Genomic DNA, 57,671 nt, shown 5'->3' on the forward strand with positions numbered 1-57,671 from the left:
ACCTGCCTGAGGCTGCATACTGGGCTTTGCAGGCCGACCTGAAGAACGGGCGGTTGAAGTTCATCGAGGCGAGCTTCATCAAGCCGCGCCATGGCGATGGTGATCTGACTAGCATCAATTTCTCGGAAACCCGGCCGGAGGAACGAAATTGAGCCGTCTTGCTTTCATACTTTCTCTATTCTTGTTGCTCTCGGTGCCAGCACTTGGCGCCGAGCGGGTAGCATTGGTCATTGGCAATGGCGCGTACTTACGAGTGCCAACTCTTCCGAATCCGACACGAGATGCCGCCGACGTTGCGCGTGCCTTGGAACGTCTAGACTTTAAGGTAACCCAGGTGAGCAACGGGACCGCTGCCGATATGCGGAAGGCAATCGTCGAGTTTGGCCGCGCTGCGGAAGGCTCGATGATGGCCGTCGTTTTCTACGCTGGCCATGGAATGGAGGCTGGGGGAGAAAATTGGTTAATTCCCACGGACGCAGAATTGAGAAGCGACGCAGATGTTGACAGCGAAGCAGTCAGCCTGAGGTCCGTTAATCTTCAGGTTAGCAAGGCCAGACAGTTAGGATTGATCATTCTGGACGCCTGCCGCAACAATCCTTTTGAAGCAAAAATGAAGCGTTCGTTGGTCACTCGCGCCGTAGCCCGTGGCTTGGCGCCGACGGAGCCGACAGACAACGTGCTCATCGCGTACGCGGCTCGTGATGGGACCACCGCAAGTGATGGCGACGGCAGAAACAGCCCATTCACCGCTGCGCTTCTCCGGCACATCGAGACTCCTGGATTGGAGATTTCATTCCTGTTTCGTCGAGTCCGTGACGATGTCATGACCTCGACCAAACGCGAGCAACAGCCCTTTGTCTACGGGTCTCTGTCGAAGGAGGAGATCTATCTCAAAGGACCAACTGTAAGTATTCAGAATGCTCCGGCTGCCAGCCTCACTGCCTCGCCAGTTGTTCCCGCGCCCACCGTGCCCGCACTCAACACCGACAATAGCGCTCGGAAGCAGCCAGCCGCCGGGAGTGCAGTGACGACTGATCGCGGTGTATTCACACCCGAGGACAGTCAGCGGGTAGCGGCAATAGGAGCCAAGCAAAATTTGAAAATGCCGGAGTTCGCGATCACGGCTAGCAAGTTGGATCCTCCGGGACCGAACTCGAAGTTCGTCGGTGTGTGGTCGAGCAAGAAAGGTTGGGGAAACGGCAAAGGCCGCCATGCGATGCTAATTATTACTGATGTTTCGGCGACTGGCCTAGCGACGGGATTCTATCTTTGGGGCCCGCCTACGAAGTTATCTTGGGTGCAAACACCTGCGGGTTATTCTCAGTTCGCCGAGTACGTTGACAAAGATAGCTTTTCGCTAAAGTCCCGCGACACCATCACCGTAAAGCTGGACAAAAACAACGTGATTAGGCTGTCGAACTCTGATCCCGAACACCCGAACGAAAGACCCACCATCGAACTCTATCCGGTGTGGCAACTGGTTAAGCCAACGTCTGCCCCGAGTGACGCATCAGAAAGAGAGCACCCGCAAAGGCCAAAAGACACATCGATCGGCGCGCCTTCAGGGGCCAATCCACAGGACCAAACGCGTTCGGCAAAGCAGGCCAGCAGCCTAGTGGCGACTCTAGATGCGATAGGATGCGTGATCGGCTAGGTTGCCTTTGTGCAATCCAAAACGGGGGCGGGATCTCGCCTGATGGCAAGAGCTGGTGGTCGAAGCGCCGCACGAGCGATGCCCCCAACGAGGCATTTGTTCGGTGCCAAATCCGAGCCGGAAGAACGTAGAGCCTCGCGTGGGTTGCCCTACTGATTGGTTAAAGATTTAAGGACTCCACGGGCCTTGTTTCAACTTTCCACGTATACGATGCATAGCTTCAAGTACAAGGTATGCGAGATGAGGTTCAACCGGCACAGTCTCAACATTTTCTCTTTCCAAACTTTCGTCATTGCCAGCGCGATCGGCTTCCGAGCCGGTTCGTGGGACGTCTTCTTGCTCACTGCTGTGGCGCTTATGGCGGTTTGGATTGTTCTGTCTCAGTTTAGCGAGATGGCCATATTTTATATCGCGACGGCAATTGGCTGTTTGTGGGGCGCAGGTGCGGTGTTTGTTGCTCGCGGTGTTTCATCGCCCGTTTCTGCCATGCTGCTGGTTCTACTTGCGTTCGCCATCGGCTTCGCCGGGAATTACGTCGCGCTTCAATACATGCGATTGGGACAGAGCGCTCGCTAACAAGACATGCGGACTAGATAGCGCCAAGCGCCAACAGCGCGGTAGCGGGACGACGCATTGCGCTCTCAATCCAAAGCGGACTTCGGCAGCCACTCACACGATGTCAGCATGTGCTTCATTCCGGAAATCTCATCTTTGTCGATATCGCGCGGGAGTGCTGGGGAAGCCGCTGAGCGCAGCCATTGACCCGTACCGACCGATTTGGCCTGGAGACTGTCGCACTTCAATAGGGACAGCGGGAGTAAGTAAATTTCCTCGCCTTCTTTCCCTCGAAGCTCGTCCGTTCAAGCTTGTCGCCCTTCACCTCCAACAATTCGCGTAAGGTCAAGAGCCATTCCCTCGCCACGGCAGCTCATAAGGATTTCGTAAAGTGCCCCGTTCGCTCTAGGCTAACGAACGTTTGGCATTTGGCCATGAGTCAAAACGACTCACATGCGCGAGGTCATTCAGTTGTCTGGCCCGAGTTTGATGCTCCCCACCGGGGGAAGGGCCGGGGACGCTGCCCGCAGGTGGCCTTGGCTATGAGTCAAAACGACTTACATCCGCGATGAAAGGTCATTCAGTCGTCTGGCTCGAGTTTGGTGCTCCCCCCCGGGGGAAGCTCCGCGGACGCTGCCCGCAGGTCACGTCTCACATGAGGGACCCCAATTGAATTTCGCCCGGGCTGTGCAACCGCGTGGCGTGACGCTCGCGCTCTGTCGGTTCAATTGCCTGAGGAAATCTTTCGCATTATCAGCGACTTGTTAAGTTGATCGCGCTATAAGCACGCTGAAATTGAGTGAGTCTACTCGCAGAGGCCTCCGGATGCTAAACGCTGACGACCGCACATTGATTGCGTCTTTGAGCGAGATAGCGGATTTTCAGCGAAAAACCGGCTCGGCTTGGTCTTACTCCGGCGATGCCGGCCGTACCGCAGCGCATGGCCTAATTCAGTATCCGGCCATGATGGTCCCTGCGATGCAGCGTGACATCCTGGCGTCTATGGTTCGCGCGGCGCCGAAGGCCAGGACGGTTCTTGACCCATTTGTGGGCTCCGGCACTGCGCTAACCGAGACACTTGCGGCGAGCCGCTCGTTTGTCGGCTACGATATCAATCCGTTGGCCATCTTGATTGCCAAGGTGAAAGCAAGCCCCCTTCACGCGGGTATGTATGCAGCAGCGGCGGAACAGGTCCTTGCCTGGATAGCCGCCGACACTCGGAGCGACTACGCAGTAAGCTTCGTTAATCAGGGCAAATGGTTTAGGCGCTCGAATTCGATTGGGCTCTCGAGAATCCGTCGCGCCATCGAGAAGCTCGACAGCAAGCAATGTCGTCGCTTTATGTGGGTGGCGCTCGCAGAAACGATTAGGCGATGCAGCAATTCTCGTACGTCGACGTTCAAGCTTCATATCCGCCCGAGCGAAGATCTAGAGCGCTTGGACGCCGTGGCCGTTCCTATATTCACGTCTGTATTGAAAGCAAATGTTGAGCGGATGATCGCGGAAAAGGCGCGACTGAAAAAGCTTGGCGTTCTTGTAAATGGAAAGATGACCTCGACGGCAACGATAAAGCTTCAGAGCATATCGAAACCGGGGCTAGATCGAAGCGACTCGATTGATCTCGTACTGACGTCCCCTCCTTATGGCGACAATCGAACGACGGTGCCTTACGGCCAGTTTTCCTACCTGGCGCTGCGCTGGATTCCGCATGCCGATATCGACTCATCTATCGACGAGACTCTACTAGATAGCACGCATTCGTTGGATACTGCGAGTATGGGGGGCGGCCTTCGCTTGGACAACGCGGTGATCGAGGGGTTAAGCGAGAAATCTGCATCTTTCTCCAGGATGTATAGGCAGCTACAAGGTATTGATAAGCAAGCGGCCAAGCGCTGGACCGCTTACTGTCGTGATTTGTCACGCTCGTTGGAAAACATACTAAAGACCGTCAACTCGGGCGGATATCTGGCTTGGACAGTCGGGCAGCGGCGAATTAGGTCGACTGACGCGCCGTTGGTTGCGGTGCTAGGCGAGCTTCATGACTATTATGGCGCCTATGAAGTAACGCAGCTAAAACGGGTTATTCCTTCGAAGCGCATGCCGACACACAATTCCATAGGCTCATTGATGCAGATCGAGCATGTGTGTTTCTATAGGAAACGACTGGCGTCATAAGGTTGACCTTCGGAGATTGAACTGTGGCTGATCACGATAGCTCGTTGGAGCTTCGAATTGACACGAGGGTCGTTCGGCAGCTCGGTGCTGAGTTGATCACTGACCCCGAACAGGCCCTGCTCGAACTTGTAAAGAATTCCTATGATGCGGATGCAGATAGATGTCGCGTCCAAATTGATACCAGCGCAAAAGAGTATTTTGCGGAGGGTAAGCGAATGGAAGCGCCCCCCGTCGCAAGTAATGACGTCTCGTCCGAAGCTCCGACCGCCCTTACCGGTCGAATTACTATTGAGGACGACGGACCCGGTATTACCCTAGAAGAAATCAAAGCTCGGTGGCTTCTAATCAGTGGATCGGAGAAGCGACCCGACTCGGGTATGGTCAAATCCTCGACCAAGAAAGGGCGCACTCCGCTGGGAGATAAGGGGATCGGCCGTCTTGGTACGATGCGATTGGGTGACTGCGTTCAGTTTGTGTCGAGACCCAAAGGGAGTACGAAGGAAGCTAGCGGTGTGGAGTTCCAGTGGTCAGAGTTCGATGCCGCCAAGACTCTGAATCAAGTCCCGGTTCGGGAAGTCTCGGCAAGCCCTACAAAGGGTTTCTCCACCCGCGTTATGATTGAGGGATTGGAGGACGCTAATCACTGGAAGTCCCCCGATCAATCTGAGTTGCAAGCGCGGATCTCTCGCCTTATCTCCCCGTTTTCGAAAGAGCATCCGCTCCGAGTTTCAATATCTATAGATGGGCAAGAGTTAGAGCTGCAGCGTTTGAAGCAGGACCTCGACCTCTACTCGACGGGCCGTCATTCGTTTTCTTTGAAGCGCGTGATCGAAAAGGAAAAGCCCCGCGACACGTTGGAGCTTACCACCGAGATAACTGCAGACTTTTTCGGAGAGAAGTGGTCCGCCGACAACGAGAGCAGCTTTTTTTCGAAGTTCACAAAACGTTATCCAAAATTCGGGCTGGCTCGCGTTGCGGGCGATGCGACGCAAAAGCGATGGATCTATCGCATTGTGCGTAAAGTTGATTGTCGTGAAATCAAAGACTACCAGTCAGACAACTACCCGGGCGATTTTTCCGGAAGCATCTACTCGTTGAACTTTCGTATGTTGCCAAACGCAGACGACACTACTCAAAGCAGTGACCAACAGGTAGGCGCGACACCTCCGAGCGGTTCATTGAAGTCGCTGTTTCAAAAGCTGGCCGGCGTTTCGATTTACCGGGATGGGTTCGGCGTTCGAATAGATCCGGATTGGCTAGATATGTCTGCTAATGTCACGTCCGGTGGAAGCTGGTACGGTCTGCGCAGAACGAATACGGTTGGCCATATCGACATAACCTCCCGAGGGAATGCGTCACTTGTTGAGAAGTCTGACCGCGAAGGATTCGTCGATACCGCGCCATGGCGGCAGTTTCTGTTGCTAGCGAAGAAACTGAGGGACGAAATCAATGATATCTACGAAACGTTGCGGCGGGGCTTCAATGATTCGCGCAAGCCAAAGACAGAATTGGCGGGGAAAGCTCCAACTCCAGAAGGAGCCATCAGAGAGCTCTCAATCCAAGCGAAGTTCGGCCAAGATGTCCGATCGACCTTAGAATCCCAGCAAGCTGTTCTGGAGAAGGCGGAAGAACTATTTTCCAACGCCACGGGAATTAGTGCCAAAGAGGCTCAATCATTCAAGGATCAGACAAGGATTGCGCTGAAGGCGATCCAAGGATTTAGAAAGCGAGAGAGCGCTGCAAGTGTCGATGCGTCTGTAGAGCTCCTGAGAGAGGAAATCCAGGCTCTCCGTTCGCAGGTCCGTACCGCTTATGATTTTATCGCCGCTGGTATGGCCGCGGAAACTCTAGCTCACGAAGTTCATCCGCTATTAGACCGCGCCTCTGAACTGATTCTAAAATCGCAACGGTCTGCGCAGAAATCAGGCCTCACCCAAATCTCAAACGACCTGCAGGGCGCTCGCTCTTACGTGCGGCTCGTCGGGAAGCAGGTCTCGATTTTGAATCCGATGCTAAAAATCTATCGGGAGACTAAAGATACAGTCAAGCTCTCCGAGTTTCTCAAAGAATACGAAGCGTATGTTGAGCGTCGGATGCTCGATGAGAATATCGCACTTGCAGTAAATGTCGCCAAGCCTTTCACAGTTCATATTCCGCGCGGGCGACTTATGCAGATCGTTGACAATCTTGTTCGGAATTCTGAGTATTGGTTGCAAGTGCCGGCCGCACAATCCACAGTGAAGGCGCCGACGATCACGATCGAGGTCTCCAAGCCTACCATTTCTGTGTTCGATAATGGCATCGGCGTGAAGACGGAGATTGAAGACAGAATTTTTGGCATGTTCGTGAGCGACAAACCAAAAGATACGGGAAGAGGCCTCGGGCTTTTTATAACCAGAGAAATACTGCTGCGCTATGGATGTGACGTGGCTCTATCAGAGGCGCGGAACGCCCATGGCAGGCGGTATCGGTTTGACATCGATTTGGCATCAGTCACGCAGTAGAGCGATATGGGGCAATTATCTTCAGTCATCAAAGCTCTCGGTGTTGAGAGGGTTATTTGGATCGATGATATTTTTGCTTCTATTGCTGAAGCGGATGCGGTTGACGTAGTCGCATTGGCCCATCGCATCGCAACAGATGATATGTTTGGAGCCCTGGGCCTGCACGACGTGGCATCAGAGGAAGAGCCGGTTACAGAATTGATCCGAATGTTCTCTGAGGACCCGGAACTCACCAAACGCGCGGGCGATTTGGTCGGAACTAACGTTTCAGTGGATCTCGCAAATCGCGTTATGCAGAGCATGGGATGCGAAGCAGTGCCCAAAAGTGGGGCTGATTGGCAGGCCGCTTTAAAGAGCGCGGATGTGACGTATCAGAATACGCTATTCCTCGTTGATCGTGATTTTAAGAGGGAAGGTATCGATGACGAGCAATCGAACGCGATTCTGAAACAGACCGTCGCCGGTTTCTTGAAAACTGACACTTCGAATTATTGCGTGGTGCTGACGAAAGAAGTTGGTATCGAACAGGAGGCCACTGCGCGAAATGAGTTTCTGGCGTCGATACTCGATGGAGAGCAGGACAAAAAGGATCTGATCCGCTTTTCGGTAATTTCCAAAAATGTCTTGGAGAATAATGGCGAGGAAGTGCTTTCGAGGAGCCTCCGAGATAAGCTCGCTGGCGTTGTCCTCTATGCGATGCTGCAGAAGGTGGAAAGCTCTCTCGACGATAGTGTGGTCGCGTTGAGAGACATAATCGTAACGGAATTCATCGATATCAACAAAGCTGTTTTGCAGAATTCTTATAAGGAAGGTGTGTCCGAGCTAGAAGTGCTGCTACGAATTATCCAGCAGAAGCACCGAATTGAGCTAGCGAAAAGTCTAAAGGCGGGAGATCGCGATGGATTGCATGAGCTCCTAGCTAGATTTCGGTTGTTTCAGATCGATGGCGACAACGGCGTTGAGGTCAGCGATCACGTAATAAGCGGCGAGCTTAGCCGTATTTGCCGCGCGGAAGTGATGACAGAAGGGCCTTTAGTAAACGATCTATCTCTCCCAATCGTGCCCGGGGACGTGTTCGCGGAGATCGAGGCCGGTCAATCCGCCGATAAACCAAGTGCAGATTGGAAGGGTGAACTAGAGACAGAAAAGAAGTATTGGATGCTGCTCGGGCAGCTTTGTGACGTGGTGCCACGAGGGGATACCGGCCTGTCCGCAACAAACATGGCGTTTCTCGTGCGGTTTACGGTCAAGCCAATCAAGAACCACGACAAAAGCCTTCAAAAAGGCCAGCTTAACAGCGGCAGAACCGGTTGGATGACGGTTGGCGACTTAGCCCTGCACTTTGACTTCCGAGAGGTTTTGTCGGCCAACGTGGCGGCGTTGCAGCTATGCTCGTTTAATCGGCATGGGGCCGCGGTTCTATGGGAGGGTGATACTGGAGGCAAGGTGTGGTCGCTTGCCTCGATGGCGAGGGCCAAGCAGTTAATGTTGAAGAGCTTTCTTGAGCACAAGAAGGTCCCCCAAGAACTTCGGTATTACGGCACGTCATTCTCTGAAGCGGATACTTCGAGACAGCTGTCGATTAGGACCAAAAAGGGGAAGCGGATATTCAGCTATTCGATTCGCCGCGTCTGTCGGATTCGAGATGTTGAGGCCAGCGAAGCGCTAGGGGCGCTAGAGCGATACTGGCGTCGACCAGCAAAGCCAAACTACTTCGTGCATTGAAAAATGTAGTGAGGTGAAACTGCATTCGCTCACGGCAGCTTGACCGATTCTACGCAAGCAAGCTTCAGTCTCTTTAGCTGAGCATTTGAGTAGAGGCCGAAGGTTATTCCAACTGCGCTCTCGTGGCCCATGATGTGCGCCACTACATTCTCGCGGTGTCCGGCATCCTCAGCCTTCGTCGCAAACCAGCGCCTAAGGCTATGAAAGTTGACCTTGGACCGCCGTGCTCCCGGTCTTTTGTCATGCACGCCAAGTTTCTTGCGATAGTAGGTGAACCGCTTAGAGAGGGCCATGGTTCGGTTGCCATCCCAGCCGGTATCCTGGAGGTCGGGAAGCAGATAAGTGGATGCATCGCGCTTGCCCACAAGTTTCGCAATCATCGGCCGCAGCATTGAATGGATCGGTATGGTGCGAACTCCAGCGGCAGACTTACTGCGAGTGATGCTGAACGTGTTGTCGCGGCAGTCACCGACGCGGAGCTGTCCGATTTCGTCGAGGCGCATCCCCGACAGGGCTGAAATTCTCATAGCGCTGGCCATTTCGAGATCCGCCGGGCCTGCTAGGAGGATGCGCATCTCATCGTCTGTGAATGGCCGCTCGGCGCCCATCGGACCATCCGGGGCGATCCTGTGTGCCTTGGCTTTGGGGAGCGATTTGCGCATCCACGGGTTCGACTTCACGCCGAAGCTCTTCTCTAGCCACGTCCAGTATTGTCGCAAGGCGGATAGCTTCTTGTTGGCCGTCTTGAAGTGCACGCCAGCCTTGACGAAGGCCTCATCACGGAAATCGGCGGCAACCCGATCGGTCGTGGTCTCGATGAAGAAACCTTGGCTGGCCGTTGTGCACCAATCCTTGAACTGCGCTAGTGCCGTGCGGGCGTCGGCCTTGGTGCGCTCGCTATAGGTGGAGGCCGCAAGCCACCGTTCGATGTAGAGGTCGGCAGGGCTCGCCCCCAACGCAGGCATTGACATAGAGCTGCGTTTCGCAGCTTTTCTAGGCCTCGTGAAGCACTCGCGTAGGGTCCAGGTTCCCCAGCCAACCTGAGAGTCCACAGCGGGATCAAGCGACTTTCTGTCGATCGCAGAACCTAGCCTAGTCGATCCACACCTTTGGTCCACTTCGACCGAGAGGGGCTTTGACCTTTGCGCAGGAAGGCCCGGGCGCACCGGCCGAGATGGTCCCTGACAGGCGCCACTGCAACTTCAATGTACGACAGAATTCTAGATCGCAGCGTTGGCCTGGTCGCTCCGAAGGAGTGCTTGATCGAGTGCATCGTGGGGCAGTACCGGCACATGTGGAGCGCCGGTAGCAGCGAAGGCTGGGGATCGCGACGGCTAATTTCCACGATAGTTTGGCGATCGCTTCTCGAAGAACGCGTTCATTCCTTCCTGCTGGTCAGCAGTGTTGAATGCGCATCGAATTGCCTGGCGCTCGAATTCGAGCCCGGCGTCCAGGGTGGTCTGAAAGGCGGCGAGAACGGCCACCTTGGCGAGCTCAGTCGAACGCGGCGGCTTTTGGGCGATCAGTTCGGCGATCTCGAGCGCTCGCGCCTGTGCCTGGCCGCTTTCGACAACTTCAGCGACAAGGCCGGCCTGCATCGCCGCACGGGCAGAAATGGATTGGCCAGTCAGTATCATCAGCATGGCCAGAGATTTGCCTGCCACGCGCGTCAGACGCTGGGTTGCGCCGTCGCCTGGAAAAATCCCGATGTTGATTTCAGGCTGTGCAAACCGCGCTCCTTCGCCTGCTATGGCGATGTCGGCGAGCAAGGCCAATTCGTGACCCCCACCGAAGCAAATTCCCTCAACCGCAGCGATAAGAGGCTTTGGAAAATTGGCGATGTCCCGCCACGCAGAACGTCGCGCGGGATTGTCGATTGCCTCAAACCCGCGCTGCTGCATCTCCTTAATATCGGCTCCGGCAGAGAAGAAGGCTTCGTGCCCGCAAAGGACGACGCAACGAACATCCTCATTGAGCGCAGCGTCCCGCAAGCTCGCGCCAAGCTGTGCGATCAGGTCGTTGCTTAAGGCGTTTCGTTTCGACGTCCTGTTCAGCGTCACAACGCGCACATGGGCCCTGGGAGAGGTCGAGAGGATGAGATCGGGCTTGCCGGTCATTGAGGGTGTCTCCTGAAAGAAGTCAGAAAGGCAGCCATATACTGAAATCGTTTTCTACGCAAAACATGCTTCTTTATAGTCAATCCGACTGGACCAGGCTTCGAGCAGTTTCTGGCTGCTCAAGAAAAAATTGTGCTGGTCAGACTGGAGAAGGTTTAGCGGCAGCATTTTCTGCGCTTGACTCCGGAATCCAGAGCGCCTACGGTAATGAAATCGATTTCAGAACCGCGATGTTTTCTTAGCCGGATGACGGCGTAGTAGCGCGGCGCCGTCCAACAAGAACAACAGCTTCTTCACGAGTGCGCTTTGGCAACAGGAGGGATGGAAACCATGGGAATGGGACACGGGCTCGCGCGCGTTTTGTACGCAGCGCGTTCGGTGGCGTCTGCTCTTGGGCGGCTGCACAGATCGGAATCGCCGCTCGCGATCTCTTTGACTAAGGTCATGCAAGAGCCGGTCGTGCGGCCGCACGACTTGCGAAATCGCGAACCAAGACGGCCTCATCGGCGGCATGCCGCGTACCCGTTGGCGCCTGCGCCTTCACCGCTACGAGCCGGCCCGCTCAAGTCGCGTTTAACTTAGATAGCGCCGCACTCCGCGCAGTAGAGCCAGCGAGCGGCTGCTCGTCCTTGCTTGACCGCGGCATCATTAACGCCATTGACTGAGCTCGAGGACACATGAACATTATTGCTCAACCCAGTGCCGTATCTGTTCAGCTTGATAATCAGATTGCGAACAGACGGATGACCGTCGGCCTCGGAGGGGGCGTAGCGCTGGAGTGGTACGACTGGAACGTCTACGGCGTGATGGCGGCGTTTCTCTCGCCGCACTTCTTTCCTTCCGATGATCCCACGACCTCGCTGCTTGCGGGGCTAGCCGTGTACGGGGCGGGCTTCTGCGCGCGGCCACTGGGAGCGGCTTTGCTTGGCCCAGTCGCAGATCGCATTAGCCACAAGCGAGTAATGATGATCTCGGTGACGGCGATGGCGGTTTGCTCGCTGCTGATCTCTCTATTGCCGACGTACCGGGACATCGGCGTCACGGCGGCTGTGGCGCTGCTTATCATGCGCCTTGTTCAGGGGCTTGCTACCGGAGCCGAGGCGGGTGTCGCCAATGCAATCGCAATTGAACTGGCGCCGCCCGGAAAGGAGGGGCGTTATCTGGGGCTGATCGGTGGCACTTTCATCCAGCTAGGCAACCTTGGATCCAGCCTTGTTGCGTTTCTGGTGAGCGCATCGGTTGCCCCCGAAGCGATGCGCGAGTGGGCCTGGCGCGTACCTTTTGGGGTCGGCGGGGTGCTGGGCCTACTGGTCATTTATCTGCGCACGTCCGTACCGGAGACCTTGATCCATCGGGTTATGCATCGCCAAGATGAGTCGTCGCGAATTCAGGAAACCACCGGCGGTGTGTGGAAGATGCTCTGGAGCGTGCGGCTATCCCTGCTTGCGGTCATCCTGGTGATCGGATCGGTGCAGATCGCCAACTATGCCTGGAACACCGGTCTGCCCAATATGGCGAACACGGTGTTCAAGGAGAATAGCACCTCTGTATACGGAATTATGACGCTGATGGTCTTGATCTGGATGTTGGCCGCCCCCCTTGTTGGCGCCTTCGCTGACAAGGTGCGGCCCTCGCGTGCGTTCACGCTGCTGCGCCTACTGCTCATCCCATGCTTTTTCCTGACGCTGCTTTATTCGGAGAAGGGCATCTCCACGTTCTTCCTTGTCACGGTGTTCGGCGGAGCCATCGTGGGGTTCAACATGGCGCTCTATAACTTCATCGCTACCACCCTGATGCCGCGTGCCGTGCGCACCACGGGCGTAGCGCTCGGTTACGCGCTCGGCGTCTCATTGTTTGGCGGGACCTCACCGTATCTTCTTGTGTGGTTGCAACGCGAGCACATGGCCTGGATGTTTCCTGTCTACGGATCGTTGATAGCGCTCTTAAGCGTGGTGGTCTACCACTTCGCCAAAAGGCGTGGCCGCGTCTACATCGGTGACTGAACGCCTTCTGCCTGCCGCTTGCGCCACCTAGCAGAGGCAAAGCCTTCCTTATCAGACGCAAAGCATGCCGACCGGCGAGTATCTCTTGATGCTGGGCAAGAGCATGGGATTGGGACGAGCGCCTTCGCCAGCAGCGGGACACGTGAGCAGTCCTCATCGCATCCAGGGCCGCTTATGGGCGACGACGTCCATGAACTGGAGTCCATCGAATGAAAACGCCATCGTCGCCGCACTTCGCGCCCGTCGACTTGCAGCGATATTTCAACGCCGGTCGCCTGGAACTCGATGAGGGGTTCGGCAGCCGTCCAGGCGACACCGGCTGGATCGATTCGCTTCGAGGACCGCAGACGTATCGAGGCATCCCGTTTCTATTCGGCGCCAACGCCGGAGCGGATGTGCTGGCCTTGCGTCCCGGGGGGATTCCTGTGGTGATCGCGCTGCCGCCCACATTGGCCAGCTACGTGCTCTTTGTGCAAGTGGTCGCGGACCGCCCACCCGTAAGCCCTCAAGGCTTCGGGGAGATCGGGCCGGCAACGCTGCCTGTGGAAGGCAATTCGCTTGGCGATCGGGTGTCGACATACGTGCTCCGATACGTCGACAGCACCGAGGCCGACGTGCCGGTGCTACGGCGGTTCGCGGTCCAGCAGAACCATATCTCCTGGAGCGCGAGCCCGTTCGCGGCGCTGCCGTTACGGGGGCCCATCGTGCACGCAAGCACCGGCGAAAACTGCGCACTCGGCAGAACGGCGGGCGCGAGCTTCTTCCAGGGCGAGACCCGCACCGAATCGGGGCGCATGGATCGACAAGGGGAGAACTTGTGGCTTTATGCGCTCCAAAATCCATATCCGGAGAAGGAGCTCACCGCGCTAAGCTTGCGAGCGGAGCAAGAAGTTTCTCTTGTCTTTGCGGTGACCACGACAAGGCTCACCGAGCATCCCCTGCGCCTCCAGGCTCGTCGCAAGCTGAAGATGCGGCTACCGCCCGGAGTGCATCTGAATAAGCTTGGCGAGCTCGACGTCGATCATCGGGGCGAACAGATCGGCATGGATCTCGGCACGGTGATCTCCGCCCGCGCGGTGCTTGACTACGCGAGATCGGACTGGCTCGGTGACAAGCACGACGTGCAGCCGGTGCGTTCCGAGGACGAGGTCATCGTCGAGTACTCCGCCCATCCCGACGCAAGGCTGTACCTACGCTCCGACGACGGCCGCTTGCACCTTGCCGATCTTCGGTCGCTGGAAGCTGCCGGGAACGCAGGAGACACCTCGCTGGAGGCGGTGCCCATCGCGCCGGCAACAAGACCCGTCAAAATCCGCATCGTAGAGAAGGGCAACGGCGTGCGTGTCGCCGCGCGCCTGCATGTGCATGGCGCGGATGGGGAGTATCTGCCGCCCAAGGGGCACCACCGCAAGGTCAATGCCGGAAGATTCGAAGACTTCGCCGGGGAGTTTACGAACGGGCTGAACCAGTACGCCTATGTGGATGGCAGCTGCGAGGCGGACTTGCCGATCGGGCCCGTGTTCGTGGAGATCAGCAGGGGCTTCGAGGTGCGGCCCCTGCGCCGTATCGTCCAAGTCACCGCGACCACGGAGGAACTCACCTTCGAGCTGGACAGGGTGCTGCGCTGGCGCGAACAGGGCTGGGTCAGCTCCGATACTCACGTCCATTTCCTGAGCCCGCACACAGCCCTGCTAGAGGGCAAGGCGGAGGGGGTCAACGTCGTCAACCTGCTCGCGGCACAATGGGGCGAGTTATTCACCAACGTGGCCGATTTCGACGGACGCACGACGCTGGGGGCAAAGCACTTCGGCGGGGACGGAGAGTTCCTTGTTCGCGTCGGCACAGAGAACCGTATGCAAGTCCTAGGGCACATATCGCTTCTCGGCTACGAAGGCGAGATTATCACCCCCCTGTCTTGCGGCGGACCCAACGAGGCTGCGATCGGCGATCCTCTGGAAGCGAGCATGGCCGATTGGGCGGAGCGCTGCCGCCAGCAAGGGGGCCTTGTCGTGATGCCGCATGCTCCCAACCCGCAAGCCGAGCGGGCGGCGGACATCGTGCTCGGCCTGGTCGATGCCATTGAAATGATGTCGTTCAACCCGCGGACTGCGCAGATCAGCGCATTTGGTCTGGCTGACTGGTACCGTTACCTCAACATCGGTTACCATCTGCCACTGGTCGCCGGCTCCGACAAGATGGACGCTGCCGCGCTCCTCGGAGGCTCGCGGACTTATGTGCAGCTAGGTGGGCGCGATTTCACGTATCGCAACTGGATGGACGCCGTACGCAGCGGAGACACGTTCATCACAGTCGGGCCGCTCGTTGAGGTGACAGTGGAAGGACGTCGCCCCGGGAGCGCGATCGCGCTTCCTCCTTCGGGTGGCACCATCACAATCGGCTGGCGGATCGAATCGGTCAGCGTCGCGCCAACACGGGTGGAGGTGATCCGCAATGGCATCGTCATCGATGAAGTTCGATGTAGCGAGTTGTCGTGCAACGCCCAGCTCGCGTTGCGCATCACCGAGTCCTGTTGGATCGCAATACGCGTTCGAGGCAGTGTGGCGGGGCGCGAGGCCGACATCGCGGCCCACACCAGTGCGGTGTATGTCAAAGTCGGCGACAAACCGGTCTTCGCCACTGCGGACGCGGTGTCGATTCTTGCACAAATCGAGGGATCGATCGCCTATATGGATACGCTCGCTCCCAGGACTGACGAAGCGCGGCACTCGCGGCTGCGAGCTGCCTTGGAGCTTGCGCATCATCGTCTGCATCATAAGCTGCACGAACTTGGCGCCATTCACCACCATGCGCCTGTCCACTCCGTTCACACCGAGCGCGAGCACTGAGAAGGGGAAAACGTCGTGTGAGCTGCTCTCCCTTCTCTCGCTCCAGCGCTTCGCGGGCAGCACGGCCGCGGCATGTTCAGCCACGTCCACTTTGTGCCGCCACCAGTCATATGTTCGCGCAGCGTGGCAGCCGCCAGAGCCTTGGAGGAATGCAGAAGGCAGGAGAAATCGATTTCAGTGAGAGCGCGTCGGCAGCGGCAGCTTCAGCCCGGGCTGCGCCTGCGACGCGGTGGGCGTTCGCTAGATCTCGGCGGCCCGGTCGATGACCGCATGACCAGTCGATAGGGCAACAGGACACTCCTGGGAAGTGGGCTTCCAGCGATCGCATTGATCAGATAATCGGCGGCTCCTCGGCCAATTTCAGCTGCCGGAACACTGACTGTTGTGAGCGGCGGGTCCGTCTGCGCCGCCAGCTCCACATCGTCAAATCCTGTGATGGAAAGCGTAGCCGGCACGGCGACCCCAATTTTGCGGGCCTCTGCCATTGCACCGATGGCAAGGGTGTCGGTGGTGCAGATCACCGCCGTCGTGTCGGGGTGGTCGGTGAGGAGCTGACGAAGAGCGCTGCGACCCTGGGCAAGCGAATAGTCGGCCTTAATGATCTGGGTGGGCCTGAGCGGGAGGCCGGCGTCCGAAAGCGCGCGCTGAATGCCCTCGAGCCTCGCGCGGGACCGGTCGTTGGACGCAGCAACAACATTGGCGATCGCGCCGAAACGGACGTGTCCAAGCCGCAACAGATACTCGGTCATCTCGCGCGTGGCGCTTTCGTTATCGATTCCGATCGCGGGAATGCCGCCAGCTGCCTTCGAAACATAGGTCGTGATCACAGGCACACCAGCTTGTTCAATCAGAGCCCTCAGTTCACGTCCATGGGAGCCTCCGACCAGTACAATTCCATCGATGCCGCGCTCGATGAGGCTCTGCAGTTCCTGAAGTTCGCGGCGCTGATCATATTGGGAATTCGCGATGAAGAGCGTATAGCCGCTTTCGCTGAGGCGGTTCTGCAGCGCCTCAACTCCTTCGGCAAAGATGCCGAGCGCCAGCGTCGGAACGATGACTCCAATGGTGCGCATGCGTCCCGACTTCAAGGCTCTCGCCGCGCTGTCTCGCGTGTAGGACAGGTCGGTGATGTGCCGCATCACCTTGTCCCGGAGCTCCGGTCTCACGATTTCGGGATGATTGAGGACGCGCGACACGGTCGCAGGGGACACATTGGCCTTTCGCGCGACATCTTCGATCTTCACGCGCGGTTGCTGGCGTCCTTTGGGCTCGATTGTTGGTTTTTTATCCATCCGGTCTGGTCGCTCAGTCAATGGCATGAGTCCGATCCACGTTAGAACATTGGACAGCCATCGTTCTCAAGCTCTGTATACGCCCGATCCGTCTTATCCAGTGGAACTCTGGTACATGGGCAGGCGCTGAGTTGGCAGGCCGCCCATTTTGCTTGACTCTGCAGATCATGATGCTTATGTCTGAAATCGATTTCAGAGGTCGAGCCAAATAGAACACCTCTGATCCAAGAAAACTGAAAGCGAGACCATGGTCGATCTTTTGAAGGGCGTTCGCGTCCTGAGCTTCAATCACTTCCTGATGGGCCCCGTGGCTGCGCAGTTTCTCGCCGATCTCGGGGCGGACGTCATTGCCGTCGAGCCACCAGATGGCGCCTTTCAGAGGAAATGGGGCGGAGCAGACAAGCGGGTCGATGGGCAATCCATGCTGCTGCTCACCGGGAACCGCAATAAGCGAAGTCTCACGCTCGACCTGAAGAAACCTGAAGCCATTGAGATTGCCAGGAAGTTGATCGCGACCTCGGATGTCATGACTGAGAACTTCCGCCCCGGCGTTCTCGACAAGCTTGGCCTCGGCTACGAGGACGCCAAGAAGATCAATCCGCAAATTATCTATGCTGCGGCCTCAGGCTACGGTCCCGATGGGCCCTACGTCTACCGTCCCGGTCAGGATCTACTGGTGCAGGCAATATCGGGGCTGGCCACGATTACTGGAAGCCGCGAGCAGGGTCCAAGGGCCGTAGGTGTTTCAGCGGTCGACCACCATGGTGCTGCGTTGTTTGCGGCTGGCATTCTGGCCGCGCTTGTGAGGAAAACGCGCACCGGACAGGGGTGCCGGGTTGATGTCAGCCTGTTGTCTGCTGCACTCGATCTGCAGATGGAATCCTTTACTTGTTACCTCAACGGCGAGCGGCCTGACGATGTCCGTCAGCCGGGACCGATCTCCGGTTGGTACTACGGTGCGCCTTACGGCATTTATCCGACGCGTGACGGTCATATCGCGATTTCTCTTGGGTCTCTCAGCACAGTGTCGGAGGCGCTCGACGTTCCGGCCGATCAGCGCGTTCCAGACAAGGAGGCGTATCGCCGACGCGACGAGGCATCCGCTGCGATCGCCGCAAATGTCGCAAAGCGCACGACGGCCGAATGCATCGCATTGTTCGAGGCCCACGGAATTTGGCACGCCGCGGTCAATGACTATGCAGATGTCGTGACCGATCCGCAGGTCGTGCACAACAAGAACTTCCAGGTCGTCCGCGGGGCGACGGGCGCGCCGATCACGCTCGTCAGCCATCCCGTGCGCTATGATGGCAAGCTGCCCGAAGTCCGACTGCCGCCTCAGAAACTTGGGGCTCAGACCGAGGAAATCCTCAAAGAGCTCGGCTACGACGACGACCAACTTGAAGACCTTTCCAGGAAGGGGGCGGTCGGCGCCTTTACGTCCTCGCGCGCCGCTTGATGACGCTCCCAACGCGCATCACGGCAGGCATGCTAGAGTGCATGTACACACTGGTCATGCGCGTGACGATCGGGCTGAGGCGGATAGCCCTTGAGCGTTTGCTCGTGATCAGGAGCGATAGCTGGAGAACGCAGCTGCGTGCTCCTGACCCGCTTAAGCCATCGGCTCGCCCGAAGCGAAATCGGTCGGACATTGGACGGTTAGCACCGGGAACGATGCCTTGGGATTTCGGCAAGTGGCAAAGGAGTATCGGATATGAGCAAGTCGCGCTGGGCACACGCAATAGACCTGATGCAAGCACGCGTCGATCAGACGCTTGCCGCGATGAAAATAGAGTTTCCGCATTGGGCAGACAGCTCGACCGGCAAATGGACGACCACGCCGGACGGCGATTGGACCGGTGGCGCATGGCCGGGTATGTTGTGGCTGCTCGCGCGGCGATCTGGCGAGGCGAAATACCTCGATGCAGCTCGGTTCTGGAGCAGCCGCTTGAAGCCGCGCGCGCAGCTGCAAACCGCGTTCAAGGGCTTTGGGTTCTACTATGGGGTCGCGCTTGGCGACGTCCTGTGTCAAGACAAGGACGCAGCTCTCCTGGCACTGGATGCCGCCACCTCTCTCAAGACGCAATTCGATTGCCGGCTTGGCCTCATTCCGCTAGGCCGCGATGCGGAGGAATCAGAAGATGTTGGCAATTCGTTCAGCAGCATCGACTCTCTGCAAGCAGTCCCGCTTCTGTATTGGGCCGCCGCAAGGACAGGCGATTCCTCATACGCTGGCATTGCGGCGCGCCATACCACGCGCGTGCTCGACATTCATATGCGCTCCGATGGCTCAATCGTTCAGTCGAGTGAGCTAAATCCGTCCACCGGCAAGATAGTCCGCCATTTCACCCACAAGGGATTCAGCGACACGAGTGTCTGGGGCAGGGCGCAAGCTTGGGGGCTCGTCTATGCGGCGATCGCGCTTGCTCACCATCCTCATGAGACGCGCTGGATGGAGCAGTTGATGGCGGGAGCGGAGTGGTGGCTTTCGCACGTGCCAGCGAGCATGGTCGCGTTCTGGGACTTTGATGATCCTGACATTCCCAACACGGAGACGGACACGGCGGCAACTGCAATCACGTGCTCGGCGCTGCTAAAGCTGGCGCGGCTCGCGCCGACGGCTGCACTGCGCGTCAGATATCGTGAGGCAGGCGAACGGACGGCAAAGGCCCTGATCGAGACCTATCTGACGCCAACAAATCCGGACGATCCCCGCCCGCCCGGAATGTTGGTCGGCGCCTGTTTCAACAAGCGTCGCGATGCACGCGCTCAGGACTCGGCCAACAATGCAGAGACGATCTTCGGATCCTACTATCTGTTCGAATCATTGAACGTTCTTGATGGACTCATCGAGGCTGAGAAGATTTGATTAGAAGCAGCCCCTATTGCGATCATGGTCCGGGACGCACCGCTCAGCGGCGTGACGCTGACGATTCTTGTTCGTCTTGCACGAGAGGTGCCGCTCGTCAGCTATTTCAAGATCGAGGTGCCGTATGCTGAGTGGTGAGGCCCTCGCAGGCCCGCACGCCGGCAACACGAGGGGGTTGGGCCTGACAGGTCAAGGCACCGCGAGAGCGCAGACGTAGATGTGGCGCGACGATCAAGGACGCGATGACGGCGTGGGAGGCGTTGGACCGGGTATGCGGCAAGCGGCTCAACGTGATGATTCCGATCTTGCTGCCGGCCCTTGAGCAACATGGGCGATTGAAGCCTGGCCTGGCAGATCGTGATCGTGTTTTCGCGATCACCCCTGCAACCATCGACCGCCTGCTCGTCGACGTAAGGGTCGCGGCGAGCGGCGGTAGGCGGCGGCGCCGTGCCGGATTCCATTCGACCATCCGACGGAAAGTTCCGATCCGGACGATCAATGACTGCCCACACCCGAATTATGCGAAAGCGAAGGTCCGGCGAGAGCGGTTTAGCGATGGGGCTGGCCTCCATCACCAGCCCTCAGAGTGAATCACGATTTGCCGCAAGCGAATCACTTCCGATTCCGTCAGGTAGGAAAATGCTCTAAAGTAATCAAGCGCTATCATGCTCCGTTGACGCCCCTTCAGCGCGCGCTGGCGCATGCCAAGGTGACCGCGGCTGTAAAGCGGCGCCTAGTGGATCAGTATCGCTCGCTCCATCCGGTCGGGGCTCATGGCCGAGTTTCGCACAAACCACGAGGAACTTGGCAGTTGCGTCGATCGTCGTGCCGGACAGGTGCGCGGCCTGCAACCCGCTTGCACGAGCTCCGCGCCGGCAACCGCAGCGACGTTCGCCAAGAAACCCTCCGCAGCACGGTGACGGCCGGCGAGGCGCGTGCCACGCACCGAGGCTGCGCCGTCGGCCTTACAAGACCAGGGTTCGCATGGCCGTCCAAGCTCGACCCGCACTTACTAGGATTGAGGGCTGGCTCGTCAAGGAGCCGCAATTGACTGCGCTCGCAATAACTCACGTTCGACCGCCCGTTCCGGAGTTGACAGCGCGCGCGTTGCCCAGCTCCTTCTTCAAGGCTTTCTCCCGACAGGAGAGTGGGGTGATCTTTCCGAGCCATGGGGTTGGGAGCGCAAGGCCAGGGGCATTCCCAGGGCCGAGACAAGAACCGCAACGGCCCCCAGCCACTGTGTTGCGGTCAGAGTTTCCCGAAGGAAGATAGATGCGAAAATGGATGTAAGCACGGGAACGAGCGGTAGCAACAGAGCGGCGGCTGTCGCGCTCATTCGCTGCAGCGCGATCCCGTAGAGGAGGAAGGGGATCGAAAAGAGCAGCAATCCGGATCCGGCCACCGGAACAATATCGCCGATGACCACAGAGAGCGTCGGCAATGGGCGAACGCAAATCCACGCAAATACGACCACTGCAAACGCGACGATCTGGCTCGTTGTCGTAAGGCGCAACGCATCCACGCTTTGCGACATCACACGGACCGCTACGCTGTAGAGTGAGGCGAATAGCACGCCGGCGAGTACGAGAGCGACCCCCAGTCCCGGCGTTGCGGAAGGAGCAGATTCAGAGGTCCATTGCAAAAAGCCGACCCCGGCAAAAGCCAACAAAGAGAGAAAGACGATAGCACGGTTAGGGATCTCACCAAGGATCAACCACGCAAGAAGTATGACCATCGGCAGTTCAACTGCGAACAGCATCGCCTCTACCGACGCCGGCAGCATCGATAGTCCGAAGATCGACAGACCAGACGCAAGCGCCGGCTGCAGGATGCCGGCAAGGCCAGCACGCCAATCGCTCAAGCGAGGCGGCGCACCTGAGAAGATCGATAGTACGGTCAGGCTTGCGGCACTCACAGCCAACTGCGCTGTCAGAAGCGAGAGCGGTTCGATGCAGCAGAGCGCGGCCTTGGACAGAACGTTGCCGATGCTCCAGCTGACCGTTGCGAGTGTTCCGCAAAGAAGCGGTAGGAAAAGAGGTGGGCTCTCACTCAAGCTTATGACTCCCTTCGTCGCGGCGATCGGAGTGGGTTCACGGCAATGCACGTCTGAATTCTCGGTTCATGATCTGCCGCCGCCGAATCGCATATCGAATCCTGGGCTCTAGTTGTCCTACCCAAGGGCGAAGCCACTAGTATCGCATGCGTTGTTTCTATTAGCCTCGAAGCTTCGTCGTTCCGCACCACTGGCGAATGGCATGGTCGGAGGTAACCGGCGACGCCCTTACGATGATCGTACATGCGTTGTCGATCGCATGAAAACAAGTAAAAGAGCGATAAATCCATACCACGATCTACGTCATCTCCACCCCGGGCAGGCTGCTGCAACCTATGGGGTTGAAGACGGATCGAGCTGCCGTTCCGCCTTAAGGACCTGGATCCTGAGGTGCGTAAGGCGCTGCGGGAGTTTCTAGTCGCATCGCTCGACGGGTACGGCGAGTCCCCCTCACGTGGTTGATTTCGCAATCCGAGGACGCGCGCCAATGATGATTGGGGAGGACATTATGCCACAACGCAGGGGCCGGCGCTGAGGGCAGGCCTTGCCAAGGCAGTTCAAGGCGTCAGGGCCGCACGCTTCCGCATTTTTCGGAAGCTCGAAAACTGAATCGGTAATCGTAGTCCCTGCTTCTGTCCGAAACCACACGTCCCGAATGTAAGTAAATTGCCAGGGTGTCTGCACACGAGACATTCGGCCGAGAAATTGCGACCAGATTCCTCTGGTTTGCACTGGCCCAAATCATGCTGTGTGGCTACGGGCGAGAACGCAGAATGGGAGGCGCCTTAGTTGCAACCAGCCATCGAGATGACGTCGTGCCACTGAGAATGAGGGCAAAATATAAGTCGTGATCCGAAATCCGATCTCGATCGGGACGGGGCGACCTGATGGTCTTGGAAGTCCCGTCTTAGGTCATGACCTGGCTGAAATGCGCATCCGCAACCTAGATGCGCACACTCACGCCAGGCGGGCATCTGGTACTCGGATCTGCGCGTGATACCGCTCGAACGCTTGGCGTCATGCCGCTGATGCAGAGATGGTCCGGGAAGCGCTGACGAAGCGTTGATCGTTCGAGTGCGTCTGCTTGCTCGCTGCTTTCGGCAGCGAAAACGGTCTTCAAATTAATCGAATTGTCTGGGGCTAACATGGAGGCACTATGCGCATCTGCGGTATCAAGCTGACGCATGACGGATCAATCGCTCTTATCGAGGACGGACGACTTGCTTTTTGTGTCGAGCAGGAGAAGCGGGACAACAATCCGCGATATCAAAGCATTGACAATCTCGATGCAGTTGTCGTCGCCTTAGCGGAGCAGGGGCTGGATGCGTCGGATGTTGATCAGTTCGTCCTCGACGGCTGGTGGGGAGAGGGGGAGTCGGAATTCCAGGTCCTCAGTGGGGCTACGCCAATTACTCTCAAAGGTGCGCCGTATATTGAAAGTCATGCCGATGGCCTGCTAACGTCGCGCGACGGCACTGGCCTGCTACTGGGCGGCAAATCCTTTCCTTACAGGAGCTATCCGCACGTTACGGGCCATGTGGCCGCCGCATACTGCACGAGTCCCTTTGCGAAAGCAGGACAACCCGCGTTCTGTCTGGTGTGGGACGGCGGCACCTTTCCACGTCTTTATTATGTAGAACTCCGCGGCGCCCAGTTCATCGAATGCCTGTTCCCAATGATTGGGCACGCCTATGCGGCCGCAGGTTATCACTTCGGACCGTATAAGCAGGCGACGCGCACCAATTGGGACCTCGGTGTTGCCGGCAAGTTGATGGCCTATATCGCACTAGGCTCTGTTGATGAAAACATCGTCACGGTCTTTCAGGAGCTTTACGAGGAGCACTTTGGGACCAATGCAGAGCTCGCCCGTCCTGACAGTCCGGAGTCTGCGCTTGAAGCTGTGCATGATTACGTCGATGCCAGCGCGCAGCGGTTGAAGTCCAAGGCTCCCGAAGATGTGCTTGCATCGTTTCATTGTTTCCATGAGCGTCTGCTCGTTCGCGAAATGGCGCGTGCTTTGCAGCGCCACTCACGTTTTCCGTCGCGCAACTTGTGTATAACAGGCGGCTGCGCTCTCAACATAAAATGGAACAGCGCACTACGCGCCAGCGGCCTGTTCGATGCTGTCTGGGTGCCGCCCTTTCCGAATGACAGCGGATCGGCAATCGGTGCCGCTTGCTCGGCAGTGGCGGCCGACAAAGGCTTCGTGCCGCTACAATGGTCAGTCTATAGCGGTCCAGCCCTGCAGCCGAGCGATGTGCCGACCGAATGGGACGCCGCGCCGTGTAGCATGAGTGAACTCGCGACCATTCTCGCCAGCAACAAGCCGGTGATTTTCTTTGCCGACCGCGCCGAGCTTGGGCCTCGGGCACTGGGCAGTAGAAGCATTCTCGCAGCCGCGACGACGGCGCGAATGAAGGATCATCTCAACGCTATCAAACTTCGCGAACACTTCCGGCCGGTCGCTCCGATATGCTTGGAGGATCGTGCCCCGGAGATTTTCAGCCCTGGAACGCCGGACCCTTACATGCTCTTTGATCATCAGACACGAGCAGAATGGCGGGACAAAGTCCCCGCCGTTGTACATCTGGACGGAACTGCGCGATTGCAAACCATTCCCAGATCGTCCCAGCACAAAGTCGCCGAGCTTCTCGTCGAATATGAGAAACTTACGGGTATTCCACTGCTTTGCAATACGAGTGCGAACAACCATGGACGCGGTTTCTTCCCGAATGTCGCAACGGCCTGCCAGTGGGGAGGCGTTGAGCATGTATGGTGCCATGGCATGCTGTGGACGAAAACACAGAAGTGAGCGATCCCCGGTCCAACGGCACCTTTCCCGCTAAGAATGAGCCAGATATGACAGCGGGTCGCTGTCTGCCGGATGTCGCCTACGTTGCGCCGGGAGGCGTGCTTCGGGCTGCGAATGGTGCGGCAGGAGGACGATTTTGTGTATGGTCCTCGGCACGGCTACCGCCCGATATAGGCATATCAGGGTGCTCGGCGAGTCAGTGCCGGCATGCCGCAGAGCCTAACGATAGGCTTGCTGCGCTTAGTGTTCCTGGCACGGCCGTTGCTATTGAGAGGCAGCAACACCGACTGAGGCTGTGCATTCAGTGTCAGACGTGTCAGACAGACGCTCTCTAACGCCGTGTGTCCATTTGCGAGAGAATAGGCGCGGGAGCAGCCGCGCTATCGTTGGGACTTGCCAGTGGGCTCATCAGGATCGCCGGTTGCGATCGGCCAGCCATCATAAGGGCGGTAAGAAGGGCCGAAGGTCCGGGAAAAGCATCTTCCCGCTCAAGAGCGGTCTGGGATCGCCAGAGCGGCAGCAGCGGCCTGGGAAAAGGGCTGATCCCTCAATTTCAAACTGAGACACGGCATTATCGCTCAACACCGTCCAGCGTCCCTGGTGACGGGCGCCGCGAAATGGCGCTGGCGCGACACGGGCTAGTCATCGCTCAAGGATACCGCGATTGGCGGCGACTACCGCATCAGCACCGGACATTTTGCCACAACGTAGCAGTCGGCGCTGAGGACAGGCATAAAGCGAGAATCGGGTCAATGCCCAGACCCGCAGGCGCTGGGCGGCTTTCGGTAACCCGAAAACTGATCAGGTGAGCGCAGTTCGTGCTTCTGTCGGAAACCAAACGTGACAAATGTCAGTAAATCGCCAGCGTGTCTGCAAACGCGACGTTCGACCGAAAAGTTGCGAGCGATTCCTCTAGCTCGCACTGGCGCATGGTGCGGCAAGAGGAGGATTTCATGTATGGTCCTCGGCACGGCTACCGCCTGATACAGGCAGATCACGGTGCTCGGCGAGCGAATGCCAGCATGCCGCAGAGCCTAATCATAGGCGCTTGCTGCGCTTAGCGTTCCTGGCACGGCCGTTGCTATTGAGGGGCAGCAACACCGAGTGAAGCTGTGCATTCAGACGTGTAGACAGATGTTCTCTAAAGCCGTGTGCCCATTTCCGAGAGAGCAGGCGCGGGAACAGCCGCGCTATCGTTGGCAGTCGGTTGATGGAGAGCGATATGAGGCCGGCTATCCGGCTTCCCAGCTCACCGCTTGCCCGACGCTGAAGCAGTTCGCCAGACCGGCCTGCTGGCCGCCGGCGTCTCGCGATGCTGTTTTCACCACAAGATGGAGAGTTAGATGAATGCCCCGCTAGGCGTATCTGTAAGGCGCCAAACGACTGACGTAGATGCAATGCTAGCGGAACTGCGATTATGCGAGCGCCCGCATGACGTGGAAGTAAGCGGTCTGCCCCTGCACGTCCTGCCTGGTGTTTTGTCACCACGCCTAAGTCACGGTCCCGACGCATTGATGTCGAAGTGGCACATCGAACCTGGCGCGACAGTACTCGATCTGGGATGCGGATCAGGCGTACTAGGGCTTGCAGCGCTCCGTGCCGGCGCAGGCTGTCTAATGGCACTCGACATAAATCCGCAAGCCGTCCTCACGACGAAGATAAACATCGAGAGGTTAGGTTACTCGGACAAAGCCGAGGCGCGCTATAGCGACACCTATTCTGGGCTGCATTCCGGAGAAAAATTTGACATCATTCTCTTTGCCGCCCCCTATTGGAATCGTAAAGCGAAAGACGACCTGGAGCGCTCTTGCTTCGATGAAGATCACAATGTCATGGCCTCGGCTCTCAAAGGTGCGCGGCGCCGCCTAAATGACAAGGGCGTGATGTATGTGCTCTTCTCTGATCAGGGAGATGTCGGGCGCGTCCTGAATTTGATTAATAGGAGTAAGCTGCGTGTCAGGAATATGCATATTTTCCGCCCCTCGATTCCAGAGGGGCACGTCCGGATTATTTGGGAACTCACGGTGCGATGAAAGCGCTTGGCTCTCGAGCGGCGTTCTGGCCGAGCATGGGCCCCTAAAGAAGGCCGGGCACTGCACCGCTCCTCCTGCGTGAAGCCTTTGCGCTTCCGCAGCTTTCGAAATTCACGTCCAGCAAATTACAATGTTTTAGCGAACTCACGCGAGCAGAGCGCTATTTCTTCTTGTGACGTGGACGGGCCGGCTTGCGACCTTTGCGCAATGCCTTATGGGACGTTGCTCCTTTGGGCGGTTGGATAAACAACTCAGATAAATGGACGCCAAGCGATTTAGCGATCCGATCGAGCAGATCGATTGTTGGATTCGCTTCTTGCCTCTCAACAGCGCCCATGTATTAGCGGTCAATGTCCGCATCGTAAGCCAATTGCTCCTGCGGAATACCGAGACCACGCGGATCCGCCGGACAATCCAGGCCAAAAGCGCACGAGCTTTCATGCGCTAAAGCAGCCATTCGGTGGGCCGTCAACCCACTGGCTATAACCGTTCTGTTGTTTCAAGTTTCGCAAAAGATAACGAACTCGCCGCGTGAGCTTATATGAAAGAGCCGGCGTTAGACCCAGATGCCGGGCACGCCGCGCCGAATGAGTTGCTGCTGTGACCAGCATCTGGACGTATTTGGCGACTCCTCGATGCGCAGGCCGATGGCACCAACTGAGAAGAAGTTGCCCGGATGGTATTGCTTCTCGCCGGCCTTGCAGCCCCGGTTCACCTTCCGCGGCAGCAACGTCGTGGCGATCCCGGAAACCGCCTGGAAGGAAGTGGGATTCTTGGCGACGATCCGCGTCCGGGGCTGCGAGGTCGTGTCGCGCGATTCTGAGTTGACCTGTGGGCCTAGCAGCGCGGCGTCACGCTGGGTTTTCATGGGTGATCAGCGCACTGGGCTGCGGGCGTCACGCGCTCTCTGGCCTGCGCGGAGCATGTCGCCACCTCCGGGCGGGCAAAAACGTGGCCACGTCAGTCACCGCGGTGCGCTGGACCGAATAAAGATACGGGACGCATTGCGAGCCACGAGGATAGTGCTGCCAGTTCTCACGCAATACATCGCAAAAAGAAGCGCATTCAATCGCATTATTTGATGTTGCCGTCGGATCCATACTGCCCACGCTTGCAACTATTCGCCAGCGTCAACGTTCTGCTCCACACTGTCGACTCAAATGCACGTCTGACCATCAGAAGTTTGTGCATCGATCCTGCCGTTACGCTTCGAAGCAAGGTCCGAAAAAACGAAGGTCACAGCATCAGCGGATTTCGCGCAACTTGACCATGTGGCCAATGCATTCAAATGAATCGAACAAGACCTCGTCTTAAGAAAAGGATACCAAGTGGCGGCAGTAGATTGAAATACTCAACTATTGCGTTCATATGCTCGTCACAGCTACACGTGTCCTATAAGGAGCTACGCTTTCGTTGGCTGCGGCATCCAAGGACACTGTTTGATGCAATTTGCGATGCTATTGGGAAACACGGCCTTGCGCACGCAATTGGTCATCGTCTCTCGCGCATGTGCGTCCCGCAGACTGTTGCTGCGAGCCCTTGAGTGGAAACGCGAACGGAGCGCGCCGCTGCGGAGCCAGATCAACACCACAATCAGGATCATTCTGGCTTCACCTGATGCCGTCCGCCGTGCCAAGCGGCCAAGTATTGGCCAGCGCAATGCCCAAGTCTTGCCTATGAGGTTGCTGTCTCGAAGCGTGGTCGCTCGCGGCCCTTTCGGGCGCACTCTGGCCAAGCCTCCGCCAGGGGGCGAGGTCAGTAGCCGAACAGCGTGACCAACATCAACTTGTCATTGAAGGCGTTGCCGGCAGCTTCGAGGTCGCCGCATTTGGGAGTGCCTATGTCTTCCGTCATCCGCACGCTTCATCTTGGCCTCAATCTTCACGGCGCGGGCGGTCACTCCGCAGCGTGGCGTTGGCCGGGCACCAACCCAAGCGCCTTCTTCGACATCGAGCATTACGTTCGCGCTGCGAAGATTGCCGAGCGTGGCCTGTTGGATGCGGTGTTTCTAGCGGATACCCCCGCGGTGCCCTTCGACATCACTCGGCAGCCGCCACTCAATGGGCTTGAGCCGACGCTTGTGCTTTCCGTAATCGCGCGCGAGACAACGCGCATCGGGCTGATCGCAACGGCGTCGACGACCTACAATGAACCATACAATCTGGCGCGCCGTTTCCAGTCGCTCGATGTCATTAGTGGCGGCCGAGCGGCCTGGAATGCGGTTACGACATCCAGCCCAGCGACGGTAGCAAACTTTGGTGGTCGCCAGATCGGACGCGAGGAGCGCTACAAGCGCGCCGAGGAGTTCGTTGAAACCGTCCGTGCTCTTTGGCTGAGCTGGGGGGATGAGACCATTATCGCTGATCAGGCATCTGGAGTTTACGCCAATACCGATCATTTCCGGCTGCTGGATCCCAGCAAGAATGCGTTCGCAATCCGAGGCCCGCTCACCCATCCCGGCTCGCGCCAGGGCTATCCCATCATCGTCCAGGCTGGAGGCTCGGATCCTGGCGTGCGCCTTGCGGCGCGCAGCGCCGATGTCGTTTTTACCGCAGCCGGAGACTTGAAAACGGCGATCGGGGAGTCCGAGCGCCTGCGCGCGCTCTCGCGTCAATTTGGCCGCCGTGCAACTCCACTCATCCTCCCCGGCCTCGTCACCTTCATCGGCGGCACGGAAGAGGAGGCACAACGCCGAAAGAAGGAAATCGACGCGCTGCTTGATCTGACGCGTGCGATGGACGCCCTCGCACGGAGCATGGACGTGCCGGTCGAAAAACTCAGCCTCGACCGGCCCATTCCCGAGGAGGTCTTGCCCGATCCTCACAATGTTGCGTTCTCGGTCGGTCATCACCGCACGTTCGAAGCATTGGCGAGAGAAGGCCGCACGGTTCGCGAGATCATCGGCAGCGTTCAAGCGTTCGGTCATCGCTTGCTCGTCGGTGCGCCCGAGCAGATCGCCGATTCGATCGAATCATGGTTTCGCACAGGCGCGGTCGACGGCTTCAACATCATTCCAGACGTGCTGGAAGACGGCGCGACGGCGTTTGTCGATCATGTCGTGCCGATCCTACAGAGCCGCGGTCTGTTTCGCACGGAATACCAGGGGGAGACACTGCGCGAGCACCTGGGAATCCCTCACCACGACGTTGCTGCCAAGACGTTGGCGAGGCCGTCGTCTCTGTGACGCAATGTTTGTCCACATTCACCGGAGTTTGGAGATGTCTGTTATCGAACGCACGAGCCTTTGGCGTCTCGGCATCCAGCCGAGCACTCGAAGAAAGCAAAAGGCGACGGCTGTCCTGTTGGCGGTCTCAACGCTCCTGCAGATCTCGATCATGGCGTGCTGCTCTGCCCAAGAGGCGTCAGCCGGCGGACCGAAACGAGGAGGCATCATTCGCTACGGGCATTTTCAAGAGCCGCCCTGCCTGTTCGGGGGATGGGTGCAGCAGTGGTATCTTCAGCGGCAGTATAGCGACAATCTGGTTGCTCGGAGGGAAGATGGAAAGATTGTGCCTTGGCTCGCAACGTCTTGGACAATCTCCGACGACAGGAAGGTATACATCTTTGAGATCAAGCCAAACGTCAAGTTTACCGACGGGACGCCTCTCGATGCACAAGCTGTTGCCGAGAACATCAACGGATGGCTCGGCAATGATCCGGATCGTCGCAATCCGACTGCCGCTCCTTACCTCGAAGACAGCTTCGAATCGGCGACAGCAATTGCCCCTCTCACGCTGCAGATAACGCTGAAGACGCCATTTCAGCCGTTGCTCAACGTTTTCGCGCAGTCCTCCCAAGGCATTTTGTCACCAACTGCGCTCAAGCGCGGACTTGCCGTGAACTGCAACAGCCCGGTCGGGTCAGGCCCGTTCATCGTGGAGAAATGGAATCACGGGCAGAACGTCGTGTTTCGCCGCAACCCGGATTACAATTCGGCACCAAGTCACGCCAAGCACCAGGGGCCGGCTTACGTTGATGGCATCAACTGGAGGTTCCTTGCGGATCAAACCGTCCGCTATGGCTCACTGCTGACTGGCGAATCTGATGTCGTCTATGATATTCCGGCAGTTGCCTGGAAGGACGCCAATTCCCGCTTCGCCGTCTTGCGGCATATAACAGGCGGCACCCCTTTACGCCTGGCGTTGTATACGGCAAGGCCCCCCTTTGACGATGTGCGCGTCCGCCAGGCTTTTGCATACGCTGCTGACCGAAGAGCCGCCGTCGAATTGTCCTTCCTCGGCGCTTTGCCATTCGAGGCTAATGGAGCGCTCAGCCAGAGTTCGCCGGAATATATCAGCGGGCTCGGGCGGTCCTATGGGTATGACGTTGGAAAGGCCAATCAGCTCCTCGATCAAGCGGGTTGGACTGAACACAACAAGGACGGCATTCGCCTCAAGAATGGCAAGCCCCTCGTCGTTCGAATCTCCTATTCGAGCGCTTTTCTAAAGCCAGACGGCGAGCAGGCATTGCAGGTCATCCAGCAGCAGGCGAAAGCTGCCGGGTTCGAGGTGCGCCTTCAGCCGACCAACCAGGCGGATTTCTTTGCCGGGAAGAATCTCGGTCCGGACGACTACGAGGTCGTGCTCCTCTATTGGGTTGCACCCGGCGCAGAGATCTTCCGCATTTCATGGAAGCCTGATCGGAACGGCGAGCGGAACCGCTTTAATCCGTCGCGCTACCAGGATGAGGCACTGTGGAATGTCATTCAGACAGCGGAACAGGAGTTCAACGATGGCGGGCGGACTGCGCTTTATCAGCAGGCTGAACGCAATATCGTGGAGAAAGCGGCCGTCCTAGGCCTCACGGTGCTCGATGTCACATTGGCAACCAGCCCAAAGCTGAAGGATGTCTGGCTGGACCGCGGGTCGGTCGGTGAACCCGTCTTTTATGACGCTCATTTCATCGACGTGAAGTGATGCGTGTGAATAGCGCAGCTCATGTTCGGATAGGCTGGCTTGCGGGCAGGTTCGTGTCCGCTGCGACTGTGGTGTGGCTAGCTGCGACCTTCACGTTCCTTGTTCAATGCCTGATGCCCGGCGACCGTGCCCAGATCATCATCAACATGGCGAGTGGCAACGTTGGAGAGGCCTCTCCAGCAGAGCTCGCGGCGGTCAACGCAAAGTACGGCTTTGATCAGCCACTCGTTCTGCAATACGGCAAATACATATGGGGCATCCTGCATGGGGACCTTGGCTTGTCATACCAGCAGCATCGGCCGGTCCTTGACATCATCGCAGAACAGATTGGGCCAACCATCATTCTGGCGGTTGCGGCGCTCATTGCGGCATGGGTCATCGCGGCTCTGACGACCGTCCTCGTCGCCGGCCAAGACAACATGTGGTCAACCTTGCTCAGCGGAATACAGGTGTTCCTGGCGACAGTGCCGCCCTACTGGCTGGCTACAATCCTCCTCGTTGTGTTTGCGGTGCAGCTTCGCATTGTACCGGTCATCGGGGGCAATTCCCCGATCGGGCTCGTTCTTCCAACGATTGCGTTGGCTTTAGAGTTGTCAGGATTCCTCGGGCAAATCGTTCGCAGCGAATTCAGGCGTGTCCTCGAGCAGCCATTTGTCATCTCGGCGCGGGCACGAGGTATGGGTGAGCTCGGCGTCAGGTTTCGCCATGTCCTGCGTCATGCAGCGTTGCCCGGCATCACTTTATCAGGCTGGGCGATCGGAAAGCTTCTTTCCGGTGCGATTCTGATTGAGGCGGTATTTGCGCGTCAAGGCCTTGGTGGAGTCCTTGTCGCTGCGACGTCCTCTCGAGACGTTCCAGTCGTCTCGGGGGCTATTCTGATCTCCGCCGGCCTGTTCGCCGTCGCCAATATGCTCGTCGATCTCACCTACCGAATCGTCGATCCCAGGATCAAGATGACATGAGCAGGGTAGGTGACTGGAGCGCGTGTTCGCAGCTGATAAAGGCGTCGGCGATCCTCCGTCGTATTCCTCTTCGGGTTCACGTAGCTCTGATCGTTATTGGTTTCTTTATTGTCGCGGCAATCGCGCCGAGTCTGCTGCAGACGCACGATCCGCTCGCGATCGATTTGACGGCACCATTGCAAGCTCCCTCATTCGCGCACTGGTTCGGAACGGACCAATCAGGCCGGGATATTTACTCCCGAATTGTCGAAGGAGCAGGCCAGTCACTCACCATCGGGCTTGGCGCAACTGCGCTGAGCATCGGCATTGGGCTGGTTTTTGGCATCATTGCCGGCCTTGTGGGTGGCGCGCTCGACAATGTTCTCAGCCGGCTTTTGGACGTGCTGTTCGCACTTCCCACGCTGTTCCTCGCGCTTCTGTTCGTGAGCTTGTTCGGTCCATCGGTGCTGACCCTCGTTATAGCGGTCGGAGTTGGCACAGCTCCGGGCTATGCTCGGATGATCAGAGGACAGGTTCTGTCTGTAAAAGGGGCGCCTTATGTGGAGGCTGCCAAGGCCCTCGGCCATCCTTATCCACGTATCCTATGGCGGCATATCATTCCGAACGCGATGAGCCCGCTCACGGCGATGATGACGCTTGGCGTTGGGCAAGCGATCGTCTGGGCGGCGGGTGTTGCGTTTCTCGGTCTCGGCGTCGCTCCCCCGGCGCCTGAATGGGGCGCGCTGCTAAATGCTGGGCGAAACTATGTGATCTTCGCATGGTGGCTTGAGATCATGCCGGGCATTGCCGTGGTGTCGTTTGCTCTCGGCCTGACTGTCGTCGGACGCTATTTGCAGGATCTCCTGGAAGGAAAGATCTAAGTAATGCTCCACGTTCCTAATCGACAAGTGCCCCCGCAGGCGAACCTTCTGACAGTCGATTCACTCTGTGTCTCATTCGGGCGGGATCTTCCTGAGGGAACAGCCGTGCGCGGCGTCTCATTCTCTCTTCAGGCTGGGCGCTGCCTGGCCATTGTCGGAGGGTCCGGCTCCGGCAAGAGCGTGACTTCGCGCGCCATTGTCGGTCTTGCCGGCCGCCGGGCTCATGTCCATGCGCGTCAACTGACCTTCGCCGGCACCGATCTCACAGCTCTCGATGATCGCAGCTGGCGGCGCGTCCGCGGCAAGGAGATCGGCTTCGTTCTGCAGGATGCACTCGTCGCGCTCGACCCGCTACGCCCGGTGGGCAAGGAGATTGGCGAAGCATTGCGTCTCCACCGTGCGGTTGCATCAAGCGAGGAGCTCGAACGGCGCGTCGTCGCGCTCCTTGAGCTCGTCGGGGTGCCTGAAGCAGCGGTCAAAGCCCGGCAGCTGCCGCATCAACTATCCGGTGGCCAGCGCCAACGCGCGCTCATCGCTGCCGCTCTGGCCCTCGATCCACGCATCCTGATCGCCGACGAGCCGACCACGGCTCTCGACGTCACCGTGCAGGCGCAGGTGCTGGGATTGCTGGAAGAGACCAAGTTGCGGGGCAAGGCGCTTCTCCTGATCAGCCATGATCTGGCGGTTGTCTCCCGGATAGCTGACGAGGTCTTGGTCATGCATGAAGGCAAGGTGGTCGAGCGCGGATCGGCAGACCAGGTCTTCCAAGACCCTCAGCACACCTATACCCGCCAGCTTTTGGATGCGGTGCCCTCTGCGCGCCTGCGCGGCTCTCGCCCCTCGCGATTGCCCGCTGCTCGGGCGTGGAAGCCGCCGTTACGGTCTCAGGAGCAATCACCATCGACATTCCCTTCGGTCGTGCTCAGCGCGGCAAATCTTGTGAAGCGATTCAAAGGACCAGATGGCGTGCTGCGCACGGCCGTCGATGGTATCTCCTTTGAGCTGCGATCCGGCGAGACTCTGGGCGTCGTCGGGGAGTCCGGATCTGGCAAGTCAACGATGGCACGATTGGCGCTGGCGCTTGACCCGCCCGATGAAGGCGCCGTTCTGTTTCAAGGTCGGGCCTGGACCACGCTCACCGAACGCGACCGCAGGGCGCGGCGCCGGGCCATCTCGGTCATTTACCAGGATCCTCTCAGCTCCTTTGATCCGCGCTGGTCTGTGGGACACATCATTTCCGATAGCCTCGCAAGTGACGTGGAGAGCAGAGACGAGCGCTATGAGCGCGTTGTCGAGCTTCTTGATCTGGTCGGACTATCCCCAGCCCTGCTGGATCGCCGGCCGCTCGAACTCTCGGGCGGTCAGCGCCAGCGCGTTGCGATCGCCCGTGCGATCGCTCCAAGGCCCGCTGTGATCGTCTGTGATGAACCGGTCTCGGCTCTCGATGTCTTGATTCAGGCGCAAGTGCTGGACCTGCTGACCGATCTCAAGGCGCATCTCAACATGAGCTACATCTTCATTTCGCATGATCTCGGTGTAATCCGCCAGCTCAGCGACCGCGTCATGGTCATGCGCCAAGGGCGCGTCGTCGAGACCGGCACCAGGGACGAGATATTCCTCAATCCGCGCACCGACTATACGCAACGCTTGCTCGCAGCAGTCCCAAGCCTTGCGCGCGGCGGGGTGGCCAATCGTTCATTCAGCCGCGTCTAAGAAGACGCCGGCATAGATGGGCTCGTTTCAATGCTCTGTGATGAACGCCGTTTCGACGATCGGGCCAAGGCCTTTGGCGATTGAAGGCTCGAAGGCGCGTCCTTTAGACGGCATAGGCGATGCGGGCAATCTTGTTGGCGAGTGCGATCGCCAGCGCCCCCAAGTGTCACGAGCGCCGGGCGCGGAAGTACCTCATCCCCTTCTTCGGCAAGAAGGGCCTCTCAGAAATTACTGGCGTGAACGAGTACCGCATGCATCGGATTGCAGATGCCCAGGAGAGGTGGGGAAAAGCGCGACCTTCCTAGCTCGTCCTCAATGTCTTTCCATATGCTGTTGTAGTCAGTCTATTCGTGCGTTGGTGAGCGGGAGGTTGTCACATCCGCATCCGCCTGTTGGGGTTCCTGCGGTGCAAGTTCCCGAGCATCTAAGCGCTTTGGGCTCGTCCATGATGCGACTGTGGGATTTGCGACTATGCTGTCGGGCCCAGGACATGTGCGCTTGAGCAAATAGCCTTTACAAGTCAAGCTCTCGTAGTTGGCACGAGCCTTGAAAAGGAGCTGTCATTCAGCATCGCATGCTCGAGGAATTGCAGTGATGGCTCACAAGATGAAGGCCTCTCAGTTCACCTATGCCGCGCACGGTTCCGTCACCGTGATCGACCAAACCAATATCGCGGTTCGCGCCGGCACCGATCGCCCGATGCCGATGACCGACCGTTCGGCGTGCCAGCCACCTGCTGCGTCTTCTTTGCGCTTAACACGCGCCAAAAAGTCGATGCGATTGCGGAGGCACTGATCAAGTTGCTCATCAGCGGGCGAGCAGCCGTCAGACCCTAAGCCCAACGGCAGGTCTAAGCCGACGCGCGCCTCCTCTGTGAGGCGCAGCTGCCCAGGCGGGCCGCCTGTTTCCGCATCGGTAGGCCATCAGAATTCAGGGCGGGAAAGAGCATCCCTCTCGGCGGAACTCGTTTGCGGACGAGGCAGATCGAGCAGCAATCCATGAACAAAATAGTCGAAAGAAAACCAGGATCAGCTTTGCGATACGCAATGACGAGACGAGCGGCTGGCGAACACCTCACTGTCGAGCTCAGCGAAATTGTGAAGCTCGCGTGGCCGATGGTGTTGACCCAGCTTGCGCAGGTCGCGATGATGACGACAGATCTTGCCTTTATCGGGCACATCGGGCCTGAGGCACTCGCCGCGGCCGCCCTGGCCGTCACGCTCTATCTCGTCAGCTTCACCTTTGGCGCGGGCCTGCTCGCGCCGATCGCACCTTTGGCGGCGCAGGCCTATGGCGCCGGGAATCATGCTATGGTACAGCGCGCACTGCGCACGGGGCTGTGGGCGGCGCTGATGCTTTCGTTTCCGATCATCGCGTTTGCGTTTGGCGGAGAGCAAATATTGCTCGCTTTCGGTCAGGCGCCAGACGCGGCGCGGCTCGCCCAGCAATATCTGTTCGGACTGGCCTTGGGCGTGGTGCCGGCGCTATGGCTTCAGGTCATCCGTAATTTCATGAGTGCGGTCAATCGGCCGGAGCCGATCTTGTGGATCACACTGGCGGCTATCCCCCTCAACGCCCTGCTCGTGTATCTGCTGGTCTATGGGAAGCTCGGGCTGCCGCGGCTTGAGCTGTTCGGGGCCGCGCTTGCGAGCACGTTGGTGAACTGTGCGATGTTCCTGGCCGGTTTCTGGTTTGCCACGATGCGTCGTCCTTTCCGTGACTACCACGTGCTTGCAGATCTCTGGCAACTCGATTGGCCCTTCTTGCGGCAGCTGATCGTGATCGGAACTCCGATTTCAATCGCCTCCCTGATGCAGTACGGAGTTTTGTCGGCTGCCGCGCTCCTGGCCGGCCTAATCAGCACCAGTGCACTCGCTGCTCATCAGATCGCGCTTCAGATCACCGTGATTACATCCATGATCGCTTTCGGCATCAGCATGGCGGTGGCCGTGCGCGTTGGCCATGCGGTCGGCCGCAGCGACGGTTCCGGCATCCAGCGGGCTGGCCTGGCCGCGATACTGCTCGGTACCCTCATCGCTGCCCTGCTGACGGTTGCGGTGATCGTCGCGCGTTTCGAGATCGCCGAGCTGTTTCTGGACAAATCGGCCGGAGATGCCGACGCAACGATCGGACTGACTGCAGAGCTCCTTATCGTCGCAGCGAGCCTTTTTGTCACTGATGCAGCGCAGAGCATTGCGGCGGGCGGTCTGCGCGGACTGAAGGACACCCGGGTGCCGCTTCTGTTCGTCGGCATTGCCTATTGGCTGATCGGCTTCTCACTTGGCTACGTGCTTGGTTTGAAGATCGGGCTTGGTGCAATCGGTATCTGGATTGGCTTGTCAATCGGGACAACCATCTACGCGGGGCTCCTCGTCCTGCGGTTCCATCTGCTGGCGAGCAGGCGTGCTCTCAGAGCCGTCACTTGATGGCGTGAATCACGGTTATTGGCGTGATAATCTTAGGAATGCGAGGCTACTTACTTAGTGTGCGCTCCGCCTTCATGCCGAGGCAAGCCGTTTGGTTCGGAAGAAGATGCTGAACCGCGTAGTCACCAGGAGTTGCGGGCCTTTCTAAGGCACATCGAAACGATGTGCCGGCCAACTTGGCCCCCATCTGGGCAGCACTCCACTGAAGCATCCAAGGTCAGGACCTGGCTCGCCCGATGTCCGCGCTGGCACGTTCACTTCACACCACCCATGCCTCCTGCCTCGATCAGGTCGAACGCTTCTTCACGCTCATCAACTAACGCGCCCATCCGGCACGGCCGACGTCGTAAAAAAAGCGGCAGCTTTCTCCGCGCTTGCGATTTCACGCCCCTTCATGTGGACCGCTAGTCCCAACTCCACCCTCCAGTACCTCGCGCGACTTTGTCGGCGAACTTCCGGGACGGAACTGCGTCGCCCGGATGAAAACTGAGGAACGGAAGGCGGGCGGCGATTTGTGGCTCAATGGTCCGACATCTGGAGAATGCGCGTACGTGCATCGAAGGCAACTATTACTCGATCGTCATAGAGAGCGACATTGGCTTTGCGGTCGAAGGCATAGAGAAAAAGCGGGACTTGCCGTCTGTCGAGCGTTGCGAACCATTGTCCGGTTTGTGACAGAGACGCGAGTGCTGTCAGTTACGAAATTCTGACGGGGTCCGCCGCGCCGTTTCTGGACACGCATTCAACGTCAATTCAGGATAGGTGAGGGCTGGCACAGACATTGCTATTGAAGTGCGTCGTAAAGGCCGAATGCAAGAATAACGACCGCATGAAATTGTGGAGGTACCCCAAGTTGCGGCTTCTTCGGTCTGCTGTCAACATACTGATAAGTATCCGAATGGGGAAGTCGTGGGGAGATCAACTCCGTCTGCGACAACTCGCTTAGGCTTATGTGGGTGTCGACTCGTGATGGCACAATTCCAAAGGGCCGGCCAGGAAATTTACACCCTGATGAGTGATGATGCCTGTGTCGCAGAAAGAAATCCAACGAGCGCTATGGGGCGCACATCGAGGCTACCTGAAACACGCAGGCGATGCAAAATAACGTCCGCACAGAAGGCTGAGAAAGTGGGCTCGTCATCGAGAATGGAAGATGTCGACAGTGACGCAAGCCACCGATACCAATAGCCAGTTCAGCGTGCACGAGGAGCTGGGAATCCGTCCAACGACGATAAACCAATCCTCGGCAGATGGTGACTTTGTCCGCTACTGGAGCCGAAACAGTGATCGCGCGTCCGCGTTGGCTGCGGTGGGAAAGCGAACCGAGGAAGCTATCAAGAAGACCGGCATCGGCCTGCAGCTATCCTGCGAGAACTTTAACGGTCACGATCTATCCGGATTTCCATTGCGGCGATGCATTCTCAATCGTGCGCAACTTCACGGAGCGAAGCTGGATGGAGCCGATCTGTCCGAGGCCAACCTTATCTGCCCAGGATTAGAGCGAGCAAGTTTCCGCGGAGCCAAGCTCGATTTTGCGTATATGCATGCAATTGCCGCTCAGGTCTGCAGTTTCGACGATGCAAGTTTGCGCAATCTCATCGATGCAACAGGTAGCCTGTTCCACGGATGCAGCATGAGGAGAACGCGTTTCGACAATGCAGTCCTAAGTGGCGTCCTCTTTTATCAGTGTGACGCAAGCCAGGCTGTCTTTGATGGCGCCGAACTGCAAGGATCGACCCTCAATGAATGCTACCTGCCTCGCTCGTCCTTCCATTTTGCCAATTTGAGCCAGGTTACAATGACCAAGGCGCATCTCACCGGCAGCTCCCTTCTGCAGTCAAGGGGAGAGTGTCTATCGATCCTGCGCCCCACTTCGGTCGATGGTCTTGTTCTAGAGAACGCTCATCTTCCCTATTTCAGGCTTTCAAAGGCGAGCGGTCGCATCCTGGCCAAAGCGCTGGCCGCCCCCTTTTCGGATTTCAGCCTCTCAAATCTTGCAAAGGCAGAGCTTGAGGAGGCAGACCTATCTGAGGCGCGACTTCTGTCTGTGAATCTAGCCAGCGCCAACCTCGTCGGCGCGGTGCTTAACGGAGTATCTGTACGCTCTTGCCAGCTCGATGGGGCTGATCTATCTCGCGCATCAGGAGAAACCATTTCGATCACCGAGAGCACGATGCGCTACGCCCGATTGGGCGGCTTTCGTGCGCGCTGTGCGTTTATACGCGACTGCGATCTCGATGATGCAGATTTTTCACAGGCGTATCTCTATCGATCAATGATTACAGGTGATCCTCCGCAATCTATGGCCTTGAATCGCGCCAATTTCGAAGGAGCAAACCTTGTTCAGTCATATATTGCGGCAGGAATGACCGGCAGCAACCTGGAGGCCGCCCGGATCGCATATGTTCGAATGAATCAATCGTCCCTCCGCAAGGCCAACTTGAGTGGAGTTACGCCGTTCCAAGCAAGCTTTGTAAAGACTGATTTTTCGGATGCAGAGATAACGACTTTTGAACCGCCGTTCTTTGCCGACAGGTGTCCTGGGCTCCAGGCCGCTCTGGAGGGGGTAGAAGATCAGAAATACAAACCTTCAGAGTATCTGGCTGACTTCTCATCGCTAATGAGACGCGGTCGAGAGGGATCGAGCTGATTTAAGCCGAAATGCGCATGGCGATCTAGACCAGCTGTCATCCCAGAAGGAAGATGGAAGAGCACGATGCGCCCCGCTGTGGCGGCGCTCCCAGGCGCTCTTGCGCGGCCAGTGTGAGGGTCGCTCTCACCACGCTTCCTGTCTGATCGAGCAGCCCAGCTGCTGTGTAATCAACAAGAGCGGAGCAGGAAATATGCATCTAGCGTCTCTTTCAGCTGGCAAGGCCTTCATTGCGGACATGGCAAGACGAGGTCGAACGATCGGCACAGTACACACTCTGGGTGCATTGCATCAGGGGCACGCGGAATTGATCAGAAGGGCCGCAGTCGAGAACGACGTGGCCATTGTCACGGTCTATCCGAACAAGATCCAGCTCAGCCCGGGTCCTGAATACGAGTTCAATTTGGATGATGACATTGCGCTTGCGCTAGGAGCGGGCGCTTCTGCTGTGATTTCGACGACGGACGCGGAGATGTTCCCGCCAGGATATCGAACGTTTGTGTCTCAAGGGGATTATCCGTCGCGTGCGAACGGGCCTCATGGGCTCCTCATGGAAGGTATCACCGGATGCATCCGATGGATCTGTTTCGCTCGACCATCTCGCAGTTATTTCGGCTTGAAGGATATTGGACAGGCTCTTCTCGTAAAGCGAGCGGTGGCAGATCTGCTTCTTGATTGCGAGATACGATTTGTGCCGACAGTACGATACAAGAATGGAGTGCCTATTTCGTCACGTTTGCGACACTTCAATTGTTCCGAGCTGGACGAGCTTTCGTCCCTCTTCCTGGCGCTAGACCACTTGAGAAAAGAGGCGGCGCGGGGAGTATCTTGCGCCCAAGACCTGATAGACGCGGCAAGACCGCTGATCACATTCCGACGGTTTGAATTGGAATGTCTTCGCATTGTTGGCGCGGACAGCTTTGAAGATCAGAAGCAGATCGAGCTTCCCTTCATAATCAGTGGAGTCGCCCTTGGTCGCGGCCTCAGAGTGCCTGACAATATCTTTGTACCGGATCAAGATTCACTTTTGCATGGTCCTGCTGATATATGGATCGACTTGCCCGAAAGGTGGGAGTCTGGCCATCATGCACAGGCGCGGGCTTGAACAGATCAGCGGCGGTTCGCGCATTGGTCGCCCAATCGGCTAGGCGGCTTCGAAATGTCATTCCAACCTGCTGCCTGTCTCTGGCGAGTTGCTCTCGCTCCAGCCGAAGCTCTTCGGCTTTGCGCGACACCTGGAAATCCTTAATTGCCAATTGCTCCTCGAAAGGCTGACGTCTCCGGGAGGAGAGAACCGCAAGGGACTCTGTGAGGCGAACGATGGTCCTGCCGTGCATTGATTCCGTTGACCGCAGACCTGGTTGGCGGATCACGTGACGTTGATCGTGCTGTTCGCGCACTTCCTCTTTCGGGGCGACTTGCATGACCGAGCAGGTTGATGACCTATACAGATGGGGAATTGCAGCATGGGCAGAGTGTCCCCGTTGGAATGTCCCTTCAGTGAAATAGAGCTGGTCCCGGTTGTTTCCGCGTCGATCGATGGGACCGCTGCCGCGGCGTTAGGCTGCCATACGGAATGGCAGCGGGTAAAGTAGGCTTTATCCGGCGTGCTGCCGCCACGACCTGGAATGGGGACGCCTACTGTTATGGAAGTTGAGATATAGGCCGATCGGGCTGCGCGCCCGGCTGACGCAGTCATAGCGGGCACATCTCCTCGTGTTTGACGTTGCTCCAGAGCCGTTCGACAAACACGTTGTCTCACCATGCGCGTTCCGTCCATGCTGATCGCGATACCGTCGTCGGCGAGCACGCCGGTAAAAGCCTGTCCAGTGAACTGAGAGCCTGAGCCGTGTTGAAGATGTCCGGCTTGCCAGGACGAGCCAAGGAATACGCCAGCGTTCGACGCAGAAGTTCATGGTGATCGACAGTCGCCACGACAGACCGCGACGTGCTGCGCAGTCCAACACCACAGCGAGATCGGCGAAGCCAATCGCCGTCAGAATGTAGGTGATTTCCATCGCCAGACTTGATTCGGTCGCGTAATCTCCATGACGCGCAGCAGATATGGATGGATCTTGTGGCCGGGCTCGGGTCTGGTGGCGCGCGGATGACGATAGAGCGTCTATCCCAATCCGCCGCATCGCCGTCTTCACATGCTGGCGGCCGATCTTGCTCTCTGAGCCGTCGTTGATCCCTATGGTCCATTTGATCGAGGTACTCTCCAGCAGCATTGAGCTTCATTCCACCGAGTAGTCGCTTTCCTACCGGGTCGCCTCGGATCGGAAACATGCCGATGTCACTGTGAGGCGCACCCATCCGAACAACAATCGAGGAGCTTGAATCGGCCGTAGGGTCAGGTTGTACAACACGACGGCGGGATGTCCGCGGAGCATAGGCAATGAAACAGCTCTCTCTCTGTATGATACTTTATGTTGTTTGCGGACTGCTTGGGTTGAATGAGATTGCGCTCGCGGACTCAACCCGGCGCTACGGTTGCATCATAGACGGCACCGATCGAGAGCCGACAGGCGATCGGAATGGGCGCACCATTGTCAGCCTTCAATACACCTGCCGCGTTGCCGATGGTCTGTTGAAGGACGCGAGAATTACGGGACTGTCGGTCAGCCAGTGGGACAGTGAGAAAGGAAGGTACTTGGCTTCTATCGACATTTACCGTGCGCTCCACGGAATTGCGGTTGGTCAGGTGTTGGAGGGGACCGATTCCTCTGTCACGGAGGACAACAGGGCTGTTGGCATCGCAGCTTCCGGCAAGATGGCGTTTAAGTTCGCATCCGGATCGTTGGCGGCTCTCTCAGGAAGAACCGTAAAATTCACGACCAAACCCGTCAGTTCTCGTCAATTCGAGATGGAATTCACAGATTGGCCTGAAGCCGCTCACCCGAAATGACTCGCGTCGCGATAACGGTCATCTCGTTTCTAAAGGTCGAGTCGAGCTGTGAAGTCGCGATGTTTCCATTCCTGGCTCCGCGACCAAATAGGGTGGTGAAGTGGAGCTGGCACGTCGTGGCGCGCATTGGCGAACGTAAAAAGCATTTTGTGAGATACAATCAATTCCGAAATAGAACGTCAATGGAAGCCGAGACGAATTAGCACGCCTTGGTGTGCGTTGCGTGCACGGGTCGCTCCGCCGAGGTCGTCCGCGGCTGGCGGTGCGGGCTGCATCGGCTTTTCCGAGAAGAGGCTTGTCACGGCGCTCAACGTATCGGACATTTGTGCGAGCGATGCACGTCAAGTCGCGACTTAATTCAATCCTCTAGATTGGCAGCGATGTTGATATCCAAGCTATTGACACAAGTCCCAGTTCACGTTGAAGCATCCTCCTGAAACGGAATCCCGCAAAAGGAGTGATATAGCCCGTTGTTAAACCGCAGCGGGAATTGATATCGCAGATAAGATTGATCTCTCGCTTCGGGACTGCGCGCCTGCTCCGTATGTGACAGGCGGATGAAACCGTCGCGCAAATTTACTAAATTCAATACGACGAAACGAATGTATTTCTAACTTGCAAATTGCATATGGAAATATGATTAACTTGTGGTAGAAAAGTGCTGCGCTGATTGATGAGACCGCGAGTTATCCGCTTCGTCCTCATAAGCTCGAATGTACCTGTTGCGGACGTGTGAAGAGTTGCCTTCCCAAAAATATCTTTAAGCTTAGCTCCCGGACAGAGCGAACATTTCTCATCGGCGAAAAGAATGCTGGTTTCGTTTCATGGACTGGACATCTGTGGACCGTATGATTGCGATGTAAGAGCGAGGTAATCGATCATGTTGCACGTCGATCCCGGCACCGCTGCCCGTCGACTCGTCCTCTGGTCAGAGGCGATGCAAGAGTCGGAGCTGTGCGCGACAGAGCAGGTCACACGATGGTCGTGGTCTGTAGCCCAAGATGCATTGCAGCCTTTTGTGGCGAGTGCTGCAACACTTGCGACCGAGTAGGGTGCATCACCAGGCCGACTTGGGTGGCTTCTGTTGTCGGTCCCTCGACCGAGTGGTCACGCAGCTTTGTTCGCGCATCACGATAGCGAGAGAATGAGCATGAGCAACATGACAGATAACATTATCCCGCGAGCGGATATCGTCAAATCCACGGCCCGGCTCGGTGCCGAGATCAAGAACGTCAGACTATCAGATGAATTATCAGACGAGATGGTCCGGGCTATTAGCCAGTTACTCCTTGAGCACAAGGTCATCTTCTTCCGTGATCAGGGACATCTCGATGATTTCGAACAGCATCGCTTTGCCCTCAGGCTTGGTTCGCTGGTAACGCCTATAGATATGAAGCCGGATTGTCGCAGCGGTCATGCGCGCCAGATGCACAGGGACGTCAGTTTCGGTGACGAATGTCCGAAGATCTCGGTGCTGCGCGGCGTCGTGATCCCGCCTGATGACCGTGACACAGTTTGGTCAAGCACTGCGGCCGCGTATCTTGATCTTCCGGAGCCGCTGCGGATGCTGGCCGACAATCTCTGGGCAGTGCACTGCAGCACCTATGATTGCACCTTGACCAGGCACTCCGCCGAGATGGATGCAAAGCAATTTGGTGATGTCTTCACCGGAACCATCTGCGAGGACGCGCGTCCGGTTGTTCGCGTCCATCCCGAGACGGGCGAGCGCTTGCTCGTGCTCGGAGAGTCCGTGAGGAACTTCGTCGGCCTGGAAAGATATGCGAGCCAGAAGCTGTTTGACCGGCTTCAATCTTACCTCGCCTCGCCCGAGAATAGCGTAAGATGGAGCTGGAAACCAGGCGACGTTGTAATCTGGGATAACCGCGCGACCCAGCGCTGCGCCATCGGAAAATCCAGTGACGGAGATGGAGTCGAGAGGCGTTCTATCGATGGCGATGTACCCCTCAGTATCGCTGGTCCTCGCAGCGCGGCGCGCTCCAAGCCAAAGCTGCAGACGGCCAAGGCTGCCTAGTGTGGCCACTGATCTGGTCTATCGCCATAGAAGGAAGTGATCTGAATTGAGCGTCATGAAGGCTCTCCTGCGCGCAATGAGGCTGAGTAGCTGATGCGCACGCATTCGTCTGTTGGTTCCGACGTTCACGACGATGCCCCACTGAAGCTCGAATGGATTCGCATAAGGCACACGCATCCAAATTGTTGGTACTCCTCATGTTCGCCTCCGAAACGATCCGCTCTCTTGCGTGCAGTGCTGAATGAAGTTTGCAGAGAACTTTCGGCTGATGAGACTGGCACCCGAACGCACGTAGCTTCGAGAATCCTTGAAGCTGCGTCACGAAGAGAGACGTCCATTGAGGTCCTCAAGCAAATCGGCCAGACGGCGTTGACCAGCTCTTCCGACGATGTGGCCTCAGAAGGGCTCCCACTGCGTTAATCCGGCAGCCGTGGTCGGGGTGGCGAGCTCACAGGAAGCCAACATGGATTGAGCGGCCCGATGCTTATGAAAATGTGCACGCAGGGCGAGCCACCTCGGGACTGTCGGAGCCATTTCCAGCGCGGCCATTGAGGATCAGCGGACGAGGTAGCGTTCAGTCTTTCATTGGCCCAATAAACGGGCTCGATTGCGGCGCAAGCGCTGCGCCTCTGGCGGAAAATGAAGACGAAAACGGCCTTTGTCTGCGTCGTGGCCGCGGTGTCCGCTTTTCGACACAGGCTCGCCCGAGCCGGCAGGCGGTGAGCGGGCCGGGGTGGTCAATGAAGTCCTGCGAGAATTGACCGGCGTTGGGAATATCGGGGCAGTGACTGGCATACAGCAAGAATAGGCGGCCGGGAGTCCGGCGGCCGTCGTGCCGAGCTCATTGGGGGGCGGTGACCTTCGACCTTGCAGATGGCGGCAAAGGGGGGCGAGCTTCTATCTGTCGCGGTGCGAGCGGACTTGACCGGCCCGACCAAAGGGAAGTGCTAATGCCTTCTCCAAAGCGGCTGACCGTCGATCTTTGTGCCGATGTCGCGGATGATCGGGCCGAGTCGGCGCATATGCGCAACTGCCGCTGGAACTGCTTAGCAAAGCGTAACGGCCCGCCATATCGCCGTGCAATCCCCTCAGCCTACCGCCGTGCGTCTAGCCGGACGGTGAAGCCTAGGATCGCCGGATGCAGCAGCCGTTATACCGAGAATAACTCGCCGGCCGCGGATTTTACTGCACAACCGCGATGGCGTCACCAGCCCGCCACCGTGAAAGACGCGCAAAACCGAGTTCCGGTGCCACGCCAGCAGCACACTGAGCGCGAGAAGTCCGCACATCAGCGGCGCCGGAACTGCGCCGTTCCTGTTCAGCTTGGCAAGGGCGATCAGCGGGAAATGCCAAAGATACAAAGGATAGCTTATGCGGCCAATCAAGACCGATGGTCATGCCGACAGAATGCGGGGATGGACGGTCGTATCGGCCGTCGCGATCAGGGCCATCGCTGCCAACACCGGAATGGCCGTCCAGAGGCCAGGCCAGGATGAGCCGGCATTGACTCTACAAAATGCGACGGCGATGCCGGCCAATCCGGTCAGCGCGAGCGCTATAGCGACTGAGGGCCCGCCTCGACAGACCTGTTGCACATGCAGAGGGCAACGAGCGATCCGGCGAGAAGCTCCCATGCCCTGGTCGTTGGCGAACAGAGCGCCCAATCGGACTGGAGCGGCGGTGTCAGAAGGCAGACAGCAAAAGAGCCGAGGGCAAGCGCCCCCACGATTGCCGTGCGGCGCGTCGGCCAACGCGAAATCAGCGATAGCGCAGGCGGCCATACGATGTAGTACTGTTTCTCAATTCCAAGCGACAGAGAAGGAGAAGCGGAAGTCGTTCTGCACGGGGATCGAAGTATCCTACAGTCTGCTCGTGCAGCACAATATTCTGAATAAAAGCGGCCGCGCCTCTGATGCGGGCTCCGAGCGGCTTCCATCTCGGCGGCTGGAAACGCGAGCAATGCGAAGAGAAAGGTCACCCAGACACGAGAATAAGGCTAGGAAATATTCGTATGATTCGGCGGCCATAGAAGTTCGCGATGCTTAAGCTTATCGCCAGCAGCTGCCGAACGATGATTGCTGTTATCAAATAACCGGAAATAACGAAGAAAAAGATCGTTGGTACTTCTCAGGTTCGACCCCGAAACCATCGCTCTCTTGCGTGCCGTTCTGAACGAAGTTGCAAAGAACTCTCGGGACCGGCACGCGAACGCACGTAGCTTCGAGAATCCTTGAAGGCGCGTCACGAGGCGAGACGTCCGTTGAGGTCCTCAAGCAAATCGGTCAGACGACACCGATCAGCTCTTAGCCGCTGCGGCCCGCGAAAGCCTCCCGCCGCGACCATCCGGCATCCCTTGTTACGGCGACGAGCTGTCGCGGGAAAACAACGTGGATTGATGGCACATCCCTAGGCGGTATCAGCGCGAAGGGCGAGCGAGCGCGGGACTGATCCGCAGCTGGCTGAAGATCAGGCAATTGGCTGCTGAGAGCCACTGCGGCTACCGCAACATAGCGGCCACAATCATTGTCGTTGGAACTGGCTGCGGTCAAGGCGAGGCACCAAAAACCCTCAGCCAGGCGAAGACGTGAGTTGTGCCCGACGGCTGACGGGATATCGCCCGCAGTGGCATTTCCAGCGTGGCGGTTGAGATATCAGCAGCCGAGGTGGCGTTCAGTCTTCATTGGCCGATGAATGAGCTAACGAGCAGCGGCGCGGCCCTCTCTTGGTTGGCCGCGCTCCTGGCGGAGATGAAGGCGCCAGGCCTTTGCGTGTGCCCGTAGTCTCCAATTTCTGACACAGGCGCGCACGATCCGACAGCCGGCGAGGTGGTGGGCAGTGACCTTGCATACGGCTAATGGGGAGGCCGACGGTTGTTCTTGACGTTAGAGGCCTTCATGCCGAACTCGTAGGGCACGGCGGACTTGGTCTTGCCGATGCACTCTGGTTCAAAGGACCAGGCCCTCAAGCACTTGCATCCTCGGCAGACACGACGCAGGCGACTGTGTGCAATAAGCTAAACCTGGATCATAAGCCCCCGTACTGTCGTGAACCCCACATTCAGCAAAAAATTCTGCAGCAATTTATCTGCGAGAGCACGGCCCAGTTCCTGCATGAGTGCAGGCGATCATCAACTGGCCGCTTTAGGAAAGTTTGGCAGCTGTTGCGCTCAAAGGCCGTACACAGGCGCCCGCTACCATCCAAAACTGAAGCATGCACCGCGATAAACGGGAAGTCCACGTGATAAGAAAAGCATGTGTTGTCACGATTTTAGTTCTACTCTCCTCCGCCGTCTGCGCGGATGACGATTTGATGATGGCCGCCAAACAAAAGTTCAAGCCGATCCCCTCTGTTGTGCCTGCGATTCCGGACAATCCTGTCACCATCGAGAAAGTTGAACTAGGTAAGATGTTGTTCTTCGATCCTCGTGTGTCGGCGAGTGGGACCATCAGCTGCAATACGTGCCACAACCTTGGCACCGGCGGCGTCGACGCCGGTCCGACTTCAGTCGGTCACGGCTGGCAAAAGGGGGCGCGTCGGGCGCCAACCGTTTACAATTCCGTGTTTAATGTCGCCCAGTTCTGGGACGGACGCGCGCCGGACCTCAAGGTCCAAGCCAAGGGGCCGATTCAGGCGAGCGCCGAAATGAATGCAACACCGGATCGCGTGATAAGCACGTTGAGCTCGATGAACGAGTATGTCGAGATGTTCGCGAAAGCTTTCCCGCATGAAACGTCGCCGGTCACTTTCGACAATGTCGCAAAAGCGATAGAGGCATTCGAAGCGACACTCACGACGCCGACGGCTCCCTTCGATCGTTACCTGAATGGCGATGCCAATGCTTTGGATGATCAACAAAAGACCGGATTGCAGCTGTTCATGGATAAAGGCTGCTCCTCTTGCCACAGCGGGATCAACATTGGAGGACAGGATTTTTTCCGATTTGGTGTGACCGGAAACCCCGATAGCAGGCTGCTTCCTGCTGCCGATAAGGGCCGGTTCGCGGTCACGCACGCTCCGGGCGACGAATACGTCTTCCGCGTTGCGCCATTGCGCAACGTCGCGCTGCGGCCGCCCTACTTCCATTCAGGTCAGGTTTGGAGTCTCAAAGAAGCTGTGGGCATTATGAGCGAAGTCCAGCTCGGTTTAAGGCTCAGCGACAAGGAGAAGAATGACATTGTTGCCTTTCTGAGTTCATTGACCGGTCGACTGCCCAAGATCGAGTATCCGATACTGCCAACTCGAACAGACGAGACTCCGCCGCCGTCTTTAGGACCATAACGTTGTTCTTCAGGGACAGGTTGACGCGCATTGTGAAATGACCGACGATCGGACCTATCATCGGCCAAACGATGACCGACTTACGATAACCCGTCCGTGACGGGTTGAGCACCTAGAGCGGGATGGGGTTTGGTTGAATCGATTTGGGATTCCCAAATCAGTTCGTTTCTGATTCACCATGCTGGCTGGGCGGGAGGCCAGCATGGATGGGCAAGCCTTATTCTCTGGATCTTCGCCAGCGTGTCGTGGCCGCGATTGAGGGCGGGATGTCCCGCAATCGGGCAGCCAAGCAGTTTGGGGTCGCGATCAGCACCGCAATTGGCTGGATGAAGCGGGTCGAAGAGACCGGGAGCGTTGCTCCGGGCCAGATGGGCGGTCATAAGCCGAAGGCGGTTTCGGGAGAGCATGCGGTCTGGCTGTCGCAACGGATCGAGGACGGCGATTTCACGATACGCGGGCTCGTTGCCGAGCTTGCCGGACGCGGCCTGAAGGTCGACTACCATTCGGTGTGGGACTTCGTGCATGCCGAGAAGCTCAGCTTCAAAAAAAAGCGTGGCGGCTGGCGAACGGGATCGACCCGAGGTCGCGCGGCGGCGAGCCCAGTGGGCAAAATATCAAAGTCGCGTCGAAGCTGAGCGGCTGGTCTTCATCGACGAGACCTGGACCAGGACCGATATGGCGCCCTTGCGGGGATGGGCGCCGCGCGGGCGCAGACTTCACGCCAAGGTTCCCCACGGCCGCTGGAAGACCATGACCTTCCTGGCGGCCCTGCGCCATGATCGGTTCGATGCGCCATGGTTCATCGAGGGGCCGATCGATGGCGTGAGCTTTCGCACCTATGTCGCGAAGGTTCTCCTGCCGGTCCTTCGACCCGGCGATACGTCGTCTTGGATAATCTCGGCAGCCACAGGAGCAAAGCAGTTCGCCAGCTCATCCGTTCGGTCGGCGCCAAACTGTTCTTCCTGCCAAAGTACTCGCCCGACCTGAACCCGATCGAACAGGTATTTGCCAAGCTCAAGCATCTGCTCCGCAAAGCTGCCGCCCGAACCGTCGATGCGGTCTGCGCCGCAATCGGCCACGCACTCGATGCCTTCACCGCCGACGAATGCGCCAATTACCTCAAAAATTCAGGCTATCGAACTTAATGCCATCACGCTTTAGGACGGCTGATCGTCAGCTTCGAGGCCATCAGGGTCATGAGCGTCTCGCCGCGGCCGAAGGATCGTGGATGCTCGGCAGGAATCCTTTCGACAAATTACGATGCGCACAAGCCCGGACCTCGACCGGGCGGCCAAAATAGCTGCGTCGATGCGCACCGCCTGACCAGTGAGCGATGGGTAGCGACTGCGAAGGCGGGTGCCAGGTGCTCGCGTCTGCTTGCCGTGCAGGAGAGCCGTACGTGGTCTCGAGTTTGTTGATTCCGACGATCATCCCGGCTTCAGGAACGCCGGACATTCAGCGATTTGCGTGCCGCCGGGAAGAGTGTCATCTGGTTGATCAGATGCCCATCTGTTTGAACCGGCCGAAGGGTTTTTGTGGCTGCCATGAAGACCCGCGGCCCGGACCGGCCAAGAGCCGGCATGTCTCCGGCGGTGCTGTCCAGCAGTGCGCCGCCCCGCCGCGATGATGCTGTAGGCTTCATGATACTCTGCCGGGCCGAACCGGCGCACCCCGCCTTGGCGGTTCGACGGCGAAAGGGTCACAACGATGTTTCGGAACCTCAATCCGTCTTTGGCGCTGCGCAAATCTTTCCGTGGCAAACCTTCTCACCTTTGTAGTTGGCCAGCGCTTGAACCCACGAAGCGGTGTCGTGCTGTGTCCCTTCAACCGGGATCGGCGCAGAACTATCCAGCGACTTCAGCGCTGCCTCAACCAACTCGATCGCGCGATCCTTGTTGCCGCTCTCGTAATAATACTGAGCGACCGCTGGATAGGTCAGGTAGTTGAGGCCGTCGCCCTGTTGGGAAGGATTCAGCGCCAAGATATGTTCGGAGAGCTCCTTGCCCATCTCAAGGCGCTCAGCTCGCGGGAAGTGGGAGTTATCGTTCGCCGGATCGAACAGTTGGCGCAGAGCCCCTTCCATCCATTCCTGGTCGTTTTTGTCGATCGCGTCCCGAACCAATTGCCGTATGACCGGCAAGCCGGATCGCAAGTCACGCAGCTTATGAAGCAACAGATCCGCACGGAGCATGCGGAAGCCAAGGCTTTCTGGCGTCACAGCGAGGAGCTTTTCGACCGCCGAAAGCGCCCTACGCCAATCGCCGGCATCCAGGGCAGTCTTAAGTTTGAGGAGGGGTTCGCCTTTAGCGATCCGCTCAGCATCGGCGGCTTCAGCTTCATCGCTGGTGCGCCACGTGCCCGTAAGAATTCTTGGAAGGACATCATCGAGCTGCTTCCAAGAGCCAATAAACGCGATGTGGCCGTCACGATCGACGACAAACAAGGTGGGAATCCCGACAGAAAAGCTGCGATCCATCCAGAGCTGGTTCATCTCGCCCGTGTAGTCGAACCCGATCCGGTAGTTGAGATTCGGCATCTTTTTGGTTAGCCATGCGTCCAACTTGCTTCGGGCCTCGTCCGCTGTCCCAGCATGTTCCTGAGTTGCGAGTCCAAGGACCTCAACTCCGCTGTCTTTGTATTTCTTTTGTAGCTCAGCCAGATGCAACAGCGCCTCCGCACAAGGTCCGCACCAAGTTGCCCAAAATTCGACGATGTACACTCTCCCCCGCTGGAAGCTGGTGACGGGTTGGCCACGCAGCCAGTTCTCCACCTTGATCGCAGGAGCTGGCGATCCTAAGCCCAGCAGCATGTTTTCGTCCAAAACCATTGCCCGAGGCCGCGCGACATTTTGCGCGCGCTGACCGTTGATCGTAGCTGGGGGCTGTGGCGATAGTAGTTTGGTAAAGGTGGACTGCCCAGCGAGCTGGACTGCACAGGTCGGTTGCGCCACGCCAGTTGCGACGAGACTCCATAGCACGAGTAGCAAGTTCGTTTTCGCAGAAATGGGGCGGGTTGGTTTCACGGGGCGTCTTGCCTCTTTGTGCGCTGCGGAGCTGAGTGTTGCTGCGCGTTGATGGCAATATCTGTGCCAGCATCATGCGCAGTAAGTGTCGCGGCCCGCAACCCCAGACCGTATCCTCCCATGTATGGATGGCGATTTGTCCGCGCGACTGGCGACCCAAGATTACGCGACCTCGCATTCAGATAATGCGTTTCGGCCCGAAGGAATTCGACGTTGGCGTTCAACACCACAGCATCGAGGGTGGTCAAAACCTATTCGCCAGCCAAAACCATCGTCGATCTTTTAAGGAGCGGTAAGCAACAAAAGGCATTTCACGATTCGAATACCGGCTTTGCACATGCGACGGAGGCAATGAAAGACGCGCTCAAGCTACGCAAGGCGACACTCTCCGAAATCGCAAAGTACGCCATCGACGCGGCATCTGGGAAAAAACCGTTTAGCCGCGCATTGAGACGCTGACCATCAATGCGTTAGCTACTGAAGAATGTCGAAGCTTCCGTCCGGGGGCGCCTGCTCACTCGCTCGGAGGAGCGCAATGAGCCGTTCGACCTCCTGCTCACCATCATGCGCTTGAACGATTGCTCTATCGGCTCAGCATGAGCAAGTATAGGTAAAAGTTTTGTACTCAAAGGTGCGATGCTGGTGAGGCACTTGCTCGATGATCCGCATCGACCCACACGCGATCTTGACCTGCTCGGCTTCGGCGAGCGTGATCCGCAGCTCACGCCGGGCTGTTTCAAGGAAATTGGCTCTATCCAAGCCGAAGGCAGTCTTACGTTCAACACTGATACATTTGAGATCGATACGGTCCGTGACGACTCCGGCAGTAAGCTTCCATCAGGTCTGTCGTATCGACCTTGCGCGACCTCCTCGACGTCGCGTTCCCAAGTGGTACGAAGTTGGTCCGGGAAGACGTGCTCACGTAACCATTTCGCCTGAAGGTCGCCCCCTGATGGATCTTCAGGTTGGCGAGATGCGCCTTCATGCCCTCAATTACCTGTTAATTTGAATTACGTTGCAAGGTGGATCCTGGTGGCAATAGCGTTTGGTTTGGAGAGGCGCACACAATCGGAAGATGGACCACCATTGTCCATTGCTCCCGCAGAGGTCCTATGTTGAAACGTGTCTTGCTCAAGACAGCGATGTCGCAAACCTGACGGCAGGACGCCAGCTAGCGCGGCAAGAGGCGCATTGCTTTTTCAGGAGTGTTTTCAGAACGTCGTTGGCACATCGGTTGCTTGAGAGGGGGGGCCGTCACGACCATAACAATCTGGCAGCTCACTTGTAAGAGTTCAGATGAAACTTGCTCAATCGATCCTGATGCAACCGCGGTTGCTGCGCCGCCCTCGCGGCGAGCTCTCTCATCTTATAATTGAGTTATGGCTTCTCGGGGAGGTCACGCCGCCGTATCAGCAATGGGCGCATGGCAGTGGAGGACATGGATTGGCGGGCTTTTGACAGCCGGCCCCGTCCAAATAGACATACCTTGGGTTCCCGCTTCGGGAGGGCGGAAGCCGCGCTTCTAGTTCAGAGGGTGGCCTTCGCTTCCACAATAGTGACTTGGACCTGTATTCGTGGAGTCGACCAATATGATTGTGCGTAGCGTGCACGATGTTGAAACGAGCGATTACTTTGTCGATTGGGGCAACGGTACTAGCCACCGCCTCATGACGGCTAAGGACGGTATGGGATTTAGCATCTGCCACACCGTAGTGCGCGCTAACACCGTCTCGCTTCTTCAATACCGTAATCATCTCGAAGCTTGCTACTGCATCGCAGGAGAAGGCGAGGTAGAGGACATGGCCGGCGACCTTGCCCCCACCTTTTATCCAGTCCCGAGTTCGCTCCGGCTGTTGGTGAAACGCTCCCCAAAACTAGGCCAGCCAGAGCTGGAATTTTCCGGGTTCGGCTCATGCCGGCGGGGGCGCCGATGAGCCATTCAACAGCGATATCGGCGCCTTGTTGCCAATCGCGCTGTGTGGGCGGACTTCGTTGTAGTCTCTACGCCAATCCTCCATTTTCTGCCGAGCGTCGTCAAGACTGAGGAACCAGTGCGTGTTCAGGCATTCGTTTCTGAACTTGCCGTTGAAGGATTCGATGAAGCTGTTGTCCGTCGGCTTGCCCGGCCTGGAGAAGTCGAGAACGACATTCTTCTGGTAAGCCCAGATGTCGACATCGCGGGAGACGAACTCCGACCCCAGGTCGACCCGAATGGTCTTGGGGTAGCCGACGGTTTTGCACACGCGCTCCAAAGTCAACACGACATCCTCGCCTCGATAGCTGAAGCGCGGATCGACGGCTGGAGAGAAGCGACTGAAGGTATCGACAATGGTGAGCACGCGAATCTTGCGACCGGTGGCGAGCTGGTCATGAACGAAGTCCATCGCCCAGGTCTCATTGATTTGACCTGCTTCCATCCTAGCCTCGCGTAGCTTGGCCTTCACACGACGCTTCGGCGTTTTGTTGCGCAATTGCAGGCGCAACTCCCTGTAAAGGCGATAGACACGTTTGACGTTGATTGCCCAACCGTCACGTTGCAGCAGGACATGGACGCGGCGGTAGCCGTATCTCACCCGCGTCTCGCAGATGTCCTTGATCCGATTTTTGAGGGCGGCCTGGTCACCGCGCTTCGACTTGTAGACGTAAAGTGCGCGATCGATTCGAAGGGTCGAACAGGCCCGCCTGATCGACACCTTCCAGTCGCTCCGCACCTTGTCGACAAGCTCCCGCTTGCCCTCAGAGCTTTTTTGAGATGCCTTCATGGAACTCTCCTCGTCCCGGTGGGATCTTAATTGGATAATTCCAGTTCAGAGCAGGTCAATCTCTTTGAAGGGATCGGTTGACCATACGCTTAAGTCGGACGTGACGGCGCGCCGCCTGGAAGTGATCACGGAGATGGGACGCCGTCGTTGGTTCTCCAAGGACGCAACTTCTACGAACTCGCGACAGCCGGCCCCGCTCCAATCGCGAGCGAGGCGCTGAAGCACATCGCCGCATTCTATGCGATCGAGAAAGTCGTCCGTTAAGAAGCCGATTGCAGCGATGAACGGTCGCTTGTGGCTGCGATGAGGGTGGCCAGGAAGAGGCACCAAAGAACCCTCAGCCAGGCGAGGATGCGGCGGAAGTTGTGGCCGACGGCAGAGAGGATGACGTTGGCCGCATCGCCGGTGCGGCCTTTGAGGTAGCAGCGGCCGAGGTGACCATCGGCCTTCAGGTGTCCGATAATGGGTTCGATGGCAGAGCGGCGGCGCAGCTCGCGCTTGATGACACCGAAGACGCCGCGCTTCTGGCCGGAGATGAAGACACGGCGCGGGTTCTGCGCGTCATGGCCGCGGTATCCCTTGTCGACATAGGCCCGCTCGATCGCACAGCCGGTGAGTGTCTCGGTGCGGTCGATGACGTCCCGCAAGGTGTGACCACCGTACGGGTTATCGGGGAGCGCCCTGGCGTGGAGCACGAACAGGCCGCCGGGAGCCCGGCGGCTGTTGGTGACGATGGAGGCTTTGACACCGAACTCGTAAGGCGCAGCTGCTTTGCCCTTGCCGATGCACTCCACCTCCGGAGCATGGAAGGAATACAGCTTCCAGCCGCGCTGGCGCTGCTGCTGCGAGCAGATCTGGGAGGCCCGGCCAAGCGGGAGGGCGAAGGCGTTCTCCAGCACTGCCTGACCTTCGATCTTGCGGCGGATATCGCGGATGATCCGGCCCAGCCGGCTGCGCAGGAGACGCAACTGCCGCTGATGGGGCCTGAACTGTTTGGCATGGGCGTAGCGGGAAGCCATCATGGCCGCGGTCTCGGCAATGCGAAGATAGGACTGCCGCAGCCTGATCCCGTGCTTCCTCGCCAGACGGTTGAGCCCCTTGATCGCCGCGTGCAGCAGCTTGGCATCGGTCGGGAAGGTGACGGCCTTTGGCTGCACCGTGGTATCGATTGTGACCCGCTTGAGGTCTTGGCCGCGTAACGCGCCGGCCTCGTGCGCCACCCGCAGGCGCTCGGCCAGCAGCAGTTCCAGCTTGTCGCCGAGCCGCTTGCGCCAGTGGCTCAGGTCCGAGCGCTCGTGCGGGAAGGCGTGCTGGAAGAACTCTTCGCCGGTGACGGGCTGGAAATACGGGTCGTGGACCCAACGCTCGCACACCCCCTCATCGGACAGCCCGTAAATGTTCTTGAGCAGTAGCAGACCGATCATGAAGCGGGTCGTGATGCCGGGCCGGCCGTTCTCGCTGTAGAGCGGTGCGATCTCGCCGTCGATCCAGTCCCAATCGACCTTGCCAGCGAGCTGAACCAGCTCGTGCTTCATGTTGATGATCTGGTCCAGCCTGGCCCGGAACAGATCGCCCGATCCCGTCGTCCTGCGCTTCTTCGGTCGCATCGCCACCTCCGATGCCACCACGGAATCATGTCCGTGATTCGACGGAACCCTGAAAATGAAATTGCAGGGTTCTGATGCCCGAAGCATCAAAACCCTGCAATCCCAGAACAGTCCACAACCACGAATGCGATTCTGGCTCAATCGCTTAGCCGTTCTTCACGGACGACGAGAAAGAGATCCGCAGCCGCAGCGCGGAGGAACGTCGCCTCGTGCGGCAGCAGAAGAGCCGACCACTGGCCGATGCCTTCGAAGTATGGCTGCGCGGCAAGCTGGCTCTCATCAGCCAGAAGATCAAGCTCGCCGAGGCCATCCGCTACGCCCTCTCGCGCTGGCAAGGTTTAACGCGCTTCATCGCGAGGTAGTCGGGCGCGCGTGCCCTTGTAACCGGCGTGATTCCCACGTCTGTTGAATCAGCGGGGGCAATCGTAGCGGACCGGCATCCAGTCGCAATATGCGTCGATGGTCATCGAGACATTGCGAGACCGACCAGCGCAAGGACAATTGCTTGCGCAATTCCGTCAACACCGTGCTCAAGGGCGTTTGTTCGCGCACGATCAGAGGAGCGCACTCCGTCCATCCGGTAGCAATGTCGGTGAGCACGAGGGTCTGGATGAAGCTGCCGCGCGCCGATGGATTGGCTGTCGCCGGAGGAGACCAGCCCGGCACGCATCTCGGCGAGCTGATCGAACGATCGATTGCGAACGGCGCGTTCGCTTCCGAATACAGTCCGCAAGAGCTGCTGGAAGTTGCCAGTGTAAGGGCAGAAAAAGACGTAACGCGACCATCACCGGCAATTCAGGTCATGAAAGTTTCTAAATTGAATTGATAGCGCCAGCATCCGACCATAGCTAACCATGCTTACGAAACTGAGAAATAACTCGCTCTGCCACTTGATCGGAG

36 protein-coding genes and 6 pseudogenes (2 of these 42 only partly in view) are annotated in these 57,671 nt (G+C 57.9%); 30 read left to right on the forward strand and 12 right to left on the reverse strand.

The window, feature by feature from the left end:
* The 6 genes from IVA98_RS00290 to IVA98_RS00315 form a co-directional block, all read left to right on the forward strand.
* Positions 1-152 carry the 3' portion of a hypothetical protein gene (locus IVA98_RS00290; RefSeq protein WP_247354125.1) on the forward strand. 352 nt of this gene lie to the left of the window's left edge, so 152 of the gene's 504 nt are visible here — the last part of the coding sequence; the start codon falls outside the window, past its left edge; the stop codon is at positions 150-152.
* Positions 149-1,654 carry a caspase family protein gene (locus IVA98_RS00295; protein WP_247354126.1) on the forward strand — a complete coding sequence of 502 codons (1,506 nt, stop codon included), beginning with the start codon at positions 149-151 and terminating at the stop codon, positions 1,652-1,654. The genes IVA98_RS00290 and IVA98_RS00295 overlap by 4 nt, the downstream gene beginning before the upstream one ends.
* A gap of 240 nt (positions 1,655-1,894) precedes the next feature.
* Positions 1,895-2,230 carry a hypothetical protein gene (locus tag IVA98_RS00300; protein ID WP_247354127.1) on the forward strand — a complete coding sequence of 112 codons (336 nt, stop codon included), beginning with the start codon at positions 1,895-1,897 and terminating at the stop codon, positions 2,228-2,230.
* 804 nt (positions 2,231-3,034) lie between these two features.
* Positions 3,035-4,384 (forward strand): DNA methyltransferase, encoded by a 1,350-nt coding sequence (locus IVA98_RS00305; protein WP_247354128.1) that lies wholly within the window; start codon positions 3,035-3,037, stop codon positions 4,382-4,384.
* Between the two features lie 23 nt (positions 4,385-4,407).
* On the forward strand, positions 4,408-6,888 hold the full coding sequence (locus IVA98_RS00310; protein ID WP_247354129.1) for an ATP-binding protein: 2,481 nt from the start codon (positions 4,408-4,410) through the stop codon (positions 6,886-6,888).
* A 6-nt stretch (positions 6,889-6,894) separates the two neighbouring features.
* Positions 6,895-8,613: a hypothetical protein gene (locus IVA98_RS00315; protein ID WP_212436789.1), complete on the forward strand. Its 1,719-nt coding sequence runs from the start codon at positions 6,895-6,897 to the stop codon at positions 8,611-8,613.
* 29 nt (positions 8,614-8,642) lie between these two features.
* On the opposite strand, the gene IVA98_RS00320 is transcribed toward IVA98_RS00315, so the two are convergent.
* Positions 8,643-9,584 carry a tyrosine-type recombinase/integrase gene (locus tag IVA98_RS00320; RefSeq protein ID WP_247354130.1) on the reverse strand — a complete coding sequence of 314 codons (942 nt, stop codon included), beginning with the start codon at positions 9,582-9,584 and terminating at the stop codon, positions 8,643-8,645.
* 363 nt (positions 9,585-9,947) lie between these two features.
* On the reverse strand, positions 9,948-10,730 hold the full coding sequence (locus IVA98_RS00325; protein WP_247354131.1) for an enoyl-CoA hydratase-related protein: 783 nt from the start codon (positions 10,728-10,730) through the stop codon (positions 9,948-9,950).
* 677 nt (positions 10,731-11,407) lie between these two features.
* Between IVA98_RS00325 and IVA98_RS00330 the strand changes: the two genes are divergently transcribed.
* Together IVA98_RS00330 and IVA98_RS00335 are read left to right on the forward strand one after the other, a co-directional pair.
* Complete coding sequence (locus IVA98_RS00330) at positions 11,408-12,733, forward strand: MFS transporter (RefSeq protein ID WP_247354132.1); 1,326 nt, start codon at positions 11,408-11,410, stop codon at positions 12,731-12,733.
* A 209-nt stretch (positions 12,734-12,942) separates the two neighbouring features.
* A complete protein-coding gene (locus IVA98_RS00335) occupies positions 12,943-15,579 on the forward strand; it encodes a CehA/McbA family metallohydrolase (protein WP_247354133.1) in 2,637 nt (878 codons plus the stop codon).
* A 203-nt stretch (positions 15,580-15,782) separates the two neighbouring features.
* Here the strand turns inward: IVA98_RS00335 and IVA98_RS00340 are convergent, their stop codons facing one another.
* Both IVA98_RS00340 and IVA98_RS00345 read right to left on the reverse strand, forming a co-directional pair.
* Positions 15,783-16,898 (reverse strand): LacI family DNA-binding transcriptional regulator, encoded by a 1,116-nt coding sequence (locus tag IVA98_RS00340; protein ID WP_247354134.1) that lies wholly within the window; start codon positions 16,896-16,898, stop codon positions 15,783-15,785.
* Positions 16,885-17,289, reverse strand: a complete 405-nt coding sequence (locus IVA98_RS00345) for a hypothetical protein (RefSeq protein WP_247354161.1) — start codon at positions 17,287-17,289, stop codon at positions 16,885-16,887. The genes IVA98_RS00340 and IVA98_RS00345 overlap by 14 nt, the downstream gene beginning before the upstream one ends.
* On the opposite strand from IVA98_RS00345, the gene IVA98_RS00350 reads away from it, so the two are divergent.
* Together IVA98_RS00350 and IVA98_RS00355 are read left to right on the forward strand one after the other, a co-directional pair.
* Positions 17,170-18,327, forward strand: coding sequence for a CaiB/BaiF CoA transferase family protein (locus IVA98_RS00350; protein ID WP_247354157.1), 1,158 nt, complete (start codon positions 17,170-17,172; stop codon positions 18,325-18,327). The two genes, IVA98_RS00345 and IVA98_RS00350, sit on opposite strands and share 120 nt — an antisense overlap.
* Positions 18,328-18,582: 255 nt before the next feature.
* The gene (locus tag IVA98_RS00355) at positions 18,583-19,737 is read left to right on the forward strand and encodes a glycoside hydrolase family 88 protein (RefSeq protein WP_247354135.1); all 1,155 of its coding nucleotides are present in this window, start codon (positions 18,583-18,585) and stop codon (positions 19,735-19,737) included.
* A gap of 1,123 nt (positions 19,738-20,860) precedes the next feature.
* On the opposite strand, the gene IVA98_RS00360 is transcribed toward IVA98_RS00355, so the two are convergent.
* Positions 20,861-21,790, reverse strand: a complete 930-nt coding sequence (locus tag IVA98_RS00360) for a DMT family transporter (protein ID WP_247354136.1) — start codon at positions 21,788-21,790, stop codon at positions 20,861-20,863.
* A 1,156-nt stretch (positions 21,791-22,946) separates the two neighbouring features.
* On the opposite strand from IVA98_RS00360, the gene nodU reads away from it, so the two are divergent.
* Both nodU and IVA98_RS00370 read left to right on the forward strand, forming a co-directional pair.
* On the forward strand, positions 22,947-24,602 hold the full coding sequence (gene nodU, locus IVA98_RS00365; protein ID WP_247354137.1) for a nodulation protein NodU: 1,656 nt from the start codon (positions 22,947-22,949) through the stop codon (positions 24,600-24,602).
* 1,397 nt (positions 24,603-25,999) lie between these two features.
* Positions 26,000-26,635, forward strand: coding sequence for a methyltransferase (locus tag IVA98_RS00370; protein WP_256468144.1), 636 nt, complete (start codon positions 26,000-26,002; stop codon positions 26,633-26,635).
* Between the two features lie 556 nt (positions 26,636-27,191).
* On the opposite strand, the gene IVA98_RS00375 is transcribed toward IVA98_RS00370, so the two are convergent.
* Positions 27,192-27,503, reverse strand: coding sequence for a hypothetical protein (locus tag IVA98_RS00375; protein ID WP_247276115.1), 312 nt, complete (start codon positions 27,501-27,503; stop codon positions 27,192-27,194).
* A gap of 972 nt (positions 27,504-28,475) precedes the next feature.
* Between IVA98_RS00375 and IVA98_RS00380 the strand changes: the two genes are divergently transcribed.
* The 9 genes from IVA98_RS00380 (at position 28,476) to IVA98_RS00420 (ending at position 41,267) form a co-directional block, all read left to right on the forward strand.
* Positions 28,476-29,819, forward strand: coding sequence for an NtaA/DmoA family FMN-dependent monooxygenase (locus IVA98_RS00380; RefSeq protein ID WP_247354138.1), 1,344 nt, complete (start codon positions 28,476-28,478; stop codon positions 29,817-29,819).
* A 34-nt stretch (positions 29,820-29,853) separates the two neighbouring features.
* A complete protein-coding gene (locus tag IVA98_RS00385; protein WP_247354139.1) occupies positions 29,854-31,551 on the forward strand; it encodes an ABC transporter substrate-binding protein in 1,698 nt (565 codons plus the stop codon).
* Positions 31,551-32,513, forward strand: a complete 963-nt coding sequence (locus IVA98_RS00390; RefSeq protein ID WP_249816746.1) for an ABC transporter permease — start codon at positions 31,551-31,553, stop codon at positions 32,511-32,513. The genes IVA98_RS00385 and IVA98_RS00390 overlap by 1 nt, the downstream gene beginning before the upstream one ends.
* Positions 32,510-33,373 carry an ABC transporter permease gene (locus IVA98_RS00395; protein ID WP_247354141.1) on the forward strand — a complete coding sequence of 288 codons (864 nt, stop codon included), beginning with the start codon at positions 32,510-32,512 and terminating at the stop codon, positions 33,371-33,373. Before IVA98_RS00390 ends, IVA98_RS00395 begins: the two co-directional genes overlap by 4 nt.
* Positions 33,374-33,376: 3 nt before the next feature.
* A complete protein-coding gene (locus tag IVA98_RS00400) occupies positions 33,377-35,086 on the forward strand; it encodes an ABC transporter ATP-binding protein (RefSeq protein ID WP_249816747.1) in 1,710 nt (569 codons plus the stop codon).
* A gap of 594 nt (positions 35,087-35,680) precedes the next feature.
* Positions 35,681-35,881, forward strand: coding sequence for a hypothetical protein (locus IVA98_RS00405; protein ID WP_247354143.1), 201 nt, complete (start codon positions 35,681-35,683; stop codon positions 35,879-35,881).
* A gap of 203 nt (positions 35,882-36,084) precedes the next feature.
* Positions 36,085-37,512, forward strand: coding sequence for an MATE family efflux transporter (locus tag IVA98_RS00410; protein ID WP_524536334.1), 1,428 nt, complete (start codon positions 36,085-36,087; stop codon positions 37,510-37,512).
* 1,153 nt (positions 37,513-38,665) lie between these two features.
* Positions 38,666-40,162 carry a pentapeptide repeat-containing protein gene (locus IVA98_RS00415; protein WP_247354144.1) on the forward strand — a complete coding sequence of 499 codons (1,497 nt, stop codon included), beginning with the start codon at positions 38,666-38,668 and terminating at the stop codon, positions 40,160-40,162.
* 193 nt (positions 40,163-40,355) lie between these two features.
* Complete coding sequence (locus IVA98_RS00420; protein WP_256468143.1) at positions 40,356-41,267, forward strand: pantoate--beta-alanine ligase; 912 nt, start codon at positions 40,356-40,358, stop codon at positions 41,265-41,267.
* Between the two features lie 454 nt (positions 41,268-41,721).
* Here IVA98_RS00420 and IVA98_RS00425 read toward each other — a convergent pair.
* Positions 41,722-42,333 (reverse strand): annotated as a pseudogene (locus IVA98_RS00425) (DDE-type integrase/transposase/recombinase); the annotation flags it as partial.
* Positions 42,334-42,560: 227 nt separating this feature from the next.
* Here IVA98_RS00425 and IVA98_RS00430 point away from each other — a divergent pair.
* The 5 genes and pseudogenes from IVA98_RS00430 (at position 42,561) to IVA98_RS00455 (ending at position 50,525) form a co-directional block, all read left to right on the forward strand.
* On the forward strand, positions 42,561-43,070 hold the full coding sequence (locus IVA98_RS00430; RefSeq protein WP_247354145.1) for a hypothetical protein: 510 nt from the start codon (positions 42,561-42,563) through the stop codon (positions 43,068-43,070).
* Between the two features lie 1,144 nt (positions 43,071-44,214).
* Positions 44,215-45,102 carry a TauD/TfdA dioxygenase family protein gene (locus IVA98_RS00435; protein ID WP_247354146.1) on the forward strand — a complete coding sequence of 296 codons (888 nt, stop codon included), beginning with the start codon at positions 44,215-44,217 and terminating at the stop codon, positions 45,100-45,102.
* A gap of 3,309 nt (positions 45,103-48,411) precedes the next feature.
* Positions 48,412-49,380 (forward strand): cytochrome-c peroxidase, encoded by a 969-nt coding sequence (locus tag IVA98_RS00445; protein WP_524536335.1) that lies wholly within the window; start codon positions 48,412-48,414, stop codon positions 49,378-49,380.
* 206 nt (positions 49,381-49,586) lie between these two features.
* The gene (locus IVA98_RS00450; protein WP_247354148.1) at positions 49,587-50,015 is read left to right on the forward strand and encodes an IS630 transposase-related protein; all 429 of its coding nucleotides are present in this window, start codon (positions 49,587-49,589) and stop codon (positions 50,013-50,015) included.
* 40 nt (positions 50,016-50,055) lie between these two features.
* Positions 50,056-50,525, forward strand: a pseudogene (locus tag IVA98_RS00455) (IS630 family transposase).
* 575 nt (positions 50,526-51,100) lie between these two features.
* Here the strand turns inward: IVA98_RS00455 and IVA98_RS00460 are convergent.
* Positions 51,101-52,189 (reverse strand): TlpA disulfide reductase family protein, encoded by a 1,089-nt coding sequence (locus IVA98_RS00460; protein ID WP_247354149.1) that lies wholly within the window; start codon positions 52,187-52,189, stop codon positions 51,101-51,103.
* Between the two features lie 426 nt (positions 52,190-52,615).
* Between IVA98_RS00460 and IVA98_RS00465 the strand changes: the two genes are divergently transcribed.
* The 3 genes and pseudogenes from IVA98_RS00465 to IVA98_RS00470 all read left to right on the forward strand — a co-directional run.
* Complete coding sequence (locus tag IVA98_RS00465; protein WP_247354150.1) at positions 52,616-52,861, forward strand: hypothetical protein; 246 nt, start codon at positions 52,616-52,618, stop codon at positions 52,859-52,861.
* A 147-nt stretch (positions 52,862-53,008) separates the two neighbouring features.
* Positions 53,009-53,341: a nucleotidyl transferase AbiEii/AbiGii toxin family protein gene (locus tag IVA98_RS37415; RefSeq protein WP_524536336.1), complete on the forward strand. Its 333-nt coding sequence runs from the start codon at positions 53,009-53,011 to the stop codon at positions 53,339-53,341.
* 650 nt (positions 53,342-53,991) lie between these two features.
* A pseudogene (locus IVA98_RS00470) lies at positions 53,992-54,222 on the forward strand (ectoine synthase); the annotation flags it as partial.
* A 90-nt stretch (positions 54,223-54,312) separates the two neighbouring features.
* On the opposite strand, the pseudogene IVA98_RS00475 reads toward IVA98_RS00470, so the two are convergent.
* Both IVA98_RS00475 and IVA98_RS00480 read right to left on the reverse strand, forming a co-directional pair.
* Positions 54,313-55,134 (reverse strand): annotated as a pseudogene (locus IVA98_RS00475) (IS3 family transposase); the annotation flags it as partial.
* A gap of 290 nt (positions 55,135-55,424) precedes the next feature.
* A complete protein-coding gene (locus IVA98_RS00480) occupies positions 55,425-56,771 on the reverse strand; it encodes an IS5 family transposase (RefSeq protein ID WP_247354151.1) in 1,347 nt (448 codons plus the stop codon).
* 167 nt (positions 56,772-56,938) lie between these two features.
* On the opposite strand from IVA98_RS00480, the pseudogene IVA98_RS00485 reads away from it, so the two are divergent.
* Positions 56,939-57,124, forward strand: a pseudogene (locus IVA98_RS00485) (IS66 family transposase); the annotation flags it as partial.
* 145 nt (positions 57,125-57,269) lie between these two features.
* On the opposite strand, the pseudogene IVA98_RS00490 reads toward IVA98_RS00485, so the two are convergent.
* Both IVA98_RS00490 and IVA98_RS00495 read right to left on the reverse strand, forming a co-directional pair.
* Positions 57,270-57,416: pseudogene (locus IVA98_RS00490) on the reverse strand (transposase); the annotation flags it as partial.
* Between the two features lie 203 nt (positions 57,417-57,619).
* On the reverse strand, positions 57,620-57,671 hold the final stretch of the coding sequence (locus IVA98_RS00495) for an ATP-grasp domain-containing protein (RefSeq protein ID WP_247354152.1). 986 nt of this gene lie beyond the right edge of the window; 52 of the gene's 1,038 nt are visible here — the last part of the coding sequence; the start codon falls outside the window, past its right edge — the gene reads right to left on this strand; the stop codon is at positions 57,620-57,622.

The organism is Bradyrhizobium sp. 160 (assembly GCF_023073735.1).
GTDB lineage: Bacteria > Pseudomonadota > Alphaproteobacteria > Rhizobiales > Xanthobacteraceae > Bradyrhizobium.

Bases quoted from the DNA above. Each gene is read 5' to 3' on its own strand.
- IVA98_RS00300 (WP_247354127.1), top strand. From the start codon at position 1,895: ATGAGGTTCAACCGGCACAGTCTCAACATTTTCTCTTTCCAAACTTTC.
- IVA98_RS00305 (WP_247354128.1), top strand. From the start codon at position 3,035: ATGCTAAACGCTGACGACCGCACATTGATTGCGTCTTTGAGCGAGATA.
- IVA98_RS00315 (WP_212436789.1), top strand. From the start codon at position 6,895: ATGGGGCAATTATCTTCAGTCATCAAAGCTCTCGGTGTTGAGAGGGTT.
- IVA98_RS00320 (WP_247354130.1), bottom strand. From the start codon at position 9,584: ATGTCAATGCCTGCGTTGGGGGCGAGCCCTGCCGACCTCTACATCGAA.
- IVA98_RS00325 (WP_247354131.1), bottom strand. From the start codon at position 10,730: ATGACCGGCAAGCCCGATCTCATCCTCTCGACCTCTCCCAGGGCCCAT.
- IVA98_RS00330 (WP_247354132.1), top strand. From the start codon at position 11,408: ATGAACATTATTGCTCAACCCAGTGCCGTATCTGTTCAGCTTGATAAT.
- IVA98_RS00335 (WP_247354133.1), top strand. From the start codon at position 12,943: ATGAAAACGCCATCGTCGCCGCACTTCGCGCCCGTCGACTTGCAGCGA.
- IVA98_RS00340 (WP_247354134.1), bottom strand. From the start codon at position 16,898: ATGCCATTGACTGAGCGACCAGACCGGATGGATAAAAAACCAACAATC.
- IVA98_RS00350 (WP_247354157.1), top strand. From the start codon at position 17,170: ATGGGCCCCGTGGCTGCGCAGTTTCTCGCCGATCTCGGGGCGGACGTC.
- IVA98_RS00355 (WP_247354135.1), top strand. From the start codon at position 18,583: ATGAGCAAGTCGCGCTGGGCACACGCAATAGACCTGATGCAAGCACGC.
- nodU (WP_247354137.1), top strand. From the start codon at position 22,947: ATGCGCATCTGCGGTATCAAGCTGACGCATGACGGATCAATCGCTCTT.
- IVA98_RS00370 (WP_256468144.1), top strand. From the start codon at position 26,000: ATGCTAGCGGAACTGCGATTATGCGAGCGCCCGCATGACGTGGAAGTA.
- IVA98_RS00375 (WP_247276115.1), bottom strand. From the start codon at position 27,503: ATGAAAACCCAGCGTGACGCCGCGCTGCTAGGCCCACAGGTCAACTCA.
- IVA98_RS00380 (WP_247354138.1), top strand. From the start codon at position 28,476: ATGTCTTCCGTCATCCGCACGCTTCATCTTGGCCTCAATCTTCACGGC.
- IVA98_RS00385 (WP_247354139.1), top strand. From the start codon at position 29,854: ATGTCTGTTATCGAACGCACGAGCCTTTGGCGTCTCGGCATCCAGCCG.
- IVA98_RS00390 (WP_249816746.1), top strand. From the start codon at position 31,551: ATGCGTGTGAATAGCGCAGCTCATGTTCGGATAGGCTGGCTTGCGGGC.
- IVA98_RS00395 (WP_247354141.1), top strand. From the start codon at position 32,510: ATGAGCAGGGTAGGTGACTGGAGCGCGTGTTCGCAGCTGATAAAGGCG.
- IVA98_RS00400 (WP_249816747.1), top strand. From the start codon at position 33,377: ATGCTCCACGTTCCTAATCGACAAGTGCCCCCGCAGGCGAACCTTCTG.
- IVA98_RS00405 (WP_247354143.1), top strand. From the start codon at position 35,681: ATGGCTCACAAGATGAAGGCCTCTCAGTTCACCTATGCCGCGCACGGT.
- IVA98_RS00410 (WP_524536334.1), top strand. From the start codon at position 36,085: ATGAACAAAATAGTCGAAAGAAAACCAGGATCAGCTTTGCGATACGCA.
- IVA98_RS00415 (WP_247354144.1), top strand. From the start codon at position 38,666: ATGTCGACAGTGACGCAAGCCACCGATACCAATAGCCAGTTCAGCGTG.
- IVA98_RS00420 (WP_256468143.1), top strand. From the start codon at position 40,356: ATGCATCTAGCGTCTCTTTCAGCTGGCAAGGCCTTCATTGCGGACATG.
- IVA98_RS00430 (WP_247354145.1), top strand. From the start codon at position 42,561: ATGAAACAGCTCTCTCTCTGTATGATACTTTATGTTGTTTGCGGACTG.
- IVA98_RS00435 (WP_247354146.1), top strand. From the start codon at position 44,215: ATGAGCATGAGCAACATGACAGATAACATTATCCCGCGAGCGGATATC.
- IVA98_RS00445 (WP_524536335.1), top strand. From the start codon at position 48,412: ATGATGGCCGCCAAACAAAAGTTCAAGCCGATCCCCTCTGTTGTGCCT.
- IVA98_RS00450 (WP_247354148.1), top strand. From the start codon at position 49,587: ATGGGCAAGCCTTATTCTCTGGATCTTCGCCAGCGTGTCGTGGCCGCG.
- IVA98_RS00460 (WP_247354149.1), bottom strand. From the start codon at position 52,189: ATGCTGCTGGGCTTAGGATCGCCAGCTCCTGCGATCAAGGTGGAGAAC.
- IVA98_RS00480 (WP_247354151.1), bottom strand. From the start codon at position 56,771: ATGCGACCGAAGAAGCGCAGGACGACGGGATCGGGCGATCTGTTCCGG.